The organism is Streptomyces sp. NPDC046925 (genome assembly GCF_040644915.1).
Classification (GTDB): Bacteria; Actinomycetota; Actinomycetes; order Streptomycetales; family Streptomycetaceae; genus Streptomyces.
The window spans coordinates 230,687-286,057 of sequence record NZ_JBEYWZ010000008.1; the positions used below are offsets into that span (position 1 = coordinate 230,687).

Genomic DNA, 55,371 nt, shown 5'->3' on the forward strand with positions numbered 1-55,371 from the left:
TGCACCAACCCGGACGAGACCGGGCCCTCCACGGAGGGGCCGCTGCCCGCCACCGGCGCCGTCGCCGCCCTGATCACCAAGGCCACCAAGCGCAGCCCGTACTTCGCGGGGAAGCCGAATCCCCTGATGATGCGGACCGGGCTCAACGCCATCGGGGCGCATTCCGAGACCAGCGCCATGATCGGCGATCGCATGGACACCGACGTCCTCGCCGGTCTGGAGGCCGGGATGGAGACCTTCCTGGTCCTCACCGGGCTCACCACCCGGCAGGAGATCGACCAGTACCCCTTCCGGCCGTCCAACGTCGTGGACTCCATCGCTGACCTGGTCGATCGCGTCTGACACCACCCGTTTGCCGCACACGGGAGGCGGGAGCCGATGCCGCGCGTGAACCTCGGAACAGGAGGTTCACGATGCGTAGAGGATCACTCACCCTTCGTGGCATAGCCGGGGCGGCCGTCCTCGCCGCGCTCCCCGTCGCCGTCACGGCCCCCGCACACGCCCACGAGCACGACAAAGTGCACGCCACGGTCACCCCGTCCAGCGCCGCTGCCGGGGCCGAGGTGGAGATCAGCGTCACGGGCTGCGACGGAACGACCGGGTCGGCGGGGTCCGGGGCGTTCGAGGGCGACGCGAAGCTCACCGGCAGGGACGGCGAGAAGTACTCGCTGAACGGCTCCGCCAAGATCAGGGGCGGGGTCAGCGGCTCGTACGACGTGACCGTCGTCTGTGACGGCCACCCCCACCAGGGCGTGGGCACCGTGAAGGTGATCCAGCATCGCACCGACCCCGTATCGCCGGTCCGCGCGGGCGGCGGCGGCACCGCACAGCTGGCCGCGCACGCCCAGGAGGCGGGCCCCGGCACCCGGCACGCGGTGATCGGCCTGGTGCTCGCCGGGGTGGCGGCCGTGGCCGTGGCGGTGCGCAGTGTCCGCCGGCGCCGCTCCGAGTGACGGGCGAGCACCGAGATGTCGGGTCATGAGACACCGGCGGGACACGGGCGCTTCCTCACCGGCGTCGCCTGGGCGCTGCTGCTGGTGGGGCTCTGGCTGTGGGGCAGCGAGATCACCGACGTGCGCGGCGGTGTCTCGGAACCCACGAACGGTGACGTGGCGGCGGTGGGCCGGCCGTTCGGCGTCGAACTCCCCGAAGCGCACGAGCCGTTGGGGGCCGCAAAGCCGCAGCGCGTCGAGCTTCCCTCGCTGAAGGTACGGGCGCCCGTGATCACCCGCGGCCTCGACCAGGACGGCGCGATCGACCCGCCGCCCTTCGCGGAGGCGGGCTCCGTCGGCTGGTACGGCGGCGGGACGCGCCCCGGCGCCGCGGGCACCTCCCTGTTCGTGGGTCACGTCGACACCGAGACGCGCCCCGCGGTCTTCTACGACCTCAGCGCGGTGCGCCCCGGCGAGAAGGTCCTGGTGACCCGCGACGACGGCTCGGTCGCCGAGTTCACCGTCGACGACGTCCAGGTCCTCAGCCGGGACCGCTTCGACGCGAAGAAGGCCTACGGCCCCCACAAGGAGGGCCGCGCCGAACTCCGCCTGATCACCTGCGGCGGCACGTTCGACCGCGAGACCAGGACGTACTCGGCGAACGTGGTGGTGTCCGCCTATCTCACGGGGGTGGGGCCGTAGGGGTGGCACCGCGGCGCGAGGACACTCCCGCCGCCTTCGCGCCCGCGGTGCCACCCCTTGCGGCCCCGTCCCGGACGGCCCGCAGTCCCAGTCCTCCGAAGACCGCCGCGAGCACGGCCCACAGCAGGGCGTGCGAGGCGATCGACAGGACGCGGAAGTCCCACAGGAGCTCCGCGTCGACCGGAACCGGGTCGGGGTTGTCCGGGAGCAGGAAGAGCACGGCGAGGACGGCGACTCCCGTGAGGGCCGCCGCGATCTGCCGCACCGGAACAGCTCTGGCCGACAGGTGTACGTACACCTGCCTGACAAGGATCATGCCGAGAACGCCGATCGCGACGGACGCCAGCCACAGCGTCTGGCGTTCGCCCACCGTGCCCGAGTCGCCGACGCCCGGCGGGTTCGCCGGATAGCGCAGACCGGGCAGCAGGGAGACGGCGACGAAGGCCGCCCCGGCGAAGGCGAGCGCGCGCGGCCACGGGGCGGCGTGCGGATCGCGCCGGTGCGCCAGCGCGTACGCCACGGCGAAGAGGACGCCGACGGCCAGACCGGCGACGACCGCGGCGATCACCAGGCCCGCGTGCTGCGTCGAGCGCGTGAACAGCTCCTCGTGGTGCTGGGCGCCCCGCGCGTGCTCCCCGGCCGACCTCTTCTCCTCGGCGCGGATCGCCCGGTCCATCAGCGGCTCGGCGAGGAGCAGCGAGAAGAGACCGGCCGCGAGGCCCGCCGTGCCTCCCGCCACGACTCCCCGGCCGAGCAGGGGCAGGACGGGTGAGGAGGAGGGAGCGGGCGAGGGAGAGGACGGGGGAGAGGGTGAGGGCGAGGGGGATGGCATGGCGCCGCTTCCGTCCCCGGTCAGTGGCACGGGGCACCGAAGAGGTGCCTGCCGTCGTGCGCGAACTCGTGCAGATAGCTGCCGGTCGCCGAGATCAGCGAACCGTTGTCGACGAAGACCGCGTAGAGCGCGATCAGCGCGATGATGGCCGCGGCCGACGCGATGAGCCAGTCGCGGGTCCGGGCGGCGGCGGCCTTCGCCGCGGCGCCGTCGTTGTGGGATGCGGCGGTGTGCAGAGACATATCGAAGGGCCTCCTACCGGATTCCTGGCAACTGCCGCCTCGATGTATGTACTTGTCGTCCCGGAGAGTCCCAGTTGGTCTGGACACTGTCAACTGTCTACGTGTCCGGCAGTACCCGTCAGTACTCGTCAGTTTCTGTCTGCGTCTGACTGTGTCTGCGTGTGTCTGCACGTCTCTGTAGGCGTGTGCCCGTGTCAGGACAACCCGGCCCGGTCGGCGGCCCGCTCCCCCCGGAGCCGTCGACCGGGCTGGTCCTCGACCGCGCGCGCACGAGCTGCGGGAGTAACCCGGCGCCGGCGCGGGAGGTTCGGTGGCCAACCCCGCATGTGCGGGATGGACGATCAGGCCGGGGGCTTGGGCCGTTGTGACGACTCTAGAACGGATGAGCGCTGGAGCCTAGGGGTGGAATGACGCCAAGTCGTGATCCAGTTTCTCTCCGTGATCACCCCAGGTGGTGCGGTTCCCGGAATGACCTTCAGGAAGGTTCGGACCAATCGTCGCGCAGCACCGCGTCATCGAGCGTCCCCTTGATCAACTCCGTGGCGACCAGGTCCATGACCAGCCGTTCTCTACGCGCGTACCGCCGGAGTGCCTCGAAGGCCTCGTCCACGCCGGTGTGCCAGCGTTCGGCGAGTACTCCTTTGGCCTGTTCGATGCGTACGCGGCTGGTCAGAGCGCCCTGGAGCTGCGTGGCGAGTGTCCGGTACTCCGTGTAGGCACGGTGGTTGTGCAGGCCGACCGCGGCCGCGTCGGCGATCGCCCGGGCGAGGCGCAACTCCTGGTCGGGGCGCGGCATTTTGGCGGCCTCGGGCAGGAAGACGTTGAGCGCGCCGAGCAGGGTCTCGCGCTGCCGAAGCGGAATCGTGTACGTCACCCCGATGCCCTGGCGCAGGGCCAGTGCGGTGAACTCCGGCCAGCGCGCGCGGGGTTCTCCCGCCGTGAGCCGCACCGGCTCCACGGGAAGCCCCGTCCCGAGGCTCTCCACGCAGGGGCCGCCGCTCTGCTGGACGCCGAGCAGACCGAGTGCCAGGTCCCTGGGGTGGCCGCCGGCGGTAACGGCGGGCGCACCATCGGCCTGGAAGATCAATCCGGCGGCGGACGCGTCTAGAAGCTCCACGCAGTGGCCCGCGACCCGGTTCAGATAGAGCTCCGGATCGAAGTCGTCGTCCAAGGTGTTCGTGGTCTCCACCAGGACTTCGGCCAGTCGTAATTCAGAGGTGTGATCCCGCATGGTCTCCTCCCCATGAGCGCCACCCCGCGCCCTGCGCCTACCCCCCGACGCCGTGCTGTAACAGCTCTCCAACAGGTATCCGCGGCGGCCGGGCGGGCCTCGTGAGCCGACAGTGTGTATGTCAGGATTGAGAATCGGACAGTGCACCCAAGGGGGAGTGGATGTACCACAAAGGCACCGGCCGCGGTCACCGGATCGCGGGCCGGGGGGTGAAGGCTGCGGCGGCGCTTGCGGGGGCTGCGTTGCTGCTGTCGGGGTGCTCCTCCGATGGCGACTCGGGCAATGAGGAGTCGTCGGGGCAGCCGGTCAAACAGCAGCCGAAGGGCACCGATCCGTACTGGGTCAACCCCGAAGGGAACGCGGCCAAGCAGGTCACCGCGTACGAGAAGGACGGCAAGAAGGACGACGCCGAGCTGATCCGGAAGATCGCCGAGCAGCCGGTCGCCGAATGGCTCATCCCGGAGAATGCTGAGGAGCAGGCGCGCGGCTTCACCGAGGCCGCCGAGAAGGCCGACCGGGACGCCCTGTTGGTCCTCTACAACATCCCGCACCGCGACTGCGGCCAGTACTCGCAGGGCGGCGCGGCCGACGGCAACGAATACAGGGCGTTCGTCGACCAGGTCGCCAAGGGCATCGGCGACCGGAAGGCCACGGTCATCCTGGAGCCGGACGCCGTGCTCCACCTGGTCGACAACTGCACGCCGGAGGAGTTCCACGAGGAGCGGTACGACCTCCTCAAGGGCGCCATCGGCAAGCTCAAGTCCCTGAAGAACACGAAGGTGTATCTCGACGCGGGCAACGCGGGCTGGAAGAACCCCGACTCGCTCTGGGAGCCCCTGAAGTGGTCGGGCGTCGAGCAGGCCGACGGCTTCTCGGTGAACGTCTCGAACTTCCAGACCACCGAGGCGAGCACGGAGTTCGGCAAGAAGCTCTCGGCGAAGATCGGCAACAAGCCGTTCGTCATCGACACCGCCCGCAACGGCAACGGCCCGTACACCAAGGGCAAGGACACCTGGTGCAACCCGCCGGGCCGCGCGCTCGGCGAAGCGCCCACTACCAAGACCGACGATCCGCTTGTCGACGCGTATCTCTGGATCAAGCGGCCGGGGGAGTCTGACGGCACCTGTCGGGGCGGCCCGAAGGCGGGCCAGTGGTGGCCGGAGTATGCGGCGGGCCTCGCGGAAGCGGCTCAGTAAGAACGCCCCTTCAGGGGCGCGGGGAACTGCGCGCTCAGCGCGCAAAAAGCCGCAGTCGCGTCTGCCGGATCATCTGGCAGACGCGACTGCGGCTCTTTTGTGGTTGCTCGCGCAGTTCCCCGCGCCCCTTGCGGGGCTACGGGATGTGGACCCACTTCGCCTTGCTCGGCGTCCCCTGGTCGTCAGTCACGAAGAGCATGTACCAGCCCGACTCCACCAGGCTCTTCTCCTTCGGGATCGTCACCGTGACCCCGTCCGCCGACTTCTTCAGGTTCAGGGCCACCGACGTCTGGTCGATGTCCGTGACGTGCGTCGAGGCGCTCGGCCGGATCAGGCGGGCCGTCTTGATGGACGAGGCGTGCTGGGTCTTGAAGGTCCCGGACCCGCCCCGCTTGATCTCCTTCGGACCGCCGCTGAGCCCCGGCTGCGAGCCCTGGTAGAGATACGGCGGGGTGTAGATCTCGATGCGCTGCTCGAACTCGCCCGGCTTGGTGTTCGCCTTGTCCGAGTAGAGCGAGTCGGAGCCGAAGAACATCACGCGGCCGTCGGGCAGCAGGATCGAGCCCGAGTGGTAGTTGCGGCCGACCTCCGGGTCCGCGACCCGCCGCATGTTGCCGGTCTTGGCGTCGTAGATCCGCGCCTGCTTGATGTTCGAGTCACTGCGGCCGCGGTAGTCCTCGGAGCCGCCGGATATGAGCACCGTGTCATCGGGCAGGGTCGAGGCCTGCGGGTAGCGGGTGCCCTTCTCCAGCTCGGGGCCGTCCTCGAACTTCGGGGCGTCGTCCAGGAGGTCGACGATGCGGGTCTTCTTGCTGGACTTCTTGGACTCGCCGACACCGCCGCCGCCGATCACCATGTACTTCTGGTCCTGCGCGGGCGGCAGCTCGACCGTGTTGGAGGTCTCCAGGAGATTCGGGTCGCTCATCCCGGGGATCCCCTTCCAGCTGCCCTTCTCCTCCAGGTCCCAGGTGCCGGGCTTGCGGCCGACGTCGTCGGGGCCGTAGCCCGCGTTCGAGCCCGAGTAGAAGAGCCTGCCGCTCTGGAGCTGGAAGACCGCGGGGTACGTCGGGAACTGGCGGACCTGCTTGGTGTAGGTCCACTTCTTGGTCTCGGGGTCGTAGACCTCGTTCTTGCCGGGGACCAGCTGGCCGATCTCGTCGAGGCCGGAGAGGCTGAGCACCTTGCCGTCCGAGAGCGTGGTCAGCGTGGGGTACCAGCGCGCCTCGTTCATCGGGTCGACCTTGATGTACTTCTCGGCGACCGGGTCGAACTCGAAGGAGTCCTTGATCCCCTGGAAGTCCTTCTTGTCCAGGGCGAGCTTCTGCGCGATGCCGTACGTGTTGCGGGTCGCGGAGCCCTTGAGGCCCTGCACGCGGTAGTTGTCCTGCGTGCCCGTCTCGTACTTCGTGCCGCTCTTCTGCGCTTCCACGTACACCCGGCCGAGGCCCGGTTCGTTGCGCACGAACGCGCCGGTCTGCTTGTCGAAGACCTTCTTCGCGCGCTCGACGACGACGGGGTCCTTCGACACGAACGTTTTGCCGTTCTTCTTGCCGGTGAACTTCGTGCCCGCCGGCAGCGTGATCGGATTGTCCGGGTCTTCGTTGTGCACCACCATCAGGCCGCCGGCCTTGGTGATGTCGCCCTTGAGCTTCTCGTAGCGCTGGGTGCCGCCCGCGATGAGCAGATTGCCGTTGGCCAGCTGGGTGTGGCCGGTGCAGAAGAGGTCGACGGGCGTCTTGATCTTCTTGATCGTGTTCTTGACCGGGTCCCACAGCCGGGTGTCGAACTTCTTCGCGTCGAAGTTCTTCTGGTTGTTGCCGGAGCCCGCGACCAGGAGGATCTTGCCGGTGTGCAGGAGCGCCGCGTGGATCGTGTTCTGGCGGTACTCCTCGGGGAAGTTCACGACCTGCCAGTGACCGTTGTCGGCCTTGTACTCCGGCTTGTTGATCTTGTAGTCGTGGTATTTCTCGGAACCCACGCGCCAGAGCCACGGGCCGTTCATCCCGGCCAGCGCTATGACCACCGCCGCGCCTATCGCAATGCGGCGGGCGCGGCGGCGGCTGGAGCGGTCTTTCATTTCTTACGTCCCCCAAGGGCGATCTGCATGGTCTGGTCGTTCGCCGCCCAGCTGGGCTTCTGCTGCGGCGCGTGCGGCGCGTGCGGTCCCTGTGGCGGGGCGTCGTACGTCTGCGGCAGCTGGGCCGTGGCATCGCCGTCGCGCTGGTGCGGCACCGTCGGACCCCCGTCGGACGGCGGCCCCGAACGGCCGCCCCGGTGCTGCGACTTGCGCTTCTTCTTGTCCTGCCGCATTCCCCACCGCCAGGCGAAGATCGGCGCGGCCGTGATCAGCAGGGCGAACGTGGCCCAGACGATCATCGCCGGGTGGACGTGGTCGAAGACGAACGCGGCGGCCATGGAGCCGGCGAAGACCAGGATGAAGAACAGGTGGATCCGGAACGTGCCGAACAGGGTGTCCGGGCTGGCCGAATCGCCCTTGGGAGTCACGACGAACTTGCTCTTGCGGCGCAGCGCGGCGTCCATCAGGGAGCGTGCGTAGACCGGCGCGGAGAGCGCCGACATCACCATGCCCGCGATACCGCCGGAGCCCTCGGGCTCGTGCGGCGAGACGTTGTGGCGGCGGTTCCAGATGTAGAGGCCGATCTGCAGCGCCGACGCGTTGCCGTACAGCATCAGCCAGATCGTCGGGTCGATGTTCACGCCGGATGCGCCCATGCCGAGGAACAGGGCGCAGGAGAGCGCGGCCAGGATCCAGTTCAGGGCGGACATCGGGTAGAAGATGACCATCATCGTGTAGTTGAAGAGCCGGCCGGGCGGCAGCGAGAACGGCGCCTTCCAGAACTGCTTGAGGATGGTCTCGTACGTTCCTCGCGACCACCGCAGCTGCTGCGTGAAGAAGTCCGTCCAGGCGTTGGGGCCCTCACCGACCGCGAGCACGTCCGGGGTGTAGATCGACTTCCACTTCTTGCCGGTCTTCGGGTTCGTGGCGCGGTGGATCTCGAAGCCCGTCGCCATGTCCTCGGTGATCGAGTCGTACAGACCGCCGATCTGCTTCAGGGCGCTGATGCGTACGGCGTTGCTCGTGCCGACGAACATGGGGGAGCCGTAGGCGTTGCCCGCGCGCTGGATCAGGGCGTGGAAGAGGAACTGCTGGGACTCGGCGGCCTTCGTGATGAAGTTGTCGTAGTTGCCGTAGACCTGCGGGCCGATGACGAAGCCGACGTTCTCGTCACGGAAGAAGCCGAGCATCCGCTCGAGGTAGTTGGGCATCGGGACGTGGTCGGTGTCGACCGATGCGAAGTAGTCGTAGTCGTCGCCGTGCGCGTCGAGCCAGGCGTTGTAGTTGCCGTGCTTGGTCTTGGCGCGGTGCGGGCCCTTGCTCATGTTCCACTTCGCGACGCCCTTGCGGGAGAAGTGGTGCACGCCGAGCCGCTGGCAGACTTCCTTGACGGCGGGGTCGTCGCCCTCGTCGAGGAGCCAGACGTGCATCAGGCCGCGGTGCCGGATGCGGACCGCCGCCTCCAGTGTCTTCGTCACCATCTCGAGGGGTTCCTTGCCGGGAACGAACGAGGTGAGGAAGGCGACCCGGGTGCCGGTCTCGGGCACCACGGGTATCGGGTCACGAGCGACGAGCGTGGCGTGCGCGTTCGAGAGCACGTTCATGCAGCGGAAGAACTCGATGAGGCCGATGGATATGAGCATCACGATGTCGAGCGTCGGCAGCCAGTCGTTCGCCACGTAGTCGCGCTTCGTCCAGTGCGTCGGCTGCAGCAGCCAGGCGAGCAGCACGAGCGAGAGCAGCGGCGCGGCGCCCAGCATCAGGGCGGCTCTGATCCGGTGCGGCTCCTGCGAGAGCAGAGAACGGTACTGCACCTTGTACGGCTTGCTCGGATCGGGCTGCGTGAGCGGCCCCGCGAGCCGGCTGTAGTGCTCGTAGTCGTATCTCGGCAGCGCCTTCTTGATACGCCTGAACCCGCCCGTCCGGTGCGACGGCACCCGCAGTTGGGTCGTCTCGGACGGGTCGTTCGGCCGGGCGCCCGTCGGCGTCGACGTCATGAGTCATCCCCCCGCACGCGGTCGCCCGCGTGTTCGTTGGTCCTTCTGTCCGGTCCGGTTCCCCTCGACCTTCACGAACGCATCAATGACAGGCCACCGTCCCCTTAGACATGGAACGGCTACCTTCCGGTTGCATGATGCCCCCCTCGGCATCTGTTCGTGAACGGGACCCCCGCCCCTTCCTCCCGCGGGCTCCGGCCGGGCCCCCAACTGCCCCGTACCGCCTGCCTCATGAGAGCCAATGGGTCCAGCACAAGGTTCTACGCCCCTAGCCATGATCGCAAGAGCGAAACAAGGTGTTTACCGGTCATACGAGCGATTTGAGCTACCTGTTGCTACCTGTTGAGACAGGAGCGCTCAATCGCGTTCGAATATTACCGAAGTGTTCCCGTATCGCCCGCTCGGCCCGCAGTACATCGCCGGATCGGACCGCGTCGAGGATTTCCCGGTGCTGACGGCAGGTGACCTTGGGATCCTGCGGCACGTCCACCAGATCGGTGCGTACTTTGTGGAAGGCGTCCCAGAACGCTTCAAGAACTTCGCCGAGGAGCGGGTTGCCCAGGCAGCGGTAGAGGGTGGCGTGAAATGCGCGGTCGGTTTCGGTTTGTACGGCACCCGGGCGGCCGTTCTGGCCGTTTTTGGCCGCCGTCTCCGTGTCCATCTGGTCCACGATGGCGTCCAGTTCGGCGAGGTCGGCGGCCGGGATGCGGCCTGCCAGGCGGGCGATGAGCCCGGTCTCCACGGCCTCCCTCAGCTCCAGGAGCTGGAGCAGGCTGTCCTCGCCGCGGTAGTGGCCGGCCACCGTGCGGAAGGTGAGGCCCTCGATCATGGGAGCCATTGACATGGGTCCGACATATGTGCCGAAACCATGCCGGATTTCCACGATGCCCATCGCCTGGAGTGCCTTGAGTGCCTCTCGCACAGAGTTCCGACTGACGCCGAGGCGTTCCATCAGTTCGGGCTCGGTGGGCAGAGAGGCGCCCGAGGGCAGCCGCTGGTCGATGATGAGCTTCTTGATCCGCTCCTGTATGTCGCGCGCCATGGCGCAACGGTAGCGGTACGGACACGGGTATCGACCCGGCGCGGAAGCCGCGTATCCATGCGGCGCGGGAACCACGAAAGCCCCCCGCGTGAACGGAGGGCTTTCGCTGTCTGTGCGCCGCCAGGGACTCGAACCCCGGACCCGCTGATTAAGAGTCAGCTGCTCTAACCAACTGAGCTAGCGGCGCCTGCTGACCTGGAGAACTCTACCGGACGCGGGCAGGTGCTCCGCACCATCCGGAAGCCCCGGGGGGCCCGGGGCGGCATGGGGCCGGGGTGCGGGCGGGGCGGCCCCGGGGAGCGGCGGGGGCGTGAATTCCGGGCGGCTCAATCATTCGGACCGTCAACATGCGATATCGCGCGACAGTTGAGAAGCTGACGACTGTGCAGATGCGACGCAGACATTCTTTCCTTGAGTGTGAGGGGAATCGCATGGAGGTTGCTCCGGTATTCGATGAATTCGATCCCGAGAGCGACTGCGACTGTCCCGGATGCATTCAGCGGCGGCGAGCCATGGCCCATGCGCTTCCCGTGAGCCTCGGCGGCCACCCGGCGGCGCACGGAGCGCGGCGCGCCCTTGTCGTCGCCGCGGCGGCGGGCACCGTGCTCGGCGGCGGGCAGGTGCTTCCGGCGGCAGCGGCGCCCGATGCCGGGCAGCGTCCGGCGGGGCCGCCGGGTGTGGTGCCGGGGGCTCCTTCGGACGAGGATCCGGGGGCGGACCCGGGGGCGACTCCGGGGGCGGATGCGCGGGTGGACCCCGGTCCCGGCACTCCGCAGGGCGGCACGAGCGGGCTGCACGGGGCGCCGGGCGCGTCGGGCACTCCGGGGCCCACGGAGGCGGCGCCGCGGCCGATGACCCGGACCGCGATCCTCGCCCGGGCCGCGACGTGGGTCGCGGCGAAGGTGCCGTACAGCATGAGCAAGTACTGGACCGACGGCTACCGGCAGGACTGCTCGGGCTTTGTCTCCATGGCCTGGAACCTCGGCGGCAATGAATGGACCGGCAGCCTCGCCAAGTACGGGGTGCGCATTACGAAGGAGCAGCTGCAGCCCGGCGACATGCTTCTCTTCCACAATCCCGCGAACCCCGAGAAGGGGTCGCACGTCACCATTTTCGCCGGTTGGGCGAATACCGCTCGTACGCAATACATCGCGTACGAGCAGACCCGTCCGCACGCCCGTAAGCAGACGACTCCCTATGCCTATTGGAGTAATGGGAGCCGCTATCTGGCCTACCGCTACAAGGGTGTGACGGGCGGCGCTCCCGGCGGCGCGCGGCCGAGTACGGGTGCGGCCTATCCCGGTGCGGGGTCGTTCGGTCCCGGCGCGAACAACAAGTACGTCACCCAGCTGGGCAAGGCCCTGGTCAAAAGGGGAGGCGGCCGCTTCTACACGTCTGGTCCCGGCCCGCGCTGGACCGACGCGGACCGCAGGGCCACGCAGGCGTTCCAGCTTGCGCAGGGCTGGAAGGGCAAGGACGCGGACGGTCTGCCGGGCCCCGCGACCTGGTCGTACCTGATGACAGGCAAGGGCCGCGACATCCCGCGCGCGGGAGCGGGCGCGGGCGGCAGCCAGGGCCGGGCTCCGGCGTACCCCGGCAGCGGGGTGTTCCGCCCCGGCCAGTCCAGCCCGTCCGTGGAGAAACTCGGCAGACAGCTGGTGAAGAAGGGCTTCGGCAAGCACTACGCCCGGGGCCCCGGCCCGCAGTGGAGCGAGAGCGACCGCCGCAACGTCGAGGCGTTCCAGCGGTCCCAGGGCTGGCGGGGCGCGGCGGCGGACGGCTATCCGGGCCCGGAGACGTGGCGGCGATTGTTCGCATGAACGCCGCGAGCGGAGCGGCACGCGTGAGACACGGGCACGTATGAGACCCGGGCACGAACGTAACCCCGGCACGAACGTAACCCCGGCATGTATGAGACCCGGTCACGAATGAGCCCCGAGCACTCGTGAGACCCGGGCACCAATGAGACCCAGGCACGTATGACGCAGAGGCACGTATGAGGCGGAGGCAAGGATGAGTGCGACAGCGGCATCACGGTCACAGGCGCCCCAGCCGGAGGACCCGCAGATCGCGGGCGCCCCGGAGCCGGCCGCCCGTTCGCCGCGCCTGATCCAGAGCGAGGCCACCACCGAGATCCCCATCCACCTGCTCTTCCGCGACGACCCCGCCGACCCCGGAGTCTCGCTGTCGCCCGCCGTGGTGCGGCGCCGGCAGGGCACGGGCGAGCAGCCCCGCACCGCCCGGCGCCCCGCGGCGGCAGCGGCAGCGGCAGCGGCCCCGGTGGCCCGCCCGCTCCCCGACGTCGACCCCGCGCTCGGCGAGCGGCCGGCCCGCGTGCTGCCCGGCATGGTCGGCGTGCTCGGCGGGTCCTCGGGAGTCGCCGGATGCGCGGCCGCGCTGTGGTGGGCCGGAGTGCTGCCCGAGGCGGTGGCGCAGGCGGCCGGGCTGCCCCGCCCCGACGGCTACGACCCGTACGCCGGGCTCGGTCTCGCGCAGTGGGCCTCGCTCGCCGGATCGGGCGCGCTCGCGCTGTTCGGCTTCGGGGGCCTGGCCCGCGGCCGGGTCGGCACGGCGTGGGTGCTCACCCTCTTCGGGCGCTACCGCGGCAGCGTCCGCAGGACCGGTCTGATGTGGGTCAACCCGCTCCTCCTGCGCCGCCGTGTCGACGTACGCCTGCGGCACTGGCGCAGCGAGCCGATGCCCGCGGTGGACCGGGGCGGGGTCGCGCTGCGGGTCGTCGTCCTCGTCGTGTGGCGGGTCAAGGACGCGGCGCGGGCGACGCTCGGGGTCGCCGACCACCAGGAGTATCTGCGCGAGTGCGTCGAGGCGGCGACCGCACGCGTCCTGTCCCGGCTGCCCGCCGACGCCTTCCACGACGACACCCCGACCCTGCGCGACGCGGAGGCCGTCGGCGACGCGCTGACCCGGATGCTCGCGGCGGAGACCGAGTCGGTGGGCGTCCAGATCTTCTCGGCCCAGCCGACCCGTATCGAGTACGCCCCCGAGATCGCCGACACCATGCGCCTGCGCCGGGTCGCCGCCCTGGACGCCAAGCACCGCGACAGCGTGCTGACCTCGGTGGTGGACTCCGTCGAGGACACGGTGACCCGGCTGACCACCCGCGGACTCGTCGAGCTCGACGACTACGAGCGCAAGGCCTTGGTCAAGGACCTGACGGTGGCGTTCTATACGGGGCATGGAGACCGATGACCACGCCCCCGGGCACGCCCCCGCTCTCGCGGACCTCGCGAGGGACGCCCGACGACTGACCGCCGACCGGCCCCGCACCCTCCTCGGGATCGCGGGGCCGCCCGGCGCGGGCAAGTCGACGTTCGCGCGGGCACTGGTGGAGACCATCGGCGAGAGCGCCGCGTATCTGCCGCTGGACGGCTTCCACCTCTCCAATGACCAGCTGGAGCGGCTCTCCCTCACCTCCCGCAAGGGTTCGGAGCCGAGCTTCGACGTCCTGGGATACGTCGCGCTCCTCACCCGGGTCCTCCGGGACACCGGCCACGACATCTACGTACCCGATTACGACCGCACCCTCCACGAGCCGATCGCCGCCCGGCACCTGGTCCCGCCGACGGCCCGCCTCGTCGTGACCGAGGGGAACTATCTGGCCTGCGATCTGCCCGGCTGGCGCGACGCGCGGCGACTGATGAATGAGTGCTGGTACGTGGAGGCACCTGCGGAGGTACGTCAAGTGCGCCTCGTCGAGCGGCAGTTGGCGGGCGGTCGGACGGCCGACGGGGCGGCCGCGTGGGTGGCGACGAACGACGGCCCCAACGGTGACCTCGTGGAGAAATCGCGCCGTCGCTGCGATCGGATCGTCTCCACGATTGGTATGGACATGTTCAACTACCGGCAATAATCTGAGCTTGGTCTAGACCGCAGAACTCACTGCATTCACCGCGCCCCTGCACCCGCAGCGGCGTGGTGCCGCGGCGCGCGCACGGCTCACGGAATCCCCACGTTTCCCCTGGAGCGGCAGCATGCGAAACAAGAAGATGTACGCGGCCATGCTCGGCGCCACGACGGTCGGGGCCCTCGCGCTCTCGTCCGGTGGCGCGAGCGGTCACGGCTACACCGATCTGCCGGCCAGCCGCCAGATCAACTGTTCCAACGGCACGGTGAGCGGCTGCGGTTCCATCCAGTACGAGCCGCAGAGCGTCGAGGGCCCAAAGGGCTTCCCGGCGGCCGGACCGGCCGACGGGAAGATCTGCTCGGCGGGCGTCAGCGGCTTCGACACGCTCAACCAGCCGAAGGCACCGGGCGGCGGCGCCTGGCCGACGACCAGTGTCAGCGCCGGTCAGAACTACAGCTTCCGCTGGCAGTTCACGGCACGTCACCGCACCACCGACTTCAAGTACTTCATCACCAAGCAGGGCTGGGACGAGAGCAAGCCGATCACGCGGGCCGCCCTCGAAACGACCCCGTTCCTCAATGTCCCCTACAACGGACAGCAGCCGCCCGCCACGCTCTCGCACTCCGGAACGATCCCCGGCGGCAGAAGCGGCCACCACGTGATCGTCGCGGTGTGGACGGTCCACGACACGGCGAACGCGTTCTACGCCTGCTCCGACGTCAAGTTCTGAGCAGGGCTTGAGGCTCCACGGCTCATCCCGCGGGTAGGTTCTGCGCACACCGTCCACGACCAGGACGGTGTGCGCGGAACGGCGGCACGGCAATACGTGCACGCCGCCGACTCGACTATCGGGGGACAGTCATGGAGTTCATGTTCTACGTGGTGCCCGCACTCATCGCCGCGGTGGTGATCGCGATGGCGGTCAAGGTGGTCAGGCGCTCCCTGGAGCTTCGGCAGGCGTGGGCAAGCGGCCTGACGGCGGAGGCGCGCTGCCTGCGCACGTACACCACGACCAGCCGCAACAGCGACAGCGGCCACACCACCACGACGCAGCACCACGTCTACGAGTTCACGCCGCCCGCGGGCCGCCCCGTCAGGTTCGAGGAGGAGAACGGCCCCGCCGCGACCGTCGAGGGCGACTTCGTCACCGTGCACTACGCGGCCGGCCGCCCCGAGAAAGCCACGGCGCACGCGCCGAGCCCCGTCAAGAACGCGGTGGGTACGGTCGGGCTGCTCTGCTTCCTCGGCGTCGCGCTGGCCTTCTGCGTCTTCTTCGTGGTGACGGCGAACGACTTGTTCGGGTCGGATCTCCCGTAGTCGCTCTCCCTATCTGACGGTCCATCAATTATGGTGCGCGGCCATGGAGTCCACCGGGAGCACCGTCGCGGAACTCGTAGTGGCACGCTGGGGCGACCACCGCCCCGGACTGCGCTTCGAGGACCAGGAGCTGACCCACCACCAAGTCGCCGCGGGCGCGTCGGCGAGGGCGGCGCTCTTGGCCGACCTGCTGCCGAGAGGCGCCGAGCCCCATGTCGGCGTCCTGCTCGACAACACCCCCGAATACCCCCTGTGGCTGAGCGCGGCGGCGCTCGCGGGGGCGGCGGTGGCGGGGATCAACCCCACGCGCAGGGGCGCCGAACTGGCCCGTGACATCGTGCACACCGACTGCCGCGTCCTGATCACGCAGCGGGCGCACCTGGCGCTCCTCGACGGCCTCGAACTGCCGGGCGTACGCATCCTGGTGACGGACACCGGCGCCTACGCGGAGCTCCTCGCGCCCTACGCGGACGCGCGCCCGGAGATATCGGGAACGGTGACTCCGGCGAGCCGCATGCTCCTCTACTTCACCTCGGGATCGACCGGGGCGCCCAAAGCCGCGATCTGCACCCAGGGCCGTCTGGCGGCCGCGGGCCAGTCCCTGGTCAGCCACTTCAGCCTCGGCCCGGACGGGGTCCACTACATCTGCATGCCCATGTTCCACGGCAACGCGGTGATCGCGGACTGGGCGCCCGCGCTCGCCGCGGGGGCGGGGGTGGCGCTGCGGCGGCGCTTCTCGGCTTCGGCGTTCCTGGACGACGTACGGGCTTACGGGGCGACGTACTTCACGTATGTGGGCCGGGCGGTGCAGTACGTCCTTGCCACGCCGGAGCGGCCCGACGACACGTCGAACCCCCTGCTGTTGGGCTTCGGCACCGAGGCCGGGGCGGTGGACGCGGCGCGGTTCGAGAAGCGGTTCGGGGTGCGGCTCGTCGAGGGGTACGGGTCTTCGGAGGGGGGCGCGGCGATCCAGCGGACGCCGGGTACGCCCGCCGGGGCGATCGGCCTCGCGGTGCCGGGGAGCGATCTCGCGGTGGTGGATTCCGGTACGCGGGAGGAGTGCCCGCCGGGCTCCTTCGATGCGGACGGGCGGCTGCTGAACGGGGATGCGGCGATAGGGGAGTTGGTGAACAAGGGGCGGGCGCCCTTCGAGGGGTACTGGCGCAACGCGGAGGCGGACGCGGCGCGGCTGCGGGACGGGTGGTACTGGACGGGGGACCTCTTCTACCGCGACGCGGAGGGGTTCTTCTACTTCGCGGGGCGCACCGACGACCGGCTGCGGGTGGACAGCGAGAACCTGGCGGCGGCGGTGATCGAGAACATCCTCGCGCGGTGGGAGGGGGCGGCGGCGGTGGCGGTGTACGCGGTGCCGGATCCTGTGGCGGGGGATCAGGTGATGGCCGCGGTCGCGCCGCGGGAGGGGGGCGCGTTCGATCCCCTCGCCTTCGCCGAGTTCCTCCTCTCCCAGCCGGACCTGGGTACGAAGATGGCGCCCCGCTTCGTACGGGTGGTCCGGCGGATGCCGGTGACTGCCACCAACAAGGTGGCGCGGGCGGTGCTTCGGCGGGAGGGATTTCGCTGTGGGGACCCTGTGTGGTGGTGCCCTGGGGCGGGTGCCTATCGCCCGCTTACCCCGGCGGACGAGTCCGCGCTCCTGGCCCAGTACCGCGCCCAGTCCCGCGAGGGCCTTCTCCCCGGCTAGGTCTGTCCCTGCGGGACAAGCCTCTCCCGCCCACCCGCCCGATTGCCCCGCATCAGACCGTGGACGAACAAACGGGGGAAGGGAGACTTCCCCCCCCGGCATACCGTGACCCCATGGTCAGTGAAGGTGTGTGGGTGGGGCTGCGGGGGCGTAGGTATCTGAGGAGCAGTGCGCCCTGGAGGGGAGTCGCTTACCTCCTCGGGGGTGTCGTGCTCGGGGTGGTCGTGCTCGTGGGCGGCCTGGTGGCAGCCGTCCTCGGGGCTGCCCTCGCCGTCGTGCTCGTAGGGCTCCCCCTGCTCGCCCTCCTCGGCCTCGCCGGCATCCCCGTCGCCGCCCTGGAACGCCGCAGGCTCCGCCTCGTCGACCCGGCGACCCCCGCCCCCACTCCCCACCGCACCCCCGAAGCCCCCGGCATCCCTGCCTGGTTCAAGCTGCGGGTCAAGGAGCAGGCGACCTGGCGGGAGCTCGCGTACACCGCGCTGCTCGCCCTCGTCCTGTGGCCCATGGACCTGCTCGTCCTGGCCTGCACCGTCGGCGCCCCCGCCGTCCTGATGGCGACCCCCGTCCAACTCGCCCTGGACGGCGGCGAGATACGCGCGGCCAAGCTCTGGCTGGTCGGCGACTACCCGCACGCCTTCGCCACCGCCCTCCTCGGCCTCGCCCTGCTCGCCCCGCTGCTCTACCCCCTCGGCGCCTACGCCACCGCCCGCGCCGCCCTGGCCCGCCTCCTGCTCGCCCCGCGCGAGGCCGAGCTGACCACCCAGCTGGCGGAAGTGACCCGCTCCAGGGCCCGCCTCGTCGACGCCTTCGAAGCCGAACGCAGGCGCATCGAGCGGGACTTGCACGACGGAGCCCAGCAGCGGCTCGTCGCGCTGACCATGACCCTGGGCCTGGCCAGGCTCGACGCCACCCCCGGAAGCGAACTCGCCGCCCAACTCGCCAAGGCACACGACGAGGCGGGGAACGTCCTGAAGGAACTGCGCGAACTCATCCGCGGCATCCACCCCCAAGTCCTCGTCGACTACGGCCTCGCCGCCGCCGTCGAGGACGCCGCCGACCGCTCCCCGATCCCCGTCGACACCGATCTGGACGGCCTGCCCCGTCTCCCCGAATCCGTCGAGGCAGCCGGGTACTTCACCACCCGCGAAGCCCTCACCAACATCGCCCGCCACAGCGGCGCGCCCCGCGCGCACATCAGCGCGCGCCACCACCACGACACCCTCCGCATCGACGTCAGCGACGAGGGCAAGGGCGGCGCGGACCCCGCCCGCGGCACCGGTCTGACCGGCCTGGCGGACCGCCTCGCGGTGCTCGATGGCACACTGACGGTCACCAGCCCGCCCGGCGGCCCGACCGTACTGTCCGTGGAGATCCCGTGCCGAGCCCAGCACCAGCAGAGCCCCGAAGACTGAGGATCGTCGTCGCCGAAGACAGCGTGCTGCTCCGCGAAGGGCTCGTCGGCCTGCTCACCCGCTTCGGCCACGAGGTGCCCGCCGCGCTCGGTGACGCACAGGGGCTGCGCGCCGCCGTCGACGCACACGCCCCTGACCTCGTCCTCACCGACGTACGCATGCCGCCCTCCTTCCAGGACGAGGGTCTGCGCGCCGCCCTCGCGCTGCGCGCCGAGCGGCCCGGGTTGCCGGTCCTGGTGCTCAGTCAGTACGTGCAGCGTTCCTACGCAGCCGAGCTTTTGGACACCGGCGACGGCACCGGCGTGGGCTATCTGCTCAAGGACCGCGTGGGCCAGGTCGAGCAGTTCGCCGACGCGGTGACGCAGGTGGCGGGCGGCGGCACGGTCGTGGACCCGGAGGTCGTACGGCAGTTGCTCAGGCGCCGCCGCGATCCCCTGGAGCAGCTCACGCCGCGCGAGCGCGAAGTGCTCGGCCTGGTCGCCGAGGGCAGATCGAACGCCGCGATCGCCGCCGAACTCGTCGTCAGCGAGGCCGCGGTGGGCAAACACATCGGCAACATTCTCGGCAAACTGGACCTGCCGCCCGGAGACGGAACCCACCGCAGGGTGCTCGCGGTCCTGGCCTATCTACGGGCGTGAGCGGCAGAGGGAACGGACCCGTCCCGCCGATCCTTGCAATGGCCACCGGTCTGGTCGATTACGATCCTGAACCATGAGCACGTCAGACCAGATGGGGGCAGGCCGGGCAGGCCTCACGCCGCGCCAGGCCCGGCGCATACGGATCGCCGCGGCCTCGGTGTTGATGGCCGCGGCGGCCGTGGTGCTCGCCGTGCGCCTGGCGAGCCGGTCGTCCGTCCTGGTCGTGGGGGTGTACGGGCTGCTGCTCGTCCTCTGCGGCCTGGTGATCGAACTCAGCAGGCGCGGACGGACCCGGCTCGGCAGCTATCTGCTCGCCGTCGGCCTGGTGGCCGCCCTGGTCATGGACTGGGTGGTGCTTGCCTGACCGCTCGGCCGTCCCCCTGCCCGACCGGTACGGGATCGTCCGCCACCGGCATCTCCTCGCGCAGCCCGTACCACTCGTGGAGCCTGCGCATCCGCGCCGGCGCCCACCAGGCGCGCCTGCCGAGCAGCGTCATCGTCGCCGGGACGAGGAACATCCGGACCAGGGTCGCGTCGATGAGCACGGCCAGCGTCAGACCGAGCCCGATCTGCAGGATCGGTGCGAAGCCGCCGGTCATGAAGCCGCCGAAGACGATCGCGAGCAGCAGCGCCGCACAACTGACGACACGCCCCGAGCGGCGCAGGCCCTCGACGGTGGCGGCACGGTGGTCGCCGGTCTCCAGCCAGGTCTCCCGCATCCGGGACAGGATGAACAGCTCGTAGTCCATCGCGAGCCCGAACGCGATCGCGATGATCAGCGGCGGCGCGGTCAGACTCAGCGCCCCGAGCCCCTCGCTGCCGAGCAGCCCCGCCCAGTGCCCGTCCTGGAACACCCACACCACGACGCCGAGCGCGGCGCCCAGGCTGAGCAGGGTGGTGGCGAGCGTACGCAGCGGCAGCAGCAGTGATCCGGTGAAGGCGAAGAGCAGGGCGAACAGGGCGACAAGGACGGTGAGTACGGCCCACGGAGCGCGCTCGGCGAGCATCGAGCGGAAGTCGACGAGGCCCGCGGCGTTGCCGGTGACCCGGACGGGCTCGTCCCCGCGCAGGTCACGTACCCGCTCCACGATCCGGGTGGCGTCGGGACCGTCGACCGACCCCTTGGGGGTCAGCTGAAGCAGCACCGTCCCGTCGGGGAGCCGCTCGCTGTCGGCGGACCTGATGCCGGGCAGGGCACGGATACCGGCCACGGTGCCTGGATCGGTGCCCGCCCCGACAAGCACCTTGACGGGGTCGGTGTCCGCCCCGGCCGGATAGTGCTCGCGCACGGTGTCGTACAGCTGCCGCGCCTCGGTGTCGTGCGGGAGCTGTCGCGCGTCCCCGATGTTGATCCGCATCCCGAAGGCGGGCAGCGCGAGGAGAGTGAGCACGGCGACGACGGTGGTGGCGACGGCCACCGGGCGCCGGGCGGAGAAGAGCGCGAGCCGGGCGAAGAAGGCGCCGGGTTCGGCAGCGGACCCGCGAGGCCGCCAAAGCCGTTTACGCGTACGGGACTTCGTGCCCGCGGGTGCGATCCTGCCGCCGAACAGGGCGAGCAGCGCGGGCAGCAGCGTCAGCGCCGCCAGCATGTCGACGACGACCACCGCACTGGCCGCGAGGCCCATGCTGCGCAGGAACGGGCTGGGGAACCAGACGAGCCCCGACAGGCTGATGGCCACCGTCAGGCCGGAGAAGAGGACGGTGCGTCCGGCGTGGGCGACGGTCGCGTGCACGGCCTGCGCCACACCGCCCGCTTTCCCCCGCTCCACTGCCTTCCCCCGCCCCACTGCCTTCCCCCGCTCCTCGCGGAAGCGGATCACCATCAGGAGCGCGTAGTCGACGGCGAGACCGAGGCCGAGCATCGTGACGATCTGGACGGCGTAGACGGAGATCTCGGTGAACTGGCTGAAGCCGTAGAGCGTCAGGAAGGCACCGGCCACTCCGCTCACGGTGACCAGGAGGGGGAGCCCGGCGGCCCGCAGCCCGCCGAAGATGAGCAGCAGGACGAGGAGTACGGCGGGCAGGGTGATCAACTCGGCCCGTGCGACGTCCTCCTGGGCCCTGCCGCCCATCTGCTCGCCGAGCAGCGGACCGCCGCTCACCGCCACGTCGCCCGCGGTGATCTCACGGATGCGGTCGGCCGCGTCGCCGGTCGCCTCCTCCTCGGCGTCGTCGTCGAGGCCGCCCTTGAGGGTGACGGGGATGAGCAGGGCCTTGCCGTCCCCGGCGACCAGACCCCGCGTGGTGTACGGGTCCGGAACGTGCGCGATGCCGGGCTGCCGCCGTACCTCGGCGATCGCGTCGCCCACCTGGGCGCGGAGCCGCGGGGTGTCGACGGCGGGTCCCGACACGACGGCGTTGAAGTCGTCGCCGTAGGGCGTGAGTTCGTCCAAGCGCTCTGCGGCGACGACCGACTCGCTGCCGGGGACGTCCTCGACCGACGAGGTCAGATCGCCGAACACGCGGGTACCGAAGCCGAAGCCCAGGACCAGGAGAAGGAGCCAGACGAGAACGACGGTCTTGGGGCGCCGGGTGGCGGTACGAGCGAGGGCAGCCAGCATGGCTCTGCCTCCTCCGTGGGCGGGTTCCGGGTCGCCCTCAGAGTCACCCCCGACCCGCACGCGGCGAATCGCCGCAACGAGCGGTCTTGCGCCCTCCCTCGCACGGGGTAGGTCTCGGTCGGGCGGGGGAGGGGAGGAGAGGAGAGGGGCAGCGGGAGAAGGGGAGATGGCGGATCTAGCTCCCCGGCACCACGAGTCCCGTCTCGTACGCGCAGATCACCGCCTGTACCCGGTCCCGCAGTCCCAGCTTCGACAGGACGTTGCTGACATGGGTCTTCACCGTGTGCTCGCTGACCACGAACGACGCCGCGATCTCCGCGTTGGACAGGCCCCGCGCGAGAAGACGCAGCGTCTCCTCCTCGCGGGCGGTGAGGACCGCGAGGCGTTCGGAGGGCGATACGTCGGGCGCGTCGGACTCCGTGCGGCGGCGCCGGACCACGTCCGCCACCAGGCGTCGCGTCACCGAGGGCGCGAGCAGGGAATCCCCGGCCGCCACCACCCGTACCGCGTGCACCAGGTCGTCCCGGCGGACGTCCTTGAGCAGGAAGCCGCTGGCTCCCGCGTACAGCGCCTCGTAGACGTACTCGTCGTGGTCGAAGGTGGTCAGCATGACCACCCGGCAGCTGGACCGCGCGCACACCCGGCGGGCCGCCTCGATGCCGTCCATGCCCGGCATGCGGATGTCCAGGAGGACGACGTCGGGGCCGTGCCGCAGGACCGCCGCCACCGCCTGCGCGCCGTCACCCGCCTCCGCCACCACCTCGATGTCGGGCTGCGCCTCAAGGATCATCGAGAAGCCGCTGCGCACCAGCTCCTGATCGTCGGCGACCGCCACCCGGATGCTCATCACCCCAGGATGCCGTGGGCAGCCGTACGGCGACGCGGAATCCGCCATCGGGTCCGTTTCCGGCCTCGGCCGTGCCACCGCAGGCGGCGGCGCGTTCCCGGATGCCGACGAGCCCGTGCCCGTCACCCTCCGAGGTCAGGAACCCGACTCCGTCGTCCTGGACCCGTATCCGCAACTCCGCGTCCAGCCAGTCGAGCCGGACGGACGCCTCCGTCGCCGCCGCGTGCTTGACGCAGTTGGTCAGCGCCTCCTGGACGATGCGGTACGCGGCCACCTCGACGTACGGCGGCAGCGGACGCGGATGTCCCGTCTGCGCGAGGCCGACGCGCAGACCGGTCCGTTCGACGAGCGCGGTCAGTTCCGGGAGCGCGGCGAGCGTCGGCTGCGGGTCGCGGCCGTCCGGGGCCGACGGCTCTCTCAGTACGCCCAGGATCCGCCGCAGCTGCACCATCGCGTCGCGCCCCGCCCCCGCGATCGCCTCGAAGGCCCCCACCGCGCGGTCCGGGTCGCTGCGGACGACGACGGGACCGGCCTCCGCCTGGACCACCATCAGGCTCACCGCGTGGGCGAGGATGTCGTGCATGTCGCGGGCGATCCGGGACCGCTCCTGACTGACCGCACGCGCCGTCTCGGTGGCCCGCTCCCGCTCCAGGCGCCGGGCCCGGTCCTCCAGGGCCGCCGTGTACGCGCGCTGCACGCGGGCGAAGGCGCCGAGTGCGTACGCGCTGATGAGGCTGATCAGGTGGAAGGGGTATTCGTACGGCTCGGCGTGCTCCTTGAAGGCCATGGTGATGGCGGCTCCCGCCAGCCACCCGGCGAACATGACGCGCCGCTTCAGCGGCGGGCTCAGGGCGGCCACGGTGTAGAGGGCGACCATGCCGCCGAAGCAGACGTCGGGCGGCGGCCGGTGGTAGAGCGCCATGGCGGGCGTGAAGACGGCGATCACGCCGGCGCAGGCGAAGGGGGCGCGCCGGCGCCAGATCAGCGGCACCGCGGTCCCGGCGCCCAGGACGAAACCGCCGGGGCTCAGCGGATCGCCCCCCTCGTCCGGGAAGAGGAACTGGAGCGATACGGCGAAGAGCACCACGGCGGCAAGGGCGGTGTCCACCACGTAGGGGCGGGTGGTGCGCAGCCGGGACAGGGCGGGCAGGGGGCGCTGCATCGGGCGGCTCCTCGGGACAGGAGGCGGTGCCAGTATCGCGGCGCCCCGCCGGCGCTGTCCTCACCGGTGCGGGGGATATGCGGGGGAGATGCAGGGGGATACGCAGCGGGGGGTGGCAACGAAAGAAGCCCCCCGCTCGCGCGAGGGGCTTCTCACTGTCTGTGCGCCGCCAGGGACTCGAACCCCGGACCCGCTGATTAAGAGTCAGCTGCTCTAACCAACTGAGCTAGCGGCGCCTGCTGACTCGAAAATAATACCTGGTCCCGGGGGGTGCTCAGAACCGCTGCCCGGAGCCCCCCGGCGAGCCCCTAGATCGCGAGGGAGAGCAGCACGGGCGCCGCCCCGCGATTGAGCGTCCTTGCGGCTTCGCGCAGCCGGTGGGCGTGCTCCAGCGGGAGGGAGAGGGCCAGGCAGCCGGCCGCGGAGCCCGCGGTGATGGGGACCGCGGCGCAGACCGTGCCGACCGCGTACTCCTGGAGGTCGAGGACGGGGACCGTGGCGGGCTGGGCGGCGAGGCGGTTCAGGAGGACCCGTTCGTTCGTGATCGTCCGTGAGGTGAGGCGGGCCATCTTGTGGCGCGAGAGGTGGTCCCTGCGGCCGTTCAGGTCGAGCTGGGTCAGCAGGCTCTTGCCGACCGCGCTGGCGTGCGCGGCGGAGCGGAAGTCCACCCACTCGTTGACCTTCGGGGTGCGGGGGCCGTCCGCGAAGTCGGTGATCTTGATTTCGCCGTCTTCGTACCGGCTGACGTAGACGGCCGCGCCGATCGTGTCGCGCAGCCCGTCGAGCGTTCCCTTGAGCTTGTCCCGCAGTGCCGTCTCGCGGCCCTCCGCGGCGCCGAGACGGTTGAGCGAATGTCCGGTCACATAGGCGCCGTCGGAAGTCTGGTCGACGTAGGCCTCGCGGCGGAGCATGCGCAGCAGGGCGGCGAGGCGGGCCGCGGGGAGTTTGGTCTGCCGGGCGAGTTCGGTTTCGGTCACGCCTGTGTCGTGCCGGGCGACGATTTCGAGCACCCTCAGGGCGCTCTGCACCGAGTGCTGCGGCGTGAACGGCTCGTGCTTCAGCGCCACGGCTTTCCCCCTGCGTGGAACGGTTCCGGACAGCTGGGCTCCGTCCCACGATAGCCGCCAAGAGGCCGATTTGGAGCGGCTGTTGACGAGAATGTGGCGCGTCCCCGGCTCTGTCAGCAGGAACGCGCCACTCTGGCATATGCCAGCGTCATCACCCGGGCTTCTGCGTGGATCACCGGCGCATCACCGGCGGATCATTACGGGCGATTACGGTCCGCGGTCACAGGACCGCGCTGAGGAACTCCCTTGTCCGCTCGTGCTCGGGCTCGGTGAAGATCTTCTCCGGGGTGCCGGCCTCGATGACGCGGCCCGAGTCGAACATCAGGACCTGGTCCGAGATGTCACGCGCGAAGTTCATCTCGTGGGTCACGCAGAGCATGGTGATGTCCGTGGTGTGCGCGATGTCCCTGAGGACGTCGAGAACACCGGCCACCAGTTCGGGGTCGAGCGCGGACGTGACCTCGTCGAGGAGCAGCACCTGCGGGCGCATCGCCAGGGCGCGCGCGATGGCCACGCGCTGCTGCTGGCCGCCGGAGAGCTGGCTCGGGTACTTGTCGATGTGCTCGGTGAGCCCGACCAGTTCGAGCAGCTCGCGCGCCCGCTGGTCGGCCTCGTCCTTGGGCAGGCCGAGCACCTGGACCGGCGCCTCGGTGATGTTGCGCAGGACCTTCATGTTCGGGAAGAGGTTGAACTGCTGGAAGACCATCCCGATGTTCTTGCGGACCTCGCGGACGTACTTCTCGCTCGCCGGGACGAGCTTGCCGTTCTTCGTCTCGTGCGTGAGGTACTCGCCGCCGACCTTGATCGTGCCCTCTTCGGGCTTCATCAGGGTCATCAGGAGCCGCAGGATCGTCGTCTTGCCGGATCCGGAGGGGCCGATGAGCGTGACGTGCTTGCCCGACGCCACGGAGAAGTCGAGCTCGTCCAGGACGACATGGCTGCCGAAGCGCTTGGTGACCTTGTCGAAGCGGATCAGCTCGCTGCCGTCCACCGTGGGATTGACTGTTTCCTTCGAGGTGCTGCTGTCAGCGGACAAGACGACGCTCCAAGACTCGGAGAAGAACGGAAGCCGGGTAGGCAATGACGATGAAGGCGATGCCCACGACGCTGATGGCCTCGTAGGTGAAGGTCGCCTGGGTGAATCCCTTGGCCTCGCCCAGCATGTCCAGGGCGCCGATGGCGGCGATCTGCGGGGAGTCCTTGAGCATCGACACCACGTAGTTGCCCAGTGCGGGGATCACGCGGCGGATGGCCTGCGGCAGGATGATCGCGGTCCACGTGCGGCGCTTGGGCAGGCTCAGCGCGGTGGCCGCCTCCCACTGGCCGACGGGAACGCCGTCGATGCCCGCGCGGTACACCTCGGCGGTGTACGTCGAGTAGTGCAGACCGAGGCCGACGATGCCCGTGGTGAGCGGCGACATCGTGGGGCCGAACTCGGGGACGACGGTGAACAGGAAGAACAGCTGCACGAGCAGCGGGGTGTTCCGGATGAACTCGGTGATCGCCGTCACCGGCCAGCGGATCCACACCTTGTCGGAGCGCTGTGCGATCGCCCAGAGCAGACCCAGGGAGAACGCGATCACGGTGCCCCAGGCGACCGCCTGGAGCGTGACGAACAAACCGTCCCAGAACTTCGGCATGAAGTCCTCGACATTGGACCAGTCCCAGTTCACTTGGCACCCCCGGTACCGGTCACGGCGTCGATCGACGACTTGGAACGCAGCCCGCCGAGGAGGCCGACCTTCTCGGGCGCCTGGCCGATCCGCGCCTTCGCGTGCCGCTCAAGCAGCCGCATTCCGCGCGTCAGGAGGAAGGCGAGCACGAAGTAGACCACCAGGAGCACCGTGTAGACCGGAGCGCTCTCGGCGGTCACGAGCCGCCACAGGTTGCCCGCGAAGGTCATGTCGGCCACCGCGATGAGGGAGACCAGGGACGTGCCCTTGAGCAGCTCGATCAACAGGTTGTTGAAGGGAGGCAGCATCTCGGGCCAGGCCTGCGGGATCTCGATCTTGCGCAGACGCTGCGCCTTGGTGAAGTTCAGCGCAACCCCCGCCTCGCGCTGCGCCACCGGCACGGCGGCGAGAGCGCCGCGCACGATCTCCGAACCGTAGGCCCCGTACGTCATGCCGAGGGCCAGTACACCGGCGGCCATCGGCAGGAAGCTGAAGCCGAACAGCATCGGCAGCGTGAAGGCCATCCAGAACATGAAGACCAGGGCCGACGTGCCGCGGAAGATCTCGAAGTAGGTCCCGGCAAGGAAACGCACGATCCAGAGCGGCGACGTACGCAGCACGCCGATCGGGAAGGCGATGACGAAGGCCAGGGCCGCGCTGTAGACCGTGATCTGCACGGTGATCCAGAGACCGGGCAGGAACCACGCCGTGATGAAGTCCCACGTCATCATCAGGAGGCTCCCTTCGAGGGCGGGCACAGATCGTCGACCGTCAGATCGGTCATCTCGGTCTTGGTGAAGCCGAACTGGCCGACGACCCGCAGCAGCTCGCCGCTGTCCTTCATCTTGTGGAGCTCTTTGTTGAAGGCGTCGCGGAGGTTCTTCTCGCCGAGGCGGAAGGCGAACCCGCCCGCGCCGTAGGCGGGCTTTCCGTCCACCTTGGGCTGGAAGGCCTTGGTCACCTCGGCCCGCTTGCTGCCCTTCACCACGTCACGAGTGGTGATGGCGGTGCCCGCGAAGGCGTCGACCCGGCCCTGCTCGACCGCGGCGAGGCCCGCCACCGGGTCCGGCAGGATGAGGATGTCCTTCACCCCCGCCGCCTCCGCGTAGGCGATTTCGGCGTACGCGGTGCCACTGGCCAGCTTGAGCTTCTTCTCGACTATGTCTTCGTACCGCTTGATCCCGTGCGGATTGCCCTTCTTCACGATGAAGGCGTCGAGCATCAGGTAGTCGGGATCGGAGAAGAGGACCTCCGCGCAGCGGACCGGGCTGATGTACATGCCCGCGGACACGACGTCGAACTGCTGCGCCTGGGTGAGCCCCGGAATCAGCGCGCCGAACTCGGTCGGTACGGCCTCGACCTTCGGCACACCGAGCCTCGGGAAGATCACCTTGGCGATCTCCGGTGCCTCCCCGGTGACCTCACCCTTCTTGTCGATGTAGCCGAAGGGAAGCTCTCCCGCCACGCCGATCTTCACGGTCCCCTTGTCGCGAAGCTTGCTCAGTAGATCCCCGCCCTCGACCTTCCCCTCCTCCGGAACCTTCACGCACCCCGCAGCCCCGAGAGCTCCGAGCGCCGCTGCTCCTGCGAGCAGGGAGCGGCGGCGAAGCCTGCTGCCTGTGAATCCCTCGTTGTTCTCATGTGGTGGAGCCATGGGCGCGCGGCTACCCGACTCGACGCCGAATATGCGGACCAATTTCGGCCCCTGATGCAATCGTTGTGGTCTTGACCCAGGGAGGAGCATGGGACACATGGCAGACCGATTCATCGAAGTCTCCCTCGCCAAGCGGGGAGTGACGTGCACGGCAAAACTGCTCGACGACCGGGCGCCGCTGACTTGCGCGGCGGTGTGGGAGGCGCTTCCGCTGGGCGAAGACGTCTATCACGCGAAGTACGCCCGCAATGAGATCTACGCCCTCTTTCCGGCTTTCGCGGACCGCGAGCCACCTCTGGAGAATCCGACAGTCACCCCCATTCCCGGCGACCTCTGCTATTTCTCCTTCAACGGGACACAGCTGGGCACGCAGGCCTATGGGTACGAACCGGCCGCGGACGTCAAGGCGGGCGCCACGGTCGTGGACCTCGCCCTCTTCTACGAACGCAACAACCTGCTGCTCAACGGAGACGTCGGCTGGGTCCCCGGCATCGTCTGGGGGCAGGTCGTCGACGGCCTCGACCGGATGGCCGAGGCCTGCAACGACCTGTGGCGCGCCGGAGCGCAGGGCGAGACGCTGAATTTCCGCAGGGCGTAGATCGAGCCCGGAGGATCAGACGGCGGCGGGCGGCGCGATCTCCGCGCCGCCCGCTTCGTACAGAGCGTGCGCGGCCCGCAGGACGAGCGCGTCGGCGTGCCGCGCCCCCACGATCTGCACCCCGATGGGCAGCCCGTCGCGGTCCACCCCGCACGGGACGGTCGCCGCCGGCTGCTGCGTCATGTTGAAGGGGTACGTGAACGGCGTCCATCCCGTCCACCGACGATGGCCGGAACCTTTCGGTACCTCCGCTCCAGCCTCGAAAGCGGTGATCGGCAAGGTCGGAGTGATCAGAAGGTCGTACGTCTGATGGAAGGCGCCCATGCGACGGCCGAGCTCCATGCGTACGTCAACTGCGGCGAGGTAGTCGAGCGCGCTGGCCCGGGCGCCCTGCGCACAGACCTCCCGCAGTCCCGGGTCGAGCAACGCCCTCCGGTCGGGCGGCAGATGCTGGATCACGCGCGCGGCGCCGCTGAACCACAGGGTGTGGAACGCCTCCACCGGGTCCGTGAAGTCCGGGTCGGTCTCCTCGACGTACGCCCCCTGCGCCGCGAGTGACTCCACCGCCTGCCGTACCGAAGCGGCGACCGCGGGCCGCACCGCGACCTGACCGCCGAGCGAGGGGGAGTACGCGATGCGCAGACCGCGTACGCCGCCTTCGATACCCGCGCGGAAGCTGCCGGCCGCCGGGCCCAGCCCCGACCAGTCGCGCGGGTCGGGGCCGCTGATGACGTCCATCAGGAGCGCCGCGTCCGCCGCGTCCCGCGTCATCGGGCCGACGTGCGCGAGGGTGCCGAACGCGGACGCGGGGTAGAGCGGCACCCTTCCGTACGTCGGCTTCAGCGCGAAGATGCCGCAGAAGGAGCCGGGGATGCGCACCGAGCCGCCGCCGTCCGTGCCGAGCGACACCGGAGCTGCGCCGAGCGCCACGGCCGCCGCGCTGCCGCCGCTCGAACCACCCGCCGTGCGCGAAGGGTCGTACGGATTGCGCGTGATCCCGCTCTGCGGGCTGTCCGTGACACCCTTCCAGCCGAACTCGGGCGTCGTCGTCTTGCCGATGAACACCGCGCCGTGCTCGCGCAGCCGCGCCACCGACGGCGCGTCCTCCTCCCAGGGGCCCTCCGTGCGCGCCGTCCGCGACCCCCGCAGCGTCGGTCCGCCGCGCTGCAACAGGATGTCCTTGACCGAGACCGGGACCCCGTCCACCAGACCGCTCGGCTCACCGCGCCGCCACCGCCCGGCGCTCGCCTCGGCCTGCGCGAGCGCCTCCTCGCCGTCGATGCGCACGAAGGCGTTCACCACGGGCTGCACCTCTTCGGCCCTGCGCAGCGCCGCCCGTGTCGCGTCCACCGGACTGAATTCGCCCTTGCGATAGGCCTCGACGAGTTGTACCGCGGTGAGATCAGTGAGCTCGGTCATGCACGCTCCTCAAGGGGGAGGGAAGTGGCTCGCCTCAGGGGTGCCTCAGGGATGAGGTGGGTGGCTCGGGGAGTGATCAATTCCCCGGTACATACCCGCGTTTCTTGTCGACCACGTTCGCCAGCGGCCGTCCGGCCGCCCACTCCTCGTACAACTCGACGAACTGCGCGCCCAGTTCATCGCGCCAGCCGACCACGTCCCCGCTCATGTGCGGGGAGACGAGGAGGCCGGGCGCCGTCCACAGGGGGCTCTCGGCCGGCAGGGGCTCGCGCTCGAAGACATCGAGCGCCGCCCCCGCGATCCAACGCTTCGACAGGGCGGCCGCGAGATCGTCCTCCACGACGAGCGCGCCGCGCCCGATGTTGATGAACCGCGCCGACGGCTGCATCATGCCGAAGCGCCGCGCGTCGAACATGCCGCGCGTGTCGTCCGTCAGCGGCGCCGCGCACACCACCCAGTCGGCGCGCGCCATCAGCCGGTCAAGTTCCTCGGGGCCGTGCACGCCGCCCCGCGCACTGCGCCCCACCAAGGCGGTGATGATCCCGAGCCCCTTGAGCATGCGGACGATGGCGTGTCCGATGGGGCCCGAACCCACGACACACGCGCGCGTACGGGCGATCCGCTGGGTCTCGCGGTGCTGCCAGGTGCGGGCGTCCTGGAGCTGGAGCGTGCGCGGCAGGTCCTTGGCCATGGCGAGGATCAGCGCCGCCACGTACTCGGCGATCGGCTGGTCGAAGACGCCGCGTGCGTTCGTGACCAGCGTGTCGGACTCGACGAGATCGGGGCACATCAGGCGGTCCACGCCCGCGCTCGCGGTGTGCACCCAGCGGGGCCTCGGTCCCTCGCCCGGCCAGGCCTGACGCACCGCGTCCGAGAGGAAGTCCCACACCAGGAGCACGTCGGCATGGGGGAGTTGGGCCGAAAGGGTGTCCGCGTCCGCGTGCAGGACCCGGGCGCGTCCTGTGAGGCTGCCCAGGCGGGGCGGCGGGGCGGGGGACGGGGCGTCAAGGACCAGAACGGTTGTTTCGGACATCGGATCAGAGCTTGATTCGGACATCTGGGAGAAACCGTTTCGCAATGAGAGTCCGCTTCCCTGAGTTTTGTGTCGGCCAGAGCCGTCTGAGATGCGCGGATTGACCACGCTCGCACCTGAAACTACCTTCGTCAACAGAGGTGCTCTACCACAAGCACCCCGAGGCTGAGTACGCTCCGTACGAGGTCTTAGCACACTCTGTAGCGCTCTCTTCGCGCCATATGCCCCATCCCGACGTCCCGGCGCGTCGCCGGTTCCGCACATCTCCCGGCCCCCGGCCGGTCCCTCAAATGCACGCACGCACGAATTTGGGGCCTGCTCATGGACGTCTCCTTCCTTGGCGGACCGCACCCTCAACGCGGTGTAGGTGTCGTCGCACCATTCGACTTCGCACTCGACAGGGAGCTCTGGCGCTGGGTGCCGGACGAGGTCTCCCTCCACCTGACACGTACTCCGTACGTGCCCGTCGAAGTAAGCCTTGACCTGGCACGACTCGTCAGCGAACACGAAACGCTCGCCGAGGCGGTCCGTGCCCTGAGCGCAGCCGAACCCGAAGTCCTCGCCTATGCCTGTACGTCGGGCAGCTTCGTCGGCGGCATCGCCGGGGAGCGGGCGATGTGCGAGGCCATGCACCGCGAGGGCGCGGTCTCCTCGATCACCACCTCGGGCGCGCTGCTCGAAGCGCTCGAGGATCTGGGCGCGCGGCGCATCGCGCTCGTCACGCCCTACACCTGGTCGGTGACCCAGTCCCTCGAGGAGTATCTGGCCGAATCCGGTGTGTCCGTCACCGGACGCGCCTATCTCGGCCTGACCCGGCACATCTGGAAAGTGCCGTACAAGGACGTGGCGGACATGGCGCGCCGGGCCGTGCTCGGTGGGGCCGACGCGCTCTTCATCAGCTGCACCAACCTCGCCACCTACGACGTCATCCCGCAGCTGGAGGCCGAGCTGCGGATGCCGGTGATCTCCGCGAACCAGGTGACGATGTGGTCGGCGCTGCGCCGCCTGGGTACCCATGCCGTAGGGCCCTACCAGGCGCTGATCGATCCGAGTGCCAGGCCGGGCGCGGGCCCGGTCACCGGGCCGGGCTCGCTGCCCGGTGTGCTCCCGGTCGATCCGCCGCAGGGCCTGTCCGAGGGTCTGCCCGAAGGACCACCACCGCTGCCTTGAAGGAGGCTGGAAGTGACCGCACTTGGTTTCCTCTATCCGGGTCACTCGGCTGAGGACGACTACCCCCGCATGGAGCAGATGCTGGGGAGTGACGTCCGACTGCAGGTCGTCCACACCGACATCGGTGAGGACGCGCACCGGGTCGACGCGCTCCTGGAGATGGGATCACCACAACGGCTCGCCGCCGGGGTCGAGGAGCTTCGCCTGGCCGGCGCGGAGGCCGTGGTGTGGGCCTGTACCAGCGCGAGCTTCGTCTTCGGCTGGGAGGGGGCGCACGACCAGGTCCGCACGCTCGCCCGGACGGCGGGTCTTCCCGCGTCCAGTACGTCGTTCGCCTTCGCCCACGCGGTGGGGGAGGTGGGGGCGAGCAGGGTCGCTGTCGCCGCGACGTATCCGGAGGACGTGGCCTCGCTCTTCGCCTCGTTCCTGAAGGCGTCCGGGACCGAGGTCGTGTCCACGCAGGGCAGCGGCATCATCACGGCCGCGGAGGTCGGTACGTGGGGCTGGGAGGAGGTCAGCGCCATGGCCCGCGCGGGCGACCACCCCGACGCGGAGGCGCTGCTCCTCCCGGACACGGCACTGCACACGGCGGCGTACATCCATGACCTGGAGCAGGAGCTGGGCAAGCCGGTCCTGACGGCGAACCAGGTCACGGTCTGGGAGGCCCTGCGCCTGGCCGCCCGCCGCGTGAACGCACCCTCACTGGGCGCACTCTTCACCAAGGAACCGGTGGTACAGGTACGGGGGTAGGCCTCCGGCCCGGAGCCGGGGGCGGAGCCGGTCCGTCTGTGGGTGCGGGGCCGCGCCGGTATGTCCGTCCTCGCCATCCGCCTCCGGGCGCCTGTCTTCTTCGGCTGGGGAGCGCCGCGAGCCGTGCTCCGGGCGGAAATACCGGCACGTCCCCTCGCGTCTCGATGCCGGGTGCGGGGGCGTGATCGCCCGGGCGGGGAATAAAGCGGAGTGGGCCTCCTGTTGGCAGCTGCGGAAGTACCGGTACGCGCAGCAGGAGGCAGGACCCCGTGACAGTGGAATCGAGCGACGACATCCGCGGCGAGCGGCACGGCAGTGCGCCGGTTCCGTTGTCCGTGCTTGACCTGGTGACCGTGGGGGCCGGCCGGACCGCCACCGACGCCCTCAGGAAGAGCGTGGAGATCGCCAAGCTGGGCGAGGCGCGGGGCTACCACCGCTACTGGGTGGCCGAGCACCACTCCATGCCGGGCGTGGCCTCCTCGTCCCCGGCGGTCATCCTCGCCCACCTCGCCGCCCACACCGAGCGGATCCGCCTGGGCTCGGGCGGCGTCATGCTGCCCAACCACGCCCCGCTCGTCATCGCGGAGCAGTTCGGCACGCTGGAGGCGATGGCCCCGGGGCGCATCGACCTGGGCCTGGGGCGCGCCCCCGGTACGGACGGCGCGACCGCGGCCGCCCTGCGCCGGACGGACCGCCTCAACGAAGGCGCCGACGACTTCCCCCAGCAGCTCGCCGAGCTCACCCGCTTCCTGGACGACGACTTCCCCGACGGCCACCCGTACGGCCGTATCCACGCCGTCCCCGGCCCGATCCAGGCCACCTCGCCCGGCGGCGTCCAGTCCCCCCACCGCCCGCCCCTGTGGCTCCTCGGCTCCTCCGGGTTCAGCGCCCGCCTCGCGGGAGTACTCGGCCTGCCCTTCGCCTTCGCGCACCACTTCTCCGCGCAGAACACGATCCCGGCGCTCGACCTCTACCGCGAATCGTTCAAGCCCTCCGCCGTACTCGACGCCCCCTACGCCCTCATCGGCGTGTCCGCTCTCGCGACCGACGAGGAGGACGAAGCCCGGCGCCAGGTCCTCGCCGCCGCGCTGAACATGGTCCGGCTGCGCACCGGAAAGCCGGGGCTCGTCCCGACGCCCGAGGAGGCCGAGGCGTACGCGTTCAGCGAGATGGAGCGGGACTTCGTCAACAGCTGGAACTCCAACGTCATCCACGGCACCGCCGACCAGGTCCGCACCGGCCTCGACGACCTCGCCAAGCGCACCGGCGCCGACGAGCTGATGATCACCGCCAACGCGCACAGCGGTGACGTGCGGCTGCGCTCGTACGAGCTGATCGCCGACGCCTACGGGCTGCCCCGCGGCGCGTAGGGCCCTCAGCCCGCGGCGAGCAGCGCGGAGATACGATCCGGCGTCACCGGGCGGGAGTACAGCCACCCCTGCCCGGTGTCGCAGCCGATCCGCCGCAGCCGTGCCGCCTGGGACGTGGTCTCCACGCACTCCGCGGTGACGGTCAGGCCGAGCCGGTGCGCGAGCTGCACGAGCGCCTCGACGATGACCTCGTCGGCGGGGTTGATGTGCCCCTCGCCCGCCTCGGCGTCGTACTGGAAGCCGCGCACGAACGAGCCGTCCAGCTTGAGGACGGACACCGGGAGCCGGCTCAGATACGCCAGGTTCGAGTACCCCGTGCCGAAGTCGTCGATGGCGATCCGCACCCCCATGTCGCTGAGCGACTGCAGGGCCTGCAACGGCCGCCCCGCCGAGCCCATGACCGCCGACTCCGTCAGCTCCAGCTGAAGCAGCTCGGGGGCCAGGCCCGTCTCGGCGAGGATCTCCGCGACATCGGCGACCAGGTCCGAGTCCCACACCTGCCGCACCGCGACGTTGACGCTCACGAACACCGGCGGCCGCTGCGGGTGGTCGAGCTGCCACTGCCGGGCCTGACGGCACGCGGTGCGAAGGACCCAGCGGCCCAGCTGCACGATCGAACCGTCCTCTTCGGCCAATCCGATGAACCGATTCGGCGTGAGCAGCCCGAAGTGCGGATGCTGCCACCGCACCAGCGCCTCGACCCCGCGCACGCCGCCGTCCTCCAGACGCACCAGCGGCTGGTAGTCCAGGACGAATTCACCGCGATCGACGGCCGGACGCAGTGAGCTGGACAGCGACTGCCGGGTCATCCGGTGGGCGTTGCGCTCGGGGTCGAAGAGCGTCCAGCGCGCCTTGCCGTCCGACTTCGCCCAGTACAGCGTCGTGTCGGCGGCCTGCATCAGGCAGGTCGTCGTGGTCCCGGCGGCGCGCCGCTCCACGACCCCGATCGACGCCGACACGGAGAGCCGCTGGCCCGAAAGGTCGAAGGGGGCCTGAATCGCCTTGAGCGCCGAGTCCGCGAGCTCGGACAGCTGGTCCGTGCCCGTCGAGTCCTCCACGAGCAGCGCGAACTCGTCGCCGCCGAGCCGCGCCACCAGCGGCGTCGCCGCCCTGCCGTGACCGGCCTCGTCGGCGCACCGCGTGAGCCGTTCGGCGACGGCCGCGAGCAGCCGGTCGCCGACCCGGTGGCCCAGGGTGTCGTTGACCGCCTTGAACCCGTCGAGATCCAGATAGCAGAGGCCGATCCGGCCGGTGCCCGTGTCGTCGTACGCACCCGACTCGATCGCGGCGGCGAGGCGTTCGAAGAACAGGCTGCGGTTGGGCAGCCGCGTCACCGGGTCGTGCATCTGCAGATGCCGCAGCCGGGCCTGGAGCTCGCGGCGTGCGCTGATGTCGGTGGCCGCGAGCAGGACCGTACGGCCGCCGGGCATCGGCGAGACGGTGACCTGGACCCAGAGCGAGTGCCCGTCCGGGTGTTTCAGGCGCCGGGTGCAGCGCAGCTTCGCCTGGCGGCCGCGGAGCACCTCGCGGTACGCGTGCCAGGTGCGGGCGTCCGACGCCAGATCCACCAGATCGGCGGCGAGGCGGCCCGTCAGTTCGTCCGGTGTCGAGCCGAGCAGCTCGGCGAGCGCGTCATTGGCGTCGACGAGCAGGCCCTCGCCGTCGACGACGCCCAGGGCGAGGGGGGCCGCGGCGAAGGCGGCCCGGTGATCGGGTCGCTGCCGCGGACGACGACGCTCCGTAGTGGGCGCCCTGGCGAGGTCGGGTGCTGTGACCGCTGTGGGCGCTTGGCCTTCAGACGTTCCGTTCACCACTTGCTCCCGCAGTGCAGTTGTTCGGCGAGGCCGGGCCCGCGCAGGAAGGTGTGCCGATCATAGGGGCTGGCCGGACGGCGCTTCCAGCCACAGGGCGGTACCGCGTGGCGGCCGCTTCCGGCATAGGACACGTGCATGCCCGCTCCGGGTGTGCACTCGCCCGACGCCTGATCGTTTCTGCTCACCCGTGTACCGCTTCCCTTGCGCCTCACTCTGCCCTCGTACCACTTGTGACGTTCCGTGAGCACCAGAAGGCGCCAGAAAGGCCGCTCATCACTCAACCGGGTTAGACAAACAGGGCGTATTTAAATAAATCAACACAGGGTGGGTGGGATGCCCCGTAATCCGCATCCGGAGGTGGACGTGCCGCGTCAGCTACCCCCCTGGGGACTCACCCGTGGAGGGGAGAGACCCCGGTGGCGCAGCGCGGCCGCCGCCTTCACGTCCCTGACCGCACTCGCCGCCACGGGGCTCGTCGCGGGCCCCGCGGTCGCCGACACCCCGGGGACGCCCTGCGCGCTCCAGCGCACGCCGGCGCACCACTCGGAGGGCCTGGACACCTGGAACACCTCGTACCAGCGCCCCAACCGCAATCTAGACGCGGTGATGGTCTTCCTCTCCTTCCCCGACTCCCCGCCCCGCAGTACCCCCGGCGAGCTTGCGGCCGACTACTTCCCCGCCACCAGCGAATTCTTCGACCGCGCCTCCTACGGCAAGTTCGCGCTGCGCCCGCACGCGCAGCGCAAATGGGTCGAGATGCCGGACTACTCCACCTCGTACGCGATACAGCGCGACTGGAACCCGGCCCGGCGCAGCGCCTATCTGCGGGACGCGGTGGCCGCCTCCGATCCGCACGTCGACTTCTCGCGGTACGACGTCGTCTACCTGATCGCCGATCCGGACGCGCCCGGCGTCGACTCGGACGCGACGAAGGTCGTCAACTTCGACCGGCCGATGCGGGCCGACGGCACGGACATCAAGCGGATCGTCACGGTCTTCGAGGGCCATCCGCCGGACCGCAACGTCCTCGCCCACGAGACCGGCCACGTCTTCGACCTGCCAGACCTCTACCACCGGCCGACGGACGGCGAGGGCGACTGGGACACGCACGTCGGCGACTGGGATGTCATGGGCAGCCAGTTCGGCCTCTCGCCCGACCTCTTCGGCTGGCACAAGTGGAAGCTCGGCTGGCTGGACCGGCGGCAGGTGATGTGCGTCGAGAGCGGGGGCCAGCGGCTGACCCTCGATCCGCTGTCGACGCGGCCCGCCCGCGGGGGTGTCGGCGGCACCAAGCTGGCGGTGGTGCGCACGGGGCGCGGCAGCGCGATCGCCATCGAGGCGCGCGGCGCGACGGGCAACGACCGTGCCACCTGCACCGAGGGGGTGCTCGTCTATCGCGTACGCAATGAGGCGCCGTCCGGGGGCGGCCCGGTCGAGGTCCTCGACGCCCACCCGGACTCGGACGCGTGCTGGAGCGACTCGGTGTATCCGCCGCTCGCGGACGCGCCGGTGAGTGTGGGGGAGAGCTTCACGGTGCCGGACGAGGACGTACGCATCGAGGTGGAGGGGCGTACGGGTACGGGGGCGTGGACGGTGAAGGTGTCGGTGGGGTGATGGGAGTGAGCGGGGGCTCCCGTGCGGGGGGGCCGGGCGCGGACATGAAAGAAGCCCCTCGCTTGCGCGAGGGGCTTCTTTCTGTCTGTGCGCCGCCAGGGACTCGAACCCCGGACCCGCTGATTAAGAGTCAGCTGCTCTAACCAACTGAGCTAGCGGCGCCTGCTGACGTCGTAGACCTTAGCATCCTGATCGCCGCCAGGAAAAATCGATATACGCACCGCGGAGCCCGCCGCGGCGCGGGCCGCGCGAACGCAGGCCCAGAGCACCACCTCGGGTCCCGGAAGCCAGGGATGCCGGGCGTCGGGGGCCACCAGCCAGCGCGATTCGAGGTGCGGGGTTCCGGTTCCGGTTCCGGTTCCGTTCTCGGTTTCGGCGGAGGGGGCGTGGGTTTCCGAGGTGATCGGCGGCACCGTCACGGCATCTCCCGTGCCGTGGCAGAGGATGCCGGGCACGGCGCTGCCCCACTCCTCCCACTCCAGGAGCGACGGCAGGCGCTGGGCGGTGCCGGGGGCGGCGAACAGGAGCATGCGGCCGCGGTGTGCCGCGACGGGGCCGGATCCGGGGCCTTCTTCCCACAGGCGGTCCAGCATCCGGCGGCCGAAGACGGCCGGGACGCTCACCACGTCGAAGACGGAGCCGCAGGGGAGTACGGCCGGGGCGGTGGGGCGGCTGCGCCAGTGGGTGAGGGTGCTGCGCGGATACGTTTCCGCGGAGGCGAGCCAGGCGGCTCCCTCGGTGGTGACGTCGGAGCTGTCACGGGTGTCGGCGGGGGCAGGGCCGGGGTGGAGACGTGTACTACTCATGGCGAATACATCTACCGGCGGTGAGCGTTCCCTTTCAGAGAGTTGCAGGAAATCGGGACAACGGGGTGCGGGAGGGAGTACCTTGCCCTCCCTGGCATATGCCCCGCGATCTTCCGCGCGCCGGGACCGGGCGTGGCGGGTCACGCCCGGCAGTCCCGCCGAGCAGCCCCTCAGGCCTCCGTATTGCCCCCGCGCAGCAGGTCCCGGCCGAACTCGACCATCTTCTTGGCGTAGTCCTCGGTCCACTCCGCGCGCTCGGCGATCGCGGCGGGGGTCAGGCGGTCGAAGCGGCGGGGGTCGGCGAGCTGCGCGGCTGCGATCGCCTGGAACTCGACCGAGCGGTCCGTCGCGGCGCGGAAGGCGTGGGTCAGCTCGGTGGCTCTGGCAAGCAGCTCCCGCGGGTCCTCCATCGACTCCAGGTCGAAGAAGTGCTCCGGGTCGGCGACGGCTTCCGCGGGCTCGAAGAGCAGGGGCGCGGGGCGCAGACGCTGCTCGGTCCGTTGCCGCTCGGGCTCCGCCATGGTTCGTCCTCCTCGTACGGTGTCCGGCCGTAGGGCCATCTTCCATTCTCCCTTGCTGCGCAAGGGGGCCGTGAGCCTTGAGATCCGGGGGTCAGGTGCACGGAACGGCGCACGCCCTGCTCACGGCCGCCATGCCACGCGGTGCTCGCCGAGGCCACGCACCCGCACCCCGCCTACGGCCGCCACGCCACGCGGTGTTCGCTGAGGCGGGCCAGGACCGCGTGGTTCGCTTCCCACCCGTCCGGGCTGTATTTGTCGGCCGCCTCCAGCGGCGGCCGGACTCCGTCCGGCGGGGCGGGCGGTGTTGAGCCGGGAGCCGCTGATCCGATTCCGGCGGGTCGCGTCACGGCCGCCACGCCACGCGGTGTTCCGCGAGGCGGGCCAAGACTGCGTGGTTCGCCTCCCACCCGTCCGGGAACTTCACCGTGACGCCCAGTTGGACCGGTTCCGTTGAGGGGTGGTCGTCCAGTAGTTCGCTGACGCCCGCGCGGCAGATCACGATGCAGGCGTGGCGGTGGCGGGACGCCAGGACGCACAGGCGGCCCGTCTCCAGGTGGAACGCGGTGGCGTCCGGGCGGCCGGAGAGCGGGTGCAGGACCACCGTCACGTCGAACTCGCGGCCCTGGAGCCGGTTGGCGGTGTCCACCGTGACGTCCGCGACGCCGAGCTCCGCGAGGGCTGCCCGCACCGCCGCCGCCTGGTCGCGGTGCGCGGTGCCGACGGCGATGCGGTCGGCCGTGAGGGGAGTGGGGTCCGGTTCGCGCTCCGATGCCGCGGCGCCGCCCCGGTCCAGGAGGCGCCGGACGACCTGAGCCACCGCGCGTACGGCCTCGGGGTCCGTGCGCGGGGTGTTCCGCGCGGGCAGTTCGAGCAGGCCCCAGCCCGACTCCGCCGCCTCGTCGATCACCCGGTCCGGGCCCGAACCGTCCGACGGCACGCCGAAGTTCAGCGTCCGGTCGCCGTGGTCCGTGCCGCTGCGGAAGGGCGTGTACGGATAGAAGGCGGCGGAGACCAGCGGGGCCGCCGACGCCGGCAGCCGCCAGGACACCGGCAGGCGGTGCTGGGGCAGCTCGGGGTTGTGCGCGAGGAGGGTCGTCACCGCGCTCGCCGACGGGTCGTACGCAAGGCCGGCCCACTGCTCCGCGCCCACGATCGAGAACGGGTCGAGCTGGCCGGGATCGCCCACGAACAGGGCCCGTTCGAAGAGCCCGGCCACGGCGAGCAGCGCGTCCGACCGCATTTGGTACGCCTCGTCCACGATGGCGTGCTGCCAGGGCCCGTCGAGCTTGTCCACCTCGACGTGCGCCCACTTCGCGGCGGTCGACACGACGACGTCCATCCCGGCCAGGTCGGCGGCCTTCGTGGACGTACGGACGAAGGGCAGGTCGTCCAGGGCCTTGTCGTACGCGTCCGGATCACTGCTGTGCAGACGGCCGACCGGCAGCTCGGGGTCCTTCTCGGCGAGGCGCAGGACCAGGTCGTCGACCTGCGCGTTCGTCTGCGCGATCACCATCAGGGGGCGCCCCGCGGCGGCCAGTTCGCGGGCCGCGCGGACGACGAGGGTCGACTTGCCCGCGCCGGGCGGCGAGTCGACGACGACGCCGCGGTGCGCGCCGTGCAGCGTGTCGTGCAGGATCGCGTCCGTGGCGAGGGCGGCCGCCGCGCCGGGGTCGGAGGCGGCGCGGTCGAAGGGGGCGGTCGGACTCACAGGGTGTCCTCCGGCGTCACGGGGTCAGGGCGCTCGGCGGCGTCGCCCGGCGGGCCGCCATGGGTCCAGGGAGTCGCCTCGGGGTCGGGGAGCTTGGGGCCGCCGCGCTGCTCGTGCTCGAAGAGCGTGAAGCAGATCCGGTCGCCCTTGTCCGGCACGGAGCCGGGCTCGGCCTCCTTGCCGCGGCCCATCTTGTCGATGACGCGCAGGACGACAAGGCCCTCGCCCTCGTACGTCACGAACTCGGCGGTCTGCGGCTTGCCTTGCAGCGAGCGGTACACCTTCGCCCGCTCGGCCAGGTGCGGATGGTCGTCCGTGCGGACCGTGACCAGGGGGCGCGGCCGCGGACTCTTGCTCTCGCTGTACGCCATGACCACCTCGGTCACCTCGCCCGCGAAGGCCTCGCCCGCGAGCCGCCGCCCCGCCATCACCAGCGGATCGTCGAGCGCTTCCTGGGCCTCCAGCCTGGCCTGCTCGCGTTCGCGGGCCGCAAGCTTGTTCGCCGCCGTCACCGCGTCGTCGATGCGGGGCTGCGGGGGCTCGCCCGCCGTCACACGGTCCCGGTGGCCGGTGAACGACCAGCGGTCGCGGGTCCAGCGGTCCTCGGCGTGCGGGGCCTCGGGGAGGGTGCAGAGCGCGTCCAGGCCGCGCCACACCGCGTCCCAGGTGGGCCTTGTCCTGCTCTCGATCAAGGAGCGGATCTCCCGCTCCGCCGTGGCCAGGGCGCCGAGACGGGTGTCCGCCTCGACGCCGTCCTCGGCGGTGGCGAGGGCTTGGCGCGCGCGGTCGTAGCGCTCGATGGCCGGGGCGAGGAGGCGGTTGTCGAACGCCGGGTCCGTGGCGGGGCCCGCGGGCGGGCAGAGCAGCTGGCCGTCCTTGTCCCTGGCCAGCTCGGCGCGGAGCGCGGCGTCGGCCCCGGAGGTGCCTTCGGCGGCTTCGATCCAGGCGAGCAGGGCGCCCAGATGCTGGTCTTCCAGGCTGCTCTGCCCGGTGGCCCAGTGCCGGGAGAGCAGCTCGGTCATGGCGACGAGGAGCGAGGAGCCGGGCACCCGGGCCCGCTCCCCGAAGTGCGTCAGCCAGCGGCCGAGCAGGGGGACGCGGGGCGGGGCGGGATACGGGGTCTCCGGGTCCTGCTCGGCGGTGCGGCGGAAGCGGGTGGAGCGGCCGATGAGCCGTACGAAGTCGATGCCGGCGCGGCTCGGGACGATCAACTGTGGGGCGTCCCGGCAGAGTTCGACCTCCACCTTGACGCGCTTCTTGGTCTCCGGGTCCGTCTCGCTGCGCTCCGCGGCTTCGACGTCGTCCGCGAACGAGTCGACGTACTCCAGGACGGTGTCGGCGAGTTGGGAGAGGAAGGTGAAGCGGAGGTCGCGGTCGCGGGGCTGGGGGACGATCAGCACGCGGGGCGAGGTCCGCTCCGTCCCGACGAGCGCGCCGAGCGGGGCGCCCGCCTCGCCCGCGGTGGTGAGGGGGACGAGGACGAGGGGGCGCTGCGAGAGGTGGCGGTGCCGTGCCGTCGCTCTCGGCTGGGCCCGGCCTGTCGCTACCGCCTCCAGGCGAGCCAGGTTGTCGATCAGCGACATCAGGCCGTCCTCCCGCGTGGGTCGTGCGTGGTTGCCCCGCCGCTTCGCGGCGATTTTTCCCCGCCCACCTGCCCGATTACCCCGCAAGACCCACGCGCCGAAGAACGGGCCGGCCGACGGGCGGGCGGGAGAACAGCGGTTGCCGCGGGGCGCTGATGCCGGGCGCGGGCGGGTGCCAGGGTCAGCATGGCGTGCCCTCCGCCGTGTCATCGCCGAAGGCCCCTGCCACGGCCAGCGCCTCCTGCCGCAGCGCGGCCGCTCTGCGCAACGCCGCCACCGCCGGGTCCGACGGATCGCCCGTGCTGCCGTTCGCCGCGGAGAGGACTCCGGTGACCGTCGTCAGGCCGCCCAGCTCGCCTCGTACCGAGCGGCCCAGGGCCGTGACCGCGTCCTGTTCGCGGGAGCGTGCCCGGCAGTGGAAGGCCAGTTCGCAGGCGGCCAGGCACTCCGGGGCATACGTCGCGGGGACCGACTCGACTGCTGCCGTCAGATCGGCGGCGGGTCGGGTCACGTCGAAGGTGGTGCCCTCCGGGAGCGCCGCCGCGATGTCCTCGATACGGGTCAGGCGGGCCAGCTGGCGCCGCGTCACCGAGAGCTGTTTGCGTACGTCGATCGCCGATGCGGTGGGGAGGTTCGAGAAGTCCTTGGGGCAGACCAGGAGCACGTGGTGGCGGACCTCGGGAGCGGGGTCCATGTGCGCCGCCACCCGCTCGAGCGCCAGTGCGTACACCGCGGCCTGGCGCGCCGCCGCGCCCACCTTCGCCGCGTCCGCCGAACCGTCCAGCATCGGGAAGGACTTGATCTCGACGACCGTCCAGGTGCCGTCGGGGTGGATCACGACCGCGTCCGGTTCCAGGAAGGCGGGAGTCCCGGCGACGTCGAGCGCCAGCATCGGGTGGTCCAGGAGGGTCCAGCCCTGCGTGGACGTCGCCTCGCGCAGCGCGAGCGAGGTGCGCGCCGCGCGGCCCTCGGGGCCCACCGCGGACAGATCGGGGACGGACGACTCGCCGGGCACCGGCTCCGGCCCGCCGCCGAGCCGGCCGTGCACCAGACGCAGCAGCTCGGCGCCCCCGTCCGCCTTGACCTTCGCCTCGAAGGCGTTGCCCCGCATGAACGCGAACTGCGACTGCCCGAAGGAGGCCGGGGAGCCGAGCGACTGGGCGAGGCTCGCCTTGTCCACGCCCGCCCCGTCGAGCAGCGCGCGCCGCTGGCACCCGGGATTCGCGGCGAGGGCCGCAAGGGCACGGGCGTCCAGCGGCTGAGCGGGGACGTCGGGTCCGCGCAGCTCAGCGAGCCGCTGTCGGAGTGCTGTCCCCCGCTTCGGCGGGTCGGGCACTCGGCTCGGCGCCTGGCTCGGCAGGCCGCTTGCGCGGCCGGGGAATTCGCTCACCCGTCGAAGTCTGGCACCCGGCACTGACAATTGAGGACTCTGGGGCGTACGAGACCGAAGACGAGCCGACGACAGCCGCCCCGCCCGACCCGACGGCAGCCCCGCCCGACCCGACGGCCGCCCCGCCCGACCCGACGGCCGCCCCGCCCGACCCGACGGCAGCCCCGCCCGACCCGACAGCCGCACCCGCCGAAGCCCCCGCGACCGCCAGCGGCAGCCGCACCCGCGACCTCACCCGGTCCGCGAGTCGCAGCACCGGCCGTACGAGAAGCAGGCCGACGCCCATCACCGCGGCGCCCGCGACGGCGTCGAGGAAGTAGTGGTTCGCGGTGCCCATCACGACGATCGTGGTGATCAGCGGATAGCCCACCGCCGCGACCTTGGCCAGCGGCGAACGCCCGTGACGCCACAGCATCACCCCGCACCACAGCGCCCACCCCACGTGCAGGCTGGGCATCGCCGCGTACTGGTTGGTCATGCCGCCCATGCCGCGCGGCGCACTCGCCTCGCCGCCCCACCAGCCGTAGTCGCTGTACTGCGCCATGGTGTCGACGAAGCCGTGGCCCGCGCTCAGCAGCCGGGGCGGGCACGTCGGCAGGAGCGTGAAGCCGATCAGGCCGATCATGGTGGAGACCATCAGCCACGCGCGTGCGGCACGGAAGTGGACCGCGCGGCTGCGGAAGATCCAGACGAGGATCAGCGGCGTCACCAGATAGTGCAGCGAGGCGTACCAGAAGTCGGCGGGGACGCCGATCCAGGCGTTGTCCGTGAAGAGACGGTTCAGCGGGCTCTCGGCATTGATGTGCAGGAACTGCTCGATGCGGAGGATGCCGATGCCGTGATCGACGGCGGTGGACACGTCACCGCGCGCGAGCAGCCGGCCCGCCGAGTACGCGCCGTACACCAGCAGGATCAGCGGCAGCTCCGTCCACCAGCGAAGCCGAAGCCCGCTCATGCCTCCGGTGCCCGGAGTGTCGGTCTGCGGCATCCGGTCGGTCCCCCATCCGTTCTTGTTCACGCGGCGTTCGCCGCCTCACCCTACGGCGTACGCGAAACCGTCCTGAGGCGGTCCCCGGCTGTCTAGGACGCTGAGATCGCCGAGCGGGTTGCTCCTCGTGGGCACGGATGATCGCGACATCGCGCGTGAGTGATGATGGAGGGCACGGACAGCTGTCTGTCCGCAGAATTCGCTCTATGACGGCTGATGGTCCCCACCACCGGCCGCCGGCTCGGAAAGGCTCGACATGGCACCGCGCATCCTGCTGGCCCGGCACGGACAGACCCAGTGGTCCCTGTCCGGGAAGCACACCGGCAGGACGGACATCCCGCTCCTCGAAGAGGGCCGCGACGGCGCGAAGCTCCTGGGCGAGCGCCTGCACCGCGCCCCCTTCGACGGCCTCCCGGACGTCGAGGTGCGCACGAGCCCCCTCTCCCGGGCGCGCGAGACCTGCGAGATCGCGGGCTTCGGGGACCGTGCCACCACCTGGGACACGCTGATGGAGTGGGACTACGGCTCCTACGAGGGAATGACCCCGGCCGAGATCCAGGACGTACGCCCCGGCTGGTTCATCTGGCGCGACGGCGTCCCCGGGGGCGAGACCCTGGCACAGGTGACCGCCCGCGCGGACGAGGTGGTGGACTGGGCGCGCGGCGCGGACCGCGATGTCCTGGTCTTCGCGCACGGCCACATCCTGCGGTCCATCGGCGCACGCTGGCTGGGCCTCGGCATCGACTTCGCCGCCCGTATCCGCCTCAACCCGACCTCGATCTCCACCCTCGGCTGGGCCTACGGCGAACCGGCGATCGAGTCGTGGAACGACACGGGACACCTGGCCTAGCGACCGGACGACCCGCGGCCAGGACCACTCGCCGTTCGGACCACCCGCGACTCAGACCGCCCGCGACTCAGACCGCCCGCGGCAACGAAGCATGCCGCTCCAGGAAGCCGCACACCCCCGAAGCCCGCCGGTGCGGCAGCAGCACCCTGGCCGTCGTGGCGAGCATCGACTGGATGCGCGAGGACTGCACCTCGTCCAGGAGCGCGAGGACCCGCATGCCCGCGGTGGCCGCCTCGTCGGGCCGGCCGGCGCGCGCCAGGTCGTCGGCGAGCTCCGCGGTGTAGAGGGCGATGTTCCGGGTGAACTGCGGGGTCTGCGCCGATGCCACGCTCACGGCGCGCCGTGCGTGCCGCGAGGCGCGGGTCCAGTCCCCGAGCGCCGACCAGCACTGTGCCTCGAGGCCCTCCAGTTCGGCGGGCCCGTAGAAGGTCATCCACTCCGGATCGGCGTCCGATGGGCCGCGGTCGAACAGGGCGTGCGCGCGGGCCAGCGCCTGTTCGCAGCCGGCCCGGTCGCCGAGCCCCGCCCAGCCCCCGGCCTCGCGCAGCGAGACGAGCGAGAGCAGCCGGGGCGAGGAGAGACGCACGGCGGCCCGTGTCGCCGCCTGCGCGGCCCGCACCGCCTCGCGGGGCCGCCCGGCGTCGCGTGCCAGGAAGGCCGTGTTGCAGAAGGCGTGTGCCTCAAGGGCCGGATCGGCGGCCATCCGGGCGGTGGCGAGCGCTTCCGCGTAGTGCGAGCGGGCGTCGTCGAAACGGCCCGAGTCGTGCGCGAGCCAGCCCACGGAGATGGCCAGTTCACCGGCGCCCGTGTGCAGCCGGTCCGCCGTGGACTGGCGGTTGGTGCCCGCGTCGAGCAGGGCGTAGGCGGTCCGCAGCGGGGTGGCGGCCCGGCGGTAGAGGCCGTCGGCGCCGTGCCGGTCGTCGAGCAGCCTGATCTGTCGTACGGCTTCCTCGACCGCGCTCACCTCGGCCTCGCCCGCCCGGCCGCCGCGTCGTGCGGTGGCTTCGGCCGGACTCGGGGCGGCGAACCCGAAGGAACCCAAAGAGGCGGCGGCCGCCGAGGCCGTGCCGCTCATGAATGCGCGACGCCGCACGTCGCTCTCCTCGTGGCTCTGGATCTCGTACGGGTCGCACTCGTGCGTTTCGGGGCCGGTCGGCCCGGACGGAGAAGACTCATACAGAGGGATCGTGGTGTGTGACGCGGGCGCCCTGGACTCGGTGCGCGCCCCCCGGCCGCGTACCGCGGAGCGGGGCGCGAACCCCAGATCCGTGAGCGTCCGGCCGGGGAACATGTGCAGGAAGACCCGCTCGTACGCGTAGTTGGGACAGCGGATCTCACCTGCCTCGACGCGTCCGATGTAACGGGCGTCGCAGCTGACGCGCTCACCGATCTCGTGAGCGGCGCGGCGGATCACGGCGGCGAACTCGCCCGGTGAGCGCTGTCCGCGCAGCTGCCGGAAGCGACGGTTCGGTCGTGCGGACGGAGTTGACGATGCCATCGGTGACGACGCCATGGCCTGACCCTCTCGTACGGATCGTGCCGGAGTGCGCCGGATCCTGCGGATCCGGCGATGGTTGCTGCCCCTGTTCCGGCGAAGCACGAACGTACCCGCCGTGATGGGGCACTCACACAGAGTTTGGCTACAAACCGGATATCTCACCCATGATCTGCCATGAACTGCCATCCTTTGCGGCGGCATTACGCCGTAGCTGTTGACGCCGTCCCGCGTTGAACCATGGGCAGAGGGAGCGACGCGGCTCCCACCCTTGCGAGGAGGGGTCCCCTTGTTGGAGATCGGCGTGGAGAACGGCGAATCGCGGGCGTCGCTGACTACGGCGCGACACCTGCCGACCCAGGACCGCAGCGCACCACCGCAGCAGGGGCCATGGCAGGGAGCACCGCAGGGGCAGGGCGCATGGCCCGGCGAGTCCGCCGACTTCTGCGATCTCGTCACCGTCCCGGCCCGCCAGGGCCTCGAAGCCGTGGACATCCTGCGCCGCGGGGCAGCCGACGCCGTCGGCCCGGTCCTGCACGACGGCGGCTGCGACACCCTCGGCTTCCTGGTGCCGCCCGGCACCGCCGACGGCTGGGACCTGCCGGGCAGCGCCTGTACGCAGACCTTCGGCCGCGGCACCCGGCTGCACACGGAGCCGGAGCCGCGCACGCCGCCGCCCCCGGTCGCGGGCACCGGCTGGCTGCTGTCCCCCGAGGAGACCGATCCGGTCACCGACCCGGCCGTCCTGCGCGCCGCGCTCGGCATGGCGGCCCGCACCATCGAGGCCGCCGACAACTGCCGCTGAGCCCGCGGCGGCGCGCTGCCCCAAGGTCATCGGGCCGCCCCGCCCGCGTACGCCGATAATGGTCCGATGGCGAGGAACAGGCGATCCCGGGAAGAGGCGCAAGCCGTCGTCGAGAAAGTGGACGGCGGGCTCGCCGAGCTGATGCCCGACCGGGACAGGCCGCGCGCGTGGACGCTGCTCGTGGACGGTGCCCCGCAGTCCCATGTCGACCTCGACGATCCGGGGTACCTCGACTTCGAGTACCAGCGCAGGCTCGGTCACGTCGCCGACCTCGTCATGCCGCCCGGCAAACCGATCCAGGCCCTGCACCTGGGCGGCGGTGCCTTCACCCTGGCCCGGTACATAGCCGCGACCCGCCCGCGCTCCACCCAGCAGGTCATCGAGCGCGACACGGCGCTCATCCAACTCGTCCGGCGCGAGCTGCCGTTGGACCCGCAGGCGCGGATACGGGTGCGCGGCACCGACGCCCGCGAAGGGCTCGCGAAGATCGCGGACGGCTGGGCGGACCTCGTCGTCGCCGATGTCTTCAGCGGCGCCCGCACGCCCGCGCACCTCACGAGCGCCGAGTTCCTCGGTGACGTACGCAGGGTCCTGAAGCCCGGCGGCTACTACGCAGCCAATCTCGCCGACGGACCGCCGCTCGCGCATCTGCGCGGCCAGCTCGCCACCGCCGCCGCGCTCTTCCCGGAGCTCGCGCTCATCGCCGACCCCGCGGTGCTGCGCGGCAAGCGGTTCGGCAACGCGGTCCTCGTGGGCTGCGACCGGCCGCTGCCGATCGCCGAGCTGACCCGGCGCAGTGCCGGTGACTCGCATCCGGCCAGGGTCGAGCACGGCAGGGCGCTCGTCGACTTCAGCGGGGGAGCGGCCGCGGTCACGGACGCGAGCGCGGTGGCGTCGCCCGCGCCGCCGCCGTCGGTGTTCCGCTGAGGACGGTCCGAGGACGGTTCGCGGAGGGCGATTCGGCCCGCCCGGCCGGAACTTTCTCAACTCTGGGGCATCCGCCGAACCAACCGGTCAGTACTCGTTGATTTCTACCGCCGGGGCGTGGTCGTGCCACGTGCAGAACACCGAGACCTTCTCGGCTCCCGAGGTGAACTCCACGCGGATCCAGGTGTCCTGTTTCCACACCTGCACCGACCAGCCCGCCGCCGGGGTCGCGGAGACCAGCGTCGCGGAATCCTTGCCGAGATCGAAGACGACCCGGCCGCCCTCGGAGGAGTAGCTCTTCACGCTGCCGGGTGTCGCGGTGGGCGCGGAGGGCGTGCTCGGCCTGCTGGACTGCGGCTTCGAAGGCTTGTTCTCGGGGGGCTTCGTGGTTTTCGGGGGCTTCTTCGACTTCGGCGGCGAGGGTGTCGGCGTCGGGTCCGGGCGGTGGGTGGAGGACGAGAGCGGCTCGGCCCGGTCGCCGTCGGCGGCCAGCGGGACGGCGCGCGGCGGGTCGTAGGCGGTGCCCGCCATGACCGTGTGGACACCCCACCAGGAGAGCGTGACCGCCGCGCCCGTGGCGAGCGACCAAGCTATTGCGTGTATGAGTCCTCTGCGCATCGCGAGCCATACTGCACCACAGGAGCCACCGGCGTCCCGGCAGACCGGGGTCACTCATATGGCGTACGGTGCCGCCCATGGCAAGTGTGCTCGTCGTCGAGGATGACCAGTTCGTACGCTCCGCTCTCATCCGGCATCTGACCGAGGCATCGCACACCGTGCGCAGCGTCGGCACGGCCTTGGAGGCGCTGCGCGAGGTGGCCCATTTCCGGTTCGACGTGGTGATCCTGGACCTCGGACTGCCCGATCTGGACGGCTCCGAGGCGCTGAAGATGCTCCGCGGGATCACCGACGTCCCCGTGATCATCGCCACCGCGCGTGACGACGAGACCGAGATCGTCAGGCTCCTGAACGACGGCGCCGACGACTATCTGACCAAGCCGTTCTCCGTCGAGCACCTCTCGGCCCGGATGGCGGCGGTCCTGCGCCGCTCGCGCGTCGCGGCGGGCGAGACCCCGCCGAGCAGCGAGATACGGGTGGGCGGGCTCGCCATAGATCCGCTGCGCCGCCAGGCGGAGCTCGACGGGACGCGGCTCGATCTGACCCGGCGCGAGTTCGACCTGCTCGCCTTCCTCGCGGGGCGGCCCGGTGTCGTCGTACCGCGCAAGGAACTGCTCGCCGAGGTGTGGCAGCAGAGCTACGGCGACGACCAGACCATCGACGTCCATCTGTCGTGGCTGCGAAGGAAGTTGGGCGAGACGGCCGCCAGGCCGCGCTATCTGCACACGCTGCGGGGTGTCGGCGTCAAGCTGGAGCCACCGCTGTGAGGTGGGCGCTCGTCAAGGTGTGCCTGGCCGTCACGACGATGGTCGTGGTGGCCTTCGCCGTACCGCTCGGCCTTGTCATCCAGGAGATGGCGCGGGACCGGGCCTTCTCCAACGCCGAACGGCACGCGGCCGGCATGGGCCCCACCCTCTCCATCACCACCGACCGCGACCAGCTGACGCGGGCCGTCGCGACGTCCGAGGCGGGCGGCGAGGGGCGGATGGCCGTGTACGTACCGGCCGTCGACAAGGCACCCGCTCTGGACATCGGCGACGGCCGGGCCGACGCGCACGCCGTGGAGATCACACGTGAGGAGGGGCGGGCCCGCACGGTCACGGTCGACGGCGGCTTCGCGCTGCTCCAGCCGATGGCCCTGAGCTCCACCCAGATCGCCGTGGTCGAGATCTTCGTGCCCGAGGGCGCGGTCAGCAACGGAGTGACCACGGCGTGGCTGGTGCTCGCGGGCGTCGGCGTCGCGCTGGTCATCGGGTCGGTGGCGGTGGCGGACCGGCTCGGCGTGCGGATGGTGCAGCCCGCCAAGCGGCTCGTCGGGGCGGCGCAGTCCCTCGGTGAGGGGAAGCTGGGGGCGCGGGTCCAGGAGGAGGGGCCGACCGAACTGCGGCTGGCCGCCGTGGCGTTCAACTCGATGGCCGACCAGGTGGTGCAACTCCTCGCCAACGAGAGGGAGCTGGCGGCGGACCTCTCGCACCGGCTGCGCACCCCGCTGACGGTCCTGCGGCTCAACGCGGCCTCGCTGGGGGACGGGCCCGCGGCCGAGCAGACCCGTATCGCGGTGGAGAAGCTGGAACGCGAGGTCGACACGATCATCCGCACCGCCCGTGACGCCAAGCCGCAGACCGTCACGGTCGGCCCCGGAGCGGGCTGCGACGCCTCCGAGGTGATCCAGGACCGGATGGCCTTCTGGTCGGCGCTCGCGGAGGACGAGGGGCGCGAGGTGCGTGTCGCGGGCGTGGAGCGGCCGGTGTGGATACCGGTCGCGCGCCCCGAACTGGTCGCCTCCCTCGACGCGTTGCTGGGCAACGTCTTCCGGCACACCCGGGAGGGGTCGGCGTTCGCGGTGGACGTGCACAGCGGGGAGGACGCCGTGATCGTCCTCGTCTCGGACGCGGGGGCGGGCATCGCCGACCCCGAGGCCGCGCTCGCGCGGGGCGCCGGGTCGGGGGCCGACGGTTCCACCGGCCTGGGGCTCGACATCGTCCGGCAGCTCGCGGAGTCCACCGGCGGGGACGTGCGGATCGGGCGGTCCGTCCTGGGAGGCACAGAGGTCCGCATCTGGATCCAGCTGGACGGGCGTCGTCCCGTGGCGGGGGGCCGCGGGCACAGGGGGTCCGTACGCCGCCGCAAGCGCATCCCGAGTGCGCGCCAGGCCTGAACCGGGCCGACCTTTAACCGCCTCCGATCGCTTCCTTAAGCCCGCCCTAAGATCCGGGCTCGGCGCCCTCTATGCCCGATAAGCCGGATCATGCGGGGCTAGCGTGCTGCACGCACCCCCACCCCCCGCACAGCTAAGGCAGGCACGCGATGAGCAGCACGCATCGGCGCACGGTGAGCACCAGGTCCAAGGTCATAGGCGGGCTCGCGGCAGCCGCACTCGTCGGCGGCGGCGCCTTCGCCTTCTCCGGGACGGCGCTGGCGAGCAAGACCCCCGCAGAGCCCGCCGCGAAGGCCGAGGCGGGCGCCAAGTTCGCCCCGTTCGTGGACACTTCGCTCGCCCCCGCGTACGACCTCGTCGACACCGCGGACAAGACCGGCGTGAAGGAGTTCAACCTCGCCTTCATCACCTCCGGCGGCAGCTGCGAGCCCCTGTGGGGCGGCACCACCGGGCTCGACGACGACAAGGTCGCCTCGCAGATCGAGGCCCTGCGGGCCAAGGGCGGCGACGTACGCGTGTCCTTCGGCGGCGCCGCGGGCTCCGAGCTCGGCCTCAAGTGCGGCAGCGCGGACGAGCTGGCCAAGGCGTACGGCAAGGTCATCGACAAGTACAAGCTGACCAAGGTCGACTTCGACATCGAGGGCGCGGCGCTTCCCGAGACCGCCGCCAACACCCGCCGCGCGCAGGCCATCGCGCAGCTCCAGAAGGACCACGAGGGCCTGGACGTGTCGTTCACGCTGCCCGTCATGCCCGAGGGCCTGACCCAGCCGGGCGTCGACCTCGTCGCCGACGCCAAGAAGAACGGCGTCAAGGTCTCCGCCGTCAACATCATGGCGATGGACTACGGGCCGTCCTACAGCGGCGACATGGGTCAGTACGCCATCGACGCGGCGACCGCCACGCAGAAGCAGATCAAGGGCGCACTCGACCTGTCCGACGAGGCCGCCTGGAAGGCCGTCGCGGTCACCCCGATGATCGGCGTGAACGACGTCACCACCGAGATCTTCAAGGTCGACGACGCCGCGCAGCTGGTGAAGTTCGCCGAGGAGAAGGGCATCGGCTGGCTGTCCATGTGGTCCTCGACCCGCGACAAGGCCTGCGAGGGCGGCGGCGGAGGCGCCCAGCCGACCTGTTCGTCGATCGAGCAGGAGCCGCTGGCCTTCACGAAGGCGCTCGGCGCCTACAAGTAGCCCCCCCCCGGGACCCCGCCCCCCCCAAGTCCCCACCGCACCACCACCCCCCACGGCGCCTCGACCGGCAACCCCACATTCCCCCCACCCGGTCGGGGCGCCCACCTCTGTCCCGGTCAGCTCACGGCGTCCTCCTGCGGCAGCGCACCGGCGGCCGCGACCCGCTTGTACCAATGGGCGCTGGACTTCGGGACGCGGGCCTGCGTCTCGTAGTCGACGTACACCGCGCCGAAGCGCTTGCTGTAGCCGTACGACCATTCGAAGTTGTCCATGAGGGACCAGAGGTAGTAGCCGCGGACGTCGGCGCCGTCCGTGATGGCCCTGCGGACGGCGGCCAGGTGGCCGTGGAGGTAGGCGATGCGCTCCGGGTCGTGCACGCGGCCGTCCGCGTCGGGCTTGTCGTCGTAGGCCGCGCCGTTCTCGGTGACGTACAGCGGCAGGCCCGGTGCCTCGCGGGTGTAGCGCATGATCAGGTCGTGCAGCCCGGTCGGGTCGATGGTCCAGCCCATCTCGGTGCGGTCGCCCGGCGTCTGGTGGAAGGCCACGTCGTCCGAGCCGGGCCACGGGGAGTGATCGCTGGCCCCGTGACCGTCGTTGCGCGCGTTCGAGGGGTCGTCCTGCGCGGCCGACACCAGCGAGGGCGTGTAGTAGTTGAGGCCGAGCGCGTCCAGCGGCTGGTGGGCGGCGGCCAGGTCGCCGTCCTGCACGAAGGACCAGTCGGTGATCCGGGCGGTGTCCGTGAGCAGGTCCGCCGGATAGGCGCCGTGCAGCATCGGGCCGTGGAAGACGCCGTTGGCGAGGTTGTCGATGCGGCGCCGGGCGTCCTGGTCCGCGGGGCTTTCAGAAACTGACCTGACCACCGAGGAGTTGAGGCTCACCGCGACCTTGGCACGGGCCGGCAGGGCGGCCCGCAGCGCCTGCGTGCCCAGGCCGTGCGCGAGGTTGAGGTGGTGCGCGGCCTGCAGCGCGGCTGCCGGGTCGGTGCGGCCGGGCGCGTGCACGCCGGAGCCGTAGCCCAGGAAGGCGCTGCACCACGGCTCGTTGAGGGTGATCCACGACTCGACGCGGTCGCCGAGCGCCTCGGCGACGAAGCCCGCGTACTCGGCGAAGCGGTACGCGGTCTCGCGCGCCGGCCAGCCGCCCGCGTCCTCCAGGTCCTGCGGCAGGTCCCAGTGGTAGAGGGTCAGGGCGGGCTTGATGCCCTTGGCGAGCAGCTCGTCGACGAGCCGCCGGTAGAAGTCGAGGCCGCGCTGGACGGCGGGGCCGCGCCCGGTGGGCTGCACCCGCGACCAGGAGACGGAGAAGCGGTAGGCGTTCAGACCGAGGTCCGCCATGAGCGCCACGTCGTCGCGGTAGCGGTGGTAGTGCTCGACGGCCACGTCACCGGTGTCGCCGCCGTCGGTCTTGCCCGGCGTATGGCTGAAGGTGTCCCAGATGGAGGGCGTACGGCCGTCCTCGCGTACGGCGCCCTCGATCTGGTACGCGGACGTGGCTGCTCCCCAGAGGAAGTCGGCCGGAAAAGTAATGGGTTCAGGCATGGAAGCGCTCCCATGGGAAGGGGGAATCAGGACAAGGAAGAGAAGGCGGAGAGCGGGGAGCGGGCGCCAAGGCCGAGGTGGCGGCTACTCGGCCCTGGCGGCTGCTCGGCCCCGGCTGGGGGACGGGCGCTGCGGGTGAAAGCGCGCCTCAGCCCTTGACCGCGCCCTGCATGATGCCGCTCACGATCTGCTTGCCGAAGAGGATGAACGCGAACAGCAGCGGCAGCGTGCCGAGCAGGGCGCCCGCCATGATCACCGCCCGGTCCGGGATGTAGCCCGTACCGAGGGAGTTGAGCGCCACCTGCACGGTGGGGTTCGACTGGTTGAGGGCGATGATCGGCCAGAGGAAGTCGTTCCAGGCCATGACGAACGTGAGCAGGCCAAGAACCGCCATCGCGGGCCGCGCCGCCGGGAACACCACGTGCCAGATGATGCGCAGGCTGCTCGCGCCGTCCATCCGGGCCGCCTCGATCAGCTCGCTCGGCAGCGCCTGGAGGAGGAACTGCCGCATGAAGAACACACCGAAGGCGCTCACGAACGTCGGCAGGATCACCGCCTGGAGCTGATTGGTCCACTGCAGGTCGGCGACCCACAGATAGAGCGGTACGACACTCAGCTGCGGCGGCACCATCATCGTGCCGATCGTCAGGAGGAGCAGCAGACCGCTGAACTTGAACTTCAGCTTGGCGAAGGCGAATCCGGCGATCGTGGAGAACAGGACGGTGCCGATGGTGATGCTGCCCGCCACGATCGTGGTGTTGAGCATCGCGTCACCCAGGCTCGCCTCCGTCCAGGCCCGCTCCAGGTTCTTGAAGAGGTTCCCGCCGAACCACAGGGGCGGCGGGGTCTGGGCGAGCCTGCCGCTCGTGCGCGAGGC

Annotated in this window: 50 protein-coding genes, 3 tRNA genes and 1 pseudogene (2 of these 54 only partly in view); 24 read left to right on the plus strand and 30 right to left on the minus strand. The window is 70.8% G+C overall.

Annotation, left to right across the window (positions count from 1 at the left end; genetic code table 11):
• From ABZ906_RS29665 to ABZ906_RS29675, 3 genes are all read left to right on the plus strand, one after another.
• Positions 1-342, plus strand: the 3' portion of a protein-coding gene (locus ABZ906_RS29665; RefSeq protein WP_361186531.1) for an HAD-IIA family hydrolase. The gene continues 438 nt to the left of window position 1, outside the view; 342 of the gene's 780 nt are visible here — the last part of the coding sequence; the start codon falls outside the window, past its left edge; it ends in the stop codon at positions 340-342.
• Positions 343-413: 71 nt separating this feature from the next.
• The gene (locus ABZ906_RS29670; protein ID WP_361387800.1) at positions 414-953 is read left to right on the plus strand and encodes a hypothetical protein; all 540 of its coding nucleotides are present in this window, start codon (positions 414-416) and stop codon (positions 951-953) included.
• A gap of 15 nt (positions 954-968) precedes the next feature.
• Entirely contained in the window at positions 969-1,634 is a 666-nt protein-coding gene (locus tag ABZ906_RS29675) for a class F sortase (RefSeq protein ID WP_361387804.1), read from the plus strand.
• On the opposite strand, the gene ABZ906_RS29680 is transcribed toward ABZ906_RS29675, so the two are convergent.
• The 3 genes from ABZ906_RS29680 to ABZ906_RS29690 all read right to left on the minus strand — a co-directional run bounded on the left by ABZ906_RS29680 (position 1,615) and on the right by ABZ906_RS29690 (position 3,939).
• Positions 1,615-2,466 (minus strand): CbtA family protein, encoded by an 852-nt coding sequence (locus ABZ906_RS29680; protein ID WP_361387807.1) that lies wholly within the window; start codon positions 2,464-2,466, stop codon positions 1,615-1,617. The genes ABZ906_RS29675 and ABZ906_RS29680 overlap by 20 nt on opposite strands.
• 20 nt (positions 2,467-2,486) lie before the next feature.
• Positions 2,487-2,708, minus strand: coding sequence for a CbtB-domain containing protein (locus ABZ906_RS29685; protein WP_361387810.1), 222 nt, complete (start codon positions 2,706-2,708; stop codon positions 2,487-2,489).
• 475 nt (positions 2,709-3,183) lie between these two features.
• Positions 3,184-3,939 carry an ANTAR domain-containing protein gene (locus ABZ906_RS29690; protein WP_361387813.1) on the minus strand — a complete coding sequence of 252 codons (756 nt, stop codon included), beginning with the start codon at positions 3,937-3,939 and terminating at the stop codon, positions 3,184-3,186.
• Positions 3,940-4,100: 161 nt separating this feature from the next.
• Between ABZ906_RS29690 and ABZ906_RS29695 the strand changes: the two genes are divergently transcribed.
• Positions 4,101-5,135, plus strand: coding sequence for a glycoside hydrolase family 6 protein (locus ABZ906_RS29695; protein WP_361387816.1), 1,035 nt, complete (start codon positions 4,101-4,103; stop codon positions 5,133-5,135).
• A gap of 136 nt (positions 5,136-5,271) precedes the next feature.
• On the opposite strand, the gene ABZ906_RS29700 is transcribed toward ABZ906_RS29695, so the two are convergent.
• From ABZ906_RS29700 to ABZ906_RS29715, 4 genes are all read right to left on the minus strand, one after another.
• Complete coding sequence (locus ABZ906_RS29700) at positions 5,272-7,212, minus strand: kelch motif-containing protein (protein ID WP_361387819.1); 1,941 nt, start codon at positions 7,210-7,212, stop codon at positions 5,272-5,274.
• Positions 7,209-9,209, minus strand: a complete 2,001-nt coding sequence (locus ABZ906_RS29705; protein ID WP_361387822.1) for a glycosyltransferase family 2 protein — start codon at positions 9,207-9,209, stop codon at positions 7,209-7,211. Before ABZ906_RS29705 ends, ABZ906_RS29700 begins: the two co-directional genes overlap by 4 nt.
• 325 nt (positions 9,210-9,534) lie before the next feature.
• Positions 9,535-10,251, minus strand: coding sequence for a FadR/GntR family transcriptional regulator (locus ABZ906_RS29710; RefSeq protein ID WP_361186505.1), 717 nt, complete (start codon positions 10,249-10,251; stop codon positions 9,535-9,537).
• A 113-nt stretch (positions 10,252-10,364) separates the two neighbouring features.
• Positions 10,365-10,438: transfer RNA gene (locus ABZ906_RS29715), tRNA-Lys, on the minus strand.
• A 244-nt stretch (positions 10,439-10,682) separates the two neighbouring features.
• Between ABZ906_RS29715 and ABZ906_RS29720 the strand changes: the two genes are divergently transcribed.
• The 9 genes from ABZ906_RS29720 (at position 10,683) to ABZ906_RS29760 (ending at position 19,549) form a co-directional block, all read left to right on the plus strand.
• Complete coding sequence (locus tag ABZ906_RS29720) at positions 10,683-12,071, plus strand: peptidoglycan-binding protein (protein ID WP_361387825.1); 1,389 nt, start codon at positions 10,683-10,685, stop codon at positions 12,069-12,071.
• Between the two features lie 193 nt (positions 12,072-12,264).
• Positions 12,265-13,461 carry an SPFH domain-containing protein gene (locus ABZ906_RS29725; protein ID WP_361387828.1) on the plus strand — a complete coding sequence of 399 codons (1,197 nt, stop codon included), beginning with the start codon at positions 12,265-12,267 and terminating at the stop codon, positions 13,459-13,461.
• Positions 13,448-14,122, plus strand: coding sequence for a nucleoside/nucleotide kinase family protein (locus ABZ906_RS29730; RefSeq protein WP_361387831.1), 675 nt, complete (start codon positions 13,448-13,450; stop codon positions 14,120-14,122). Before ABZ906_RS29725 ends, ABZ906_RS29730 begins: the two co-directional genes overlap by 14 nt.
• Positions 14,123-14,243: 121 nt before the next feature.
• A complete protein-coding gene (locus tag ABZ906_RS29735) occupies positions 14,244-14,846 on the plus strand; it encodes a lytic polysaccharide monooxygenase (protein ID WP_361387834.1) in 603 nt (200 codons plus the stop codon).
• Positions 14,847-14,977: 131 nt separating this feature from the next.
• Positions 14,978-15,433, plus strand: coding sequence for a DUF3592 domain-containing protein (locus tag ABZ906_RS29740; protein ID WP_361387837.1), 456 nt, complete (start codon positions 14,978-14,980; stop codon positions 15,431-15,433).
• Positions 15,434-15,476: 43 nt separating this feature from the next.
• Positions 15,477-17,135: an AMP-binding protein gene (locus ABZ906_RS29745; protein ID WP_361387840.1), complete on the plus strand. Its 1,659-nt coding sequence runs from the start codon at positions 15,477-15,479 to the stop codon at positions 17,133-17,135.
• Positions 17,136-17,248: 113 nt separating this feature from the next.
• Entirely contained in the window at positions 17,249-18,547 is a 1,299-nt protein-coding gene (locus ABZ906_RS29750; RefSeq protein WP_361387843.1) for a sensor domain-containing protein, read from the plus strand.
• A complete protein-coding gene (locus tag ABZ906_RS29755) occupies positions 18,511-19,185 on the plus strand; it encodes a response regulator transcription factor (protein ID WP_361387846.1) in 675 nt (224 codons plus the stop codon). The genes ABZ906_RS29750 and ABZ906_RS29755 overlap by 37 nt, the downstream gene beginning before the upstream one ends.
• 73 nt (positions 19,186-19,258) lie before the next feature.
• Positions 19,259-19,549 carry a hypothetical protein gene (locus ABZ906_RS29760; RefSeq protein ID WP_190080288.1) on the plus strand — a complete coding sequence of 97 codons (291 nt, stop codon included), beginning with the start codon at positions 19,259-19,261 and terminating at the stop codon, positions 19,547-19,549.
• Here the strand turns inward: ABZ906_RS29760 and ABZ906_RS29765 are convergent.
• The 9 genes from ABZ906_RS29765 to ehuB all read right to left on the minus strand — a co-directional run bounded on the left by ABZ906_RS29765 (position 19,524) and on the right by ehuB (position 28,149).
• Positions 19,524-21,746 carry an MMPL family transporter gene (locus tag ABZ906_RS29765; protein ID WP_361387849.1) on the minus strand — a complete coding sequence of 741 codons (2,223 nt, stop codon included), beginning with the start codon at positions 21,744-21,746 and terminating at the stop codon, positions 19,524-19,526. The genes ABZ906_RS29760 and ABZ906_RS29765 overlap by 26 nt on opposite strands.
• A gap of 175 nt (positions 21,747-21,921) precedes the next feature.
• Complete coding sequence (locus ABZ906_RS29770) at positions 21,922-22,593, minus strand: response regulator transcription factor (RefSeq protein ID WP_361387852.1); 672 nt, start codon at positions 22,591-22,593, stop codon at positions 21,922-21,924.
• Positions 22,526-23,755 (minus strand): sensor histidine kinase, encoded by a 1,230-nt coding sequence (locus ABZ906_RS29775; RefSeq protein WP_361387855.1) that lies wholly within the window; start codon positions 23,753-23,755, stop codon positions 22,526-22,528. The genes ABZ906_RS29770 and ABZ906_RS29775 overlap by 68 nt, the downstream gene beginning before the upstream one ends.
• 162 nt (positions 23,756-23,917) lie before the next feature.
• A tRNA-Lys gene (locus ABZ906_RS29780) sits at positions 23,918-23,991 on the minus strand.
• 72 nt (positions 23,992-24,063) lie between these two features.
• On the minus strand, positions 24,064-24,822 hold the full coding sequence (locus ABZ906_RS29785; RefSeq protein WP_361387857.1) for an IclR family transcriptional regulator C-terminal domain-containing protein: 759 nt from the start codon (positions 24,820-24,822) through the stop codon (positions 24,064-24,066).
• Between the two features lie 220 nt (positions 24,823-25,042).
• Positions 25,043-25,858, minus strand: coding sequence for an ectoine/hydroxyectoine ABC transporter ATP-binding protein EhuA (ehuA, locus tag ABZ906_RS29790; protein WP_361186475.1), 816 nt, complete (start codon positions 25,856-25,858; stop codon positions 25,043-25,045).
• The gene (ehuD, locus tag ABZ906_RS29795; RefSeq protein ID WP_361186472.1) at positions 25,848-26,495 is read right to left on the minus strand and encodes an ectoine/hydroxyectoine ABC transporter permease subunit EhuD; all 648 of its coding nucleotides are present in this window, start codon (positions 26,493-26,495) and stop codon (positions 25,848-25,850) included. Before ehuD ends, ehuA begins: the two co-directional genes overlap by 11 nt.
• On the minus strand, positions 26,492-27,226 hold the full coding sequence (ehuC, locus tag ABZ906_RS29800; protein ID WP_361387860.1) for an ectoine/hydroxyectoine ABC transporter permease subunit EhuC: 735 nt from the start codon (positions 27,224-27,226) through the stop codon (positions 26,492-26,494). Before ehuC ends, ehuD begins: the two co-directional genes overlap by 4 nt.
• Positions 27,226-28,149 carry an ectoine/hydroxyectoine ABC transporter substrate-binding protein EhuB gene (gene ehuB, locus ABZ906_RS29805; protein ID WP_361186467.1) on the minus strand — a complete coding sequence of 308 codons (924 nt, stop codon included), beginning with the start codon at positions 28,147-28,149 and terminating at the stop codon, positions 27,226-27,228. Before ehuB ends, ehuC begins: the two co-directional genes overlap by 1 nt.
• A gap of 97 nt (positions 28,150-28,246) precedes the next feature.
• Here ehuB and ABZ906_RS29810 point away from each other — a divergent pair, with 97 nt between their 5' ends.
• A complete protein-coding gene (locus ABZ906_RS29810) occupies positions 28,247-28,747 on the plus strand; it encodes a DUF3830 family protein (protein WP_361186465.1) in 501 nt (166 codons plus the stop codon).
• Between the two features lie 15 nt (positions 28,748-28,762).
• Here ABZ906_RS29810 and ABZ906_RS29815 read toward each other — a convergent pair whose 3' ends face one another.
• A complete protein-coding gene (locus ABZ906_RS29815; protein ID WP_361387863.1) occupies positions 28,763-30,166 on the minus strand; it encodes an amidase in 1,404 nt (467 codons plus the stop codon).
• A gap of 76 nt (positions 30,167-30,242) precedes the next feature.
• Positions 30,243-31,199, minus strand: coding sequence for a D-2-hydroxyacid dehydrogenase (locus tag ABZ906_RS29820; RefSeq protein WP_361186459.1), 957 nt, complete (start codon positions 31,197-31,199; stop codon positions 30,243-30,245).
• Positions 31,200-31,520: 321 nt separating this feature from the next.
• On the opposite strand from ABZ906_RS29820, the gene ABZ906_RS29825 reads away from it, so the two are divergent.
• From ABZ906_RS29825 to ABZ906_RS29835, 3 genes are all read left to right on the plus strand, one after another.
• Complete coding sequence (locus ABZ906_RS29825) at positions 31,521-32,369, plus strand: decarboxylase (protein WP_361387866.1); 849 nt, start codon at positions 31,521-31,523, stop codon at positions 32,367-32,369.
• A gap of 12 nt (positions 32,370-32,381) precedes the next feature.
• A complete protein-coding gene (locus ABZ906_RS29830) occupies positions 32,382-33,119 on the plus strand; it encodes a decarboxylase (protein ID WP_361387869.1) in 738 nt (245 codons plus the stop codon).
• Positions 33,120-33,388: 269 nt separating this feature from the next.
• Complete coding sequence (locus ABZ906_RS29835; protein ID WP_361387872.1) at positions 33,389-34,489, plus strand: LLM class flavin-dependent oxidoreductase; 1,101 nt, start codon at positions 33,389-33,391, stop codon at positions 34,487-34,489.
• Positions 34,490-34,494: 5 nt separating this feature from the next.
• Here the strand turns inward: ABZ906_RS29835 and ABZ906_RS29840 are convergent, their stop codons facing one another.
• Entirely contained in the window at positions 34,495-36,300 is a 1,806-nt protein-coding gene (locus tag ABZ906_RS29840; protein ID WP_361387875.1) for an EAL domain-containing protein, read from the minus strand.
• A 336-nt stretch (positions 36,301-36,636) separates the two neighbouring features.
• Between ABZ906_RS29840 and ABZ906_RS29845 the strand changes: the two genes are divergently transcribed.
• Positions 36,637-37,917, plus strand: coding sequence for a M6 family metalloprotease domain-containing protein (locus ABZ906_RS29845; RefSeq protein WP_361387878.1), 1,281 nt, complete (start codon positions 36,637-36,639; stop codon positions 37,915-37,917).
• An 88-nt stretch (positions 37,918-38,005) separates the two neighbouring features.
• Here ABZ906_RS29845 and ABZ906_RS29850 read toward each other — a convergent pair.
• The 7 genes from ABZ906_RS29850 to ABZ906_RS29880 form a co-directional block, all read right to left on the minus strand.
• Positions 38,006-38,079: transfer RNA gene (locus tag ABZ906_RS29850), tRNA-Lys, on the minus strand.
• The gene (locus ABZ906_RS29855) at positions 38,070-38,723 is read right to left on the minus strand and encodes a bifunctional DNA primase/polymerase (protein ID WP_361387881.1); all 654 of its coding nucleotides are present in this window, start codon (positions 38,721-38,723) and stop codon (positions 38,070-38,072) included. The genes ABZ906_RS29850 and ABZ906_RS29855 overlap by 10 nt, the downstream gene beginning before the upstream one ends.
• A gap of 170 nt (positions 38,724-38,893) precedes the next feature.
• A complete protein-coding gene (locus ABZ906_RS29860; RefSeq protein ID WP_361387884.1) occupies positions 38,894-39,244 on the minus strand; it encodes a hypothetical protein in 351 nt (116 codons plus the stop codon).
• A gap of 343 nt (positions 39,245-39,587) precedes the next feature.
• On the minus strand, positions 39,588-40,952 hold the full coding sequence (locus ABZ906_RS29865) for an AAA domain-containing protein (RefSeq protein ID WP_361387887.1): 1,365 nt from the start codon (positions 40,950-40,952) through the stop codon (positions 39,588-39,590).
• Positions 40,949-42,535, minus strand: a complete 1,587-nt coding sequence (locus ABZ906_RS29870) for a hypothetical protein (protein WP_361387890.1) — start codon at positions 42,533-42,535, stop codon at positions 40,949-40,951. The genes ABZ906_RS29865 and ABZ906_RS29870 overlap by 4 nt, the downstream gene beginning before the upstream one ends.
• A gap of 181 nt (positions 42,536-42,716) precedes the next feature.
• Positions 42,717-43,871, minus strand: a complete 1,155-nt coding sequence (locus tag ABZ906_RS29875) for a hypothetical protein (protein ID WP_361388043.1) — start codon at positions 43,869-43,871, stop codon at positions 42,717-42,719.
• Positions 43,822-44,913, minus strand: coding sequence for a phosphatase PAP2 family protein (locus tag ABZ906_RS29880; protein ID WP_361388046.1), 1,092 nt, complete (start codon positions 44,911-44,913; stop codon positions 43,822-43,824). Before ABZ906_RS29880 ends, ABZ906_RS29875 begins: the two co-directional genes overlap by 50 nt.
• Before the next feature lie 256 nt (positions 44,914-45,169).
• Here ABZ906_RS29880 and ABZ906_RS29885 point away from each other — a divergent pair, with 256 nt between their 5' ends.
• Entirely contained in the window at positions 45,170-45,763 is a 594-nt protein-coding gene (locus ABZ906_RS29885; protein ID WP_361186435.1) for a histidine phosphatase family protein, read from the plus strand.
• Between the two features lie 67 nt (positions 45,764-45,830).
• On the opposite strand, the gene ABZ906_RS29890 is transcribed toward ABZ906_RS29885, so the two are convergent.
• On the minus strand, positions 45,831-47,276 hold the full coding sequence (locus ABZ906_RS29890) for a tetratricopeptide repeat protein (RefSeq protein ID WP_361387893.1): 1,446 nt from the start codon (positions 47,274-47,276) through the stop codon (positions 45,831-45,833).
• A 274-nt stretch (positions 47,277-47,550) separates the two neighbouring features.
• On the opposite strand from ABZ906_RS29890, the gene ABZ906_RS29895 reads away from it, so the two are divergent.
• Together ABZ906_RS29895 and ABZ906_RS29900 are read left to right on the plus strand one after the other, a co-directional pair.
• Complete coding sequence (locus ABZ906_RS29895; protein ID WP_361388049.1) at positions 47,551-48,063, plus strand: hypothetical protein; 513 nt, start codon at positions 47,551-47,553, stop codon at positions 48,061-48,063.
• Positions 48,064-48,129: 66 nt separating this feature from the next.
• On the plus strand, positions 48,130-48,990 hold the full coding sequence (locus tag ABZ906_RS29900; protein WP_361186431.1) for a fused MFS/spermidine synthase: 861 nt from the start codon (positions 48,130-48,132) through the stop codon (positions 48,988-48,990).
• An 87-nt stretch (positions 48,991-49,077) separates the two neighbouring features.
• Here ABZ906_RS29900 and ABZ906_RS29905 read toward each other — a convergent pair whose 3' ends face one another.
• The gene (locus ABZ906_RS29905) at positions 49,078-49,608 is read right to left on the minus strand and encodes a hypothetical protein (protein ID WP_361387896.1); all 531 of its coding nucleotides are present in this window, start codon (positions 49,606-49,608) and stop codon (positions 49,078-49,080) included.
• A 77-nt stretch (positions 49,609-49,685) separates the two neighbouring features.
• Between ABZ906_RS29905 and ABZ906_RS29910 the strand changes: the two genes are divergently transcribed.
• The 3 genes and pseudogenes from ABZ906_RS29910 to ABZ906_RS29920 form a co-directional block, all read left to right on the plus strand.
• Complete coding sequence (locus ABZ906_RS29910) at positions 49,686-50,375, plus strand: response regulator transcription factor (protein ID WP_361186427.1); 690 nt, start codon at positions 49,686-49,688, stop codon at positions 50,373-50,375.
• Entirely contained in the window at positions 50,372-51,766 is a 1,395-nt protein-coding gene (locus ABZ906_RS29915) for a HAMP domain-containing sensor histidine kinase (protein WP_361186424.1), read from the plus strand. The genes ABZ906_RS29910 and ABZ906_RS29915 overlap by 4 nt, the downstream gene beginning before the upstream one ends.
• Before the next feature lie 299 nt (positions 51,767-52,065).
• Positions 52,066-52,956: pseudogene (locus tag ABZ906_RS29920) on the plus strand (chitinase); the annotation flags it as partial.
• Positions 52,957-53,072: 116 nt separating this feature from the next.
• On the opposite strand, the gene ABZ906_RS29925 reads toward ABZ906_RS29920, so the two are convergent.
• Together ABZ906_RS29925 and ABZ906_RS29930 are read right to left on the minus strand one after the other, a co-directional pair.
• Positions 53,073-54,494, minus strand: a complete 1,422-nt coding sequence (locus tag ABZ906_RS29925) for a GH1 family beta-glucosidase (protein ID WP_361387899.1) — start codon at positions 54,492-54,494, stop codon at positions 53,073-53,075.
• 148 nt (positions 54,495-54,642) lie between these two features.
• A protein-coding gene (locus ABZ906_RS29930; protein ID WP_361186948.1) for a carbohydrate ABC transporter permease crosses the window boundary here: on the minus strand, positions 54,643-55,371 show its 3' portion. 84 nt of this gene lie beyond the right edge of the window; only the last 729 of its 813 coding nucleotides appear in the window; its start codon lies beyond the right edge, outside the window; it ends in the stop codon at positions 54,643-54,645.

What these genes read in the sequence shown, in the direction of transcription:
- ABZ906_RS29760 (WP_190080288.1), top strand. Translation starts at nt 19,259, where the DNA reads ATGAGCACGTCAGACCAGATGGGGGCAGGCCGGGCAGGCCTCACGCCG.
- ABZ906_RS29710 (WP_361186505.1), bottom strand. Translation starts at nt 10,251, where the DNA reads ATGGCGCGCGACATACAGGAGCGGATCAAGAAGCTCATCATCGACCAG.
- ABZ906_RS29825 (WP_361387866.1), top strand. Translation starts at nt 31,521, where the DNA reads ATGGACGTCTCCTTCCTTGGCGGACCGCACCCTCAACGCGGTGTAGGT.
- ABZ906_RS29735 (WP_361387834.1), top strand. Translation starts at nt 14,244, where the DNA reads ATGCGAAACAAGAAGATGTACGCGGCCATGCTCGGCGCCACGACGGTC.
- ABZ906_RS29770 (WP_361387852.1), bottom strand. Translation starts at nt 22,593, where the DNA reads ATGAGCATCCGGGTGGCGGTCGCCGACGATCAGGAGCTGGTGCGCAGC.
- ABZ906_RS29690 (WP_361387813.1), bottom strand. Translation starts at nt 3,939, where the DNA reads ATGCGGGATCACACCTCTGAATTACGACTGGCCGAAGTCCTGGTGGAG.
- ABZ906_RS29925 (WP_361387899.1), bottom strand. Translation starts at nt 54,494, where the DNA reads ATGCCTGAACCCATTACTTTTCCGGCCGACTTCCTCTGGGGAGCAGCC.
- ABZ906_RS29910 (WP_361186427.1), top strand. Translation starts at nt 49,686, where the DNA reads ATGGCAAGTGTGCTCGTCGTCGAGGATGACCAGTTCGTACGCTCCGCT.
- ABZ906_RS29730 (WP_361387831.1), top strand. Translation starts at nt 13,448, where the DNA reads ATGGAGACCGATGACCACGCCCCCGGGCACGCCCCCGCTCTCGCGGAC.
- ABZ906_RS29745 (WP_361387840.1), top strand. Translation starts at nt 15,477, where the DNA reads ATGGAGTCCACCGGGAGCACCGTCGCGGAACTCGTAGTGGCACGCTGG.
- ABZ906_RS29885 (WP_361186435.1), top strand. Translation starts at nt 45,170, where the DNA reads ATGGCACCGCGCATCCTGCTGGCCCGGCACGGACAGACCCAGTGGTCC.
- ABZ906_RS29900 (WP_361186431.1), top strand. Translation starts at nt 48,130, where the DNA reads ATGGCGAGGAACAGGCGATCCCGGGAAGAGGCGCAAGCCGTCGTCGAG.
- ABZ906_RS29695 (WP_361387816.1), top strand. Translation starts at nt 4,101, where the DNA reads ATGTACCACAAAGGCACCGGCCGCGGTCACCGGATCGCGGGCCGGGGG.
- ABZ906_RS29845 (WP_361387878.1), top strand. Translation starts at nt 36,637, where the DNA reads ATGCCCCGTAATCCGCATCCGGAGGTGGACGTGCCGCGTCAGCTACCC.
- ABZ906_RS29815 (WP_361387863.1), bottom strand. Translation starts at nt 30,166, where the DNA reads ATGACCGAGCTCACTGATCTCACCGCGGTACAACTCGTCGAGGCCTAT.
- ABZ906_RS29685 (WP_361387810.1), bottom strand. Translation starts at nt 2,708, where the DNA reads ATGTCTCTGCACACCGCCGCATCCCACAACGACGGCGCCGCGGCGAAG.
- ABZ906_RS29720 (WP_361387825.1), top strand. Translation starts at nt 10,683, where the DNA reads ATGGAGGTTGCTCCGGTATTCGATGAATTCGATCCCGAGAGCGACTGC.
- ABZ906_RS29750 (WP_361387843.1), top strand. Translation starts at nt 17,249, where the DNA reads ATGGTCAGTGAAGGTGTGTGGGTGGGGCTGCGGGGGCGTAGGTATCTG.
- ABZ906_RS29810 (WP_361186465.1), top strand. Translation starts at nt 28,247, where the DNA reads ATGGCAGACCGATTCATCGAAGTCTCCCTCGCCAAGCGGGGAGTGACG.
- ABZ906_RS29775 (WP_361387855.1), bottom strand. Translation starts at nt 23,755, where the DNA reads ATGCAGCGCCCCCTGCCCGCCCTGTCCCGGCTGCGCACCACCCGCCCC.
- ABZ906_RS29705 (WP_361387822.1), bottom strand. Translation starts at nt 9,209, where the DNA reads ATGACGTCGACGCCGACGGGCGCCCGGCCGAACGACCCGTCCGAGACG.
- ABZ906_RS29820 (WP_361186459.1), bottom strand. Translation starts at nt 31,199, where the DNA reads ATGTCCGAAACAACCGTTCTGGTCCTTGACGCCCCGTCCCCCGCCCCG.
- ehuC (WP_361387860.1), bottom strand. Translation starts at nt 27,226, where the DNA reads ATGATGACGTGGGACTTCATCACGGCGTGGTTCCTGCCCGGTCTCTGG.
- ABZ906_RS29890 (WP_361387893.1), bottom strand. Translation starts at nt 47,276, where the DNA reads ATGGCGTCGTCACCGATGGCATCGTCAACTCCGTCCGCACGACCGAAC.
- ABZ906_RS29855 (WP_361387881.1), bottom strand. Translation starts at nt 38,723, where the DNA reads ATGAGTAGTACACGTCTCCACCCCGGCCCTGCCCCCGCCGACACCCGT.
- ABZ906_RS29905 (WP_361387896.1), bottom strand. Translation starts at nt 49,608, where the DNA reads ATGCGCAGAGGACTCATACACGCAATAGCTTGGTCGCTCGCCACGGGC.
- ABZ906_RS29740 (WP_361387837.1), top strand. Translation starts at nt 14,978, where the DNA reads ATGGAGTTCATGTTCTACGTGGTGCCCGCACTCATCGCCGCGGTGGTG.
- ABZ906_RS29880 (WP_361388046.1), bottom strand. Translation starts at nt 44,913, where the DNA reads ATGCCGCAGACCGACACTCCGGGCACCGGAGGCATGAGCGGGCTTCGG.
- ABZ906_RS29680 (WP_361387807.1), bottom strand. Translation starts at nt 2,466, where the DNA reads ATGCCATCCCCCTCGCCCTCACCCTCTCCCCCGTCCTCTCCCTCGCCC.
- ABZ906_RS29725 (WP_361387828.1), top strand. Translation starts at nt 12,265, where the DNA reads ATGAGTGCGACAGCGGCATCACGGTCACAGGCGCCCCAGCCGGAGGAC.
- ABZ906_RS29765 (WP_361387849.1), bottom strand. Translation starts at nt 21,746, where the DNA reads ATGCTGGCTGCCCTCGCTCGTACCGCCACCCGGCGCCCCAAGACCGTC.
- ABZ906_RS29870 (WP_361387890.1), bottom strand. Translation starts at nt 42,535, where the DNA reads ATGTCGCTGATCGACAACCTGGCTCGCCTGGAGGCGGTAGCGACAGGC.
- ABZ906_RS29860 (WP_361387884.1), bottom strand. Translation starts at nt 39,244, where the DNA reads ATGGCGGAGCCCGAGCGGCAACGGACCGAGCAGCGTCTGCGCCCCGCG.
- ABZ906_RS29700 (WP_361387819.1), bottom strand. Translation starts at nt 7,212, where the DNA reads ATGAAAGACCGCTCCAGCCGCCGCCGCGCCCGCCGCATTGCGATAGGC.
- ehuB (WP_361186467.1), bottom strand. Translation starts at nt 28,149, where the DNA reads ATGGCTCCACCACATGAGAACAACGAGGGATTCACAGGCAGCAGGCTT.
- ABZ906_RS29675 (WP_361387804.1), top strand. Translation starts at nt 969, where the DNA reads ATGTCGGGTCATGAGACACCGGCGGGACACGGGCGCTTCCTCACCGGC.
- ABZ906_RS29670 (WP_361387800.1), top strand. Translation starts at nt 414, where the DNA reads ATGCGTAGAGGATCACTCACCCTTCGTGGCATAGCCGGGGCGGCCGTC.